A 56728-nucleotide genomic window follows, 5' to 3' on the forward strand; every position below is an offset into this window, starting at 1 on the left:
TTACCCGCGCCGGCTGTGGAGAACCCCGATCTCGATGTCAGAAGTTGCGACCGCCAAGCCGCCTGCCACGCCCGGTATCGACGGCTTGCCGCCGGAACTCCGGCGCTGGGCGGTCGCGGCGATCTTTACCGCGCTGGCGCTGGCTTCGCTCGACACGGCGATTGCCAACATCGCGCTGCCCGCCATCGCCGCCGACCTCCATGTCAGCCCGGCTGATGTGGTCTGGGTCGTCAACGTCTATCAGATCGCACTGGTGGCGACGCTGCTGCCGCTCGGCGCGCTCGGCGAAATCGTCGGCCATCAGCGCATCTATATCGGCGGCCTGTTGCTGTTCACAATTGCCTCGATCGGCTGCGCGTTAGCGTGGTCGCTGCCCAGTCTGGTGGCAGCGCGGGCGCTGCAGGGGCTCGGCGCCAGCGGCATCATGGCGGTGAATGCGGCGCTGGTCCGCTACGTCTACCCGACCCATATGCTGGGCCGCGGTTTTGGTCACAACGCGCTGGTGGTCGGCACCGCCTTCACGCTTGGACCGACGATCGCATCCGGCATTCTGGCGCTGGGTCCCTGGCCGTGGCTGTTTGCGATCAACGTTCCGTTCGGCCTGATCGCGGTGTGGATCGGACTAAAGACGCTGCCGCCGACGCCACGCGCGACGCACGCATTCGATTTTGCGAGCGCGGCGCTGACCACAGGCTGCCTCGGCCTCTTCATCATCGGGATCGGAAGTGCGGCACACGGCGCGCCACCGGCGCTGGTAACGGCCGAACTGGTCGGCGCCATCATCCTCGGCTGGATCATGATGCGGCGGCAGGCGGATCACCCGGCGCCGATGCTGCCTATCGATTTGTTCCGACGGCCGATGTTTGCGCTATCGGCGGCGACGTCGGTGTGCACCTTTGCGGTTCAGGGCATCGCCTTCGTCTCACTGCCGTTCTATTTCGAAGACGTGCTGATGCGCACCCAGGTCGAGACCGGTTTCTTCATGACGCCGTGGCCGCTGGTGGTCGCGATCATGGCGCCGATCGGCGGCCGGCTGTCCGACCGCTATCCCGTCGGCATACTCGGCGGCATTGGCCTCGCCTTGCTCTGTGCGGGAATGGTGTTGCTGGCGACGCTGCCGGCGGACCCCGGCGTCGCCAACATCGTCTGGCGCATGGTGGTGTGCGGGATCGGATTCGGATTCTTTCAAACGCCGAATTTGCGCGCGCTGATGTCGAGCGCGCTGTCGCATCGCAGCGGCAGCGCCAGCAGCATCGTCGCGACCGCACGGCTGACCGGGCAAACGCTCGGCGCGGCGTTCGCCGCACTGTGCTTTGCGCTCGGCGGCCACGATGGCGCGACGCTTGCTTTGGCACTCGGCGCCGGATTTGCCGCGCTCGGATGCGTGATGAGTTTCCTGCGCCTGGTGGTGAGCGCGCCGCAAGATTGATGGAGGGAATGTGCCTACAAGGCAGGCAAACCCGAGCGGAGCATCGCGAACATGACGGCCATGTGGCGCCCCTGCCCCCACGAAACCCCGGTCCGTCAATTTTCTTCCGCGCTGCAAACGCATTTTCTTGATTTGAACTATTCCAGATTGCGGTCCAGTGTCCCCGCCGGGTTCAATTGATGAATTGAGCTAACAGGGGAAACGCGATGGCAAACCTCACTATCAACGGCAAATCAATCAATGTGGAAGTCGAGGACGACACCCCGCTGCTATGGGCGATCCGGGAGAATGTTGGACTGACCGGCACCAAATACGGCTGCGGCATTGCACAATGCGGGGCCTGCACGATCCATATTGACGGGGTCGCGATGCGCTCCTGCGGCGTCACGGTCAGCGAAGCCGTCGGCAAGCAGATCACCACGATCGAAGGTCTGGCCGCCAGCGATGGCGCACTGCACAAGGTGCAGCAGGCCTGGATCAAGAACGACGTGCCGCAGTGCGGCTATTGCCAGACCGGCATGATCATGGCGGTGGCGGCGCTGCTCAAGGACAAGCCGAAGCCGACCGACAAGGACATCGACGAGACCATCACCAATATTTGCCGCTGCGGCACCTTCCAACAGGTGCGCGAGGCAATCCACGCCGCCGCGAACGCTTGAGGGGGATGTCATGAACAAGCACATCACACCTGCACTCAGCCGCCGCGCCTTCGTCATCGGCACCGCCGCTGCCGGCGCCGGCCTCGCGGTCGGTCTCGACATCCCCTTCGGTGGCCCCACCGTGGTCCGAGCCGCCGATGGATCGCCTGAGGTCAACGTCTGGGTGGTGATCCGCCCCGACGACACCGTCGTGATCCGCATCGCCCGTTCGGAGATGGGACAGGGCACGCTCACCGGCCTTGCCCAGCTCGTCGCCGAAGAACTCGAATGCGACTGGTCGAAGGTCACCACCGAATATCCGACACCGGGTCAAAGTGTCGCACGCAAGCGGGCCTGGGGCGATTTCTCGACCGGCGGCAGCCGCGGCATCCGCACCTCGCAGGACTACGTCCGCAAGGGCGGCGCCACCGCGCGCATGATGCTGGTCCAGGCCGCGGCCAATGAGTGGACGGTGCCGGTTTCGGAATGCACCGCCGCCAACAGCACCATCACGCACACGCCGTCGGGCAAGAAGACGACCTACGGCAAGGTCGTGGAAGCCGCGGCCAAGCTGTCGCCTCCCGCCGATGCCGACGTCAAGCTGAAGGATCCGAAGGACTGGAAAATTGCCGGCAAGAGCGTGTTGCGGCTCGATACCGCCGACAAGACCACTGGCAAGATGATGTACGGCATCGACGTCAAGCTGCCGGGAATGCTGAACGCCGCGCTGAAGGATTGCCCGGTCTTTGGCGGCAAGCTGAAGAGCTATGACGAAGCCAAAGTCATGGGCATGAAGGGCGTCAAGAAGGTGGTGCGGGTCAACGACTCCACCGTCGCCGTCGTCGCCGACACCTGGTGGCACGCCAAGACCGCACTCGACGCGCTGCCGATCGTCTGGGATGAAGGCGAGAACGCCAAGGTGTCGAGCGAATCGATCGCGAAGTGGCTGACCGAGGGTCTCGACAATTCGCAGCCCGCTTTCATCGGCAACCAGAACGGCGATGCCAAAGCCGCCATCGCCGGCGCCGCCAAGAAGATCGAGGCAGTGTACAACTATCCCTACCAGAACCACGCCGCGATGGAGCCGCTCAACGCCACCGCGCTTTACACGCCCGACAAGTGCGAGGTCTGGACCGGAACGCAGAACGGCGAAGCGGCATTCGCCGCGGTGATGGAAACCTCCGGCCTGCCTGCCGACAAATGCGAGGTTCACAAGCTGATCCTCGGCGGCGGCTTCGGCCGACGCGGCATGACCGACTATGTCCGGCAGGCCGTCTCTATCGCCAAGCAGATGCCGGGCACGCCGATCAAGCTGTTGTGGTCACGCGAAGACGACATGCAGCACGGCACCTATCATCCGGTCACCCAGTGCAAGCTGACCGGCGCCTTCGACAAGGACAACAACCTGACGGCGCTGCATGTCCGGATCTCCGGCCAATCCATCCTGTTCACCGTCCGCCCGGCGGCACTGGTCAACGGCATGGACACCGCGGCATTCCAGGGCCTCGCTCCCACCGGCGACTGGGCGATCGGATACAGTTTTCCGAACCTGCTGGTCGAACATTCGATGCGCAACCCCCACGTCCCGCCGGGCTTCTGGCGCGGCGTCAACGTCAATCAGAACGCGATCTATCTCGAATGCTTCATAGACGAGCTGGCGCATTCGGTCGGCGAAGACCCGGTCGCGTTCAGGCGCAAGTTGATGGGCAAGCATCCCAAGCACCTCGCCGTGCTGAATGCGGTGGCGGAAAAAGTCGGCTGGGACAAGCCGCCACCAAAGGGCGTCTACCGCGGCATCTGCCAGCACATGGGCTACGGCAGCTACGTCGCCGGTGCTGCCGAAATCTCGGTGACCGACGGCAACAAGATCAAGGTACACCGCATCGTCGCGTCCACTGATCCTGGCCACGTCGTCAATCCGGCGCAGATCGAGCGCCAGATTGCAGGCTCGTTCGTCTATGGCCTGTCCGCGCTGTTCTACGGCAATTGCACCGTCAAGGACGGCCGCATTGAGCAATCCAACTTCGACACCTACAATTCGATGCGGATCGCGGAGATGCCGAAAGTGGAGTCGGTCATCGTGCCGAGTGGCGGCTTCTGGGGCGGCGTTGGCGAACCGACGATCTGCGTCGCGGCGCCCGCCGTGCTCAATGCGTATTTCGCGGCAACGGGAAAGCGCATCCGCTCGGTGCCGCTGAAGGATCAGGACATCAGCTTCGCCTGACAACGCGGGCGGCGGCCTTCACCGGTCGCCGCCCCACCCACCTTTTCGGATGTCAACCGATGAAAGCGTTTTGCGTTGCCATTGGAATTGCAACCGCTGTGGCATGGAGTTCGCCGCTGCTGGCGGCGTCCATCCCCCCGCCTGGTGCTGCGGCCTGTTCCGGCTGCCATGCTGCAGGAACCGTGCCGGCCTCGCCGGTTTCGCGGCTGTATGGCCGTGACGCCGGCGACATCATGACCGCGATGACGGGCTTCCGCGACGGTTCGCTTCCCGCCACGGTGATGACCCGCATCGCCAAAGGCTTCTCCGACGACGAGTTGCGCGCGATCGCGGCGTGGCTCGCGGCACAGAAGTAAGGGGGCCTCCATGGGCATCAACCATCGCATGAGCCGGCGGGAATTCGTTGGCGCCGGTGCTGCCACAGTGACGGCGCTGGCGTTTCCGCTGCCCGCATTCGCACAAGCCGCGGCGCGCGTCGTCGTGATCGGCGGCGGCTTCGGCGGCGCGAGTTGCGCCCGCGCCCTGAAACAGATCGAGCCGAAACTGCAGGTCACGCTGGTCGAGCCGAACCGGACCTTCACCGCCTGCCCGTTCAGCAACAACGTGATCGCCGGACTGCGTTCGCTCGAGGAACAGCAATTCGGCTATGACAAGATCGCCGCCGGCGGCGTCACCGTGGCGGCGCAGGCAGCAACAGCGATCGATGCCAAGGCGCGCACCGTTGGGCTCGCCGACGGCACGTCACTCGCCTACGACCGGCTGGTGCTGTCTCCCGGCGTCGATCTGCGTTTCGAAGCGCTGCCGGGCTACGACGAAGCCGCCGCTGCAAAGATGCCGCACGCCTGGAAAGCCGGCGAGCAGACGCTGCTGCTGCGCAAGCAACTCGAAGCCATGGACGATGGCGGCCTCGTCGTGATCGCCGTGCCCGCCAATCCGTTCCGCTGCCCGCCGGGGCCTTACGAACGCGCCTGTCTGATTGCGCACTATCTGAAAACCAAGAAGCCGCGTTCGAAGCTGATCATCCTCGACGCCAAGGACACCTTCTCCAAGCAGCGCCTGTTCCAGAACGCCTGGAAGGAACTCTATCCGGGAATGATCGAATGGGTGTCGCTGTCACAGGGCGGCAAGGTGAACTCCGTCGACCCGGCGACCAACACGCTGATTACCGATTTCGGCAACCACACCGCGCAGGTGGCAAACGTCATTCCGCCGCAGCGCGCCGGACGCATCGCCACGTCAGCCGGCGCGACCGACAATACCGGCTGGTGCGCGATCGATCCCGTCACTTTCGAATCCAAATCGGCGCCGAACATCCACGTCATCGGCGACGCCTGTATTGCCGGCTCGATGCCGAAATCCGCGTTCTCCGCGAATTCCCAGGCCAAGGCTTGCGCGAGCGCGGTTGCGACGCTGATCGCGGGCCGGACGCCCGAGGCGCCGAAGCTGATCAACACCTGCTACAGCCTGGCGGCCCCCGGCTACGGCTTCTCGGTCGCCGGCGTCTACCAGCCGAAGAACGGGCTGTTCGCCGACGTCGAAGGCGCTGGCGGCGTCAGTCCGGCGGATGTGCCGCGCGATTTCCGCGCGCGCGAGGCCGACTATGCGAATTCCTGGTTCGCGACCATCACGGCGGAAGTCTTTGGCTAGGCTTCGCATGTCGGGACCGATCCTTGCGGGCGCACTGCTCGCTTTGCCCGGCCTCGGTGCCGCGCAGGAGTTGCGTCGCTATGACGTGACCGGCGATGCCATCGCGAAGTCGCTGACCGGCGCGCCCGGCGATCCCGCGCGTGGACGGACGACCCTCCTCAATCGCCAAAGCACCTGCATCCTCTGCCACAACGGGCCGTTTCCGGAAGAGAAGTTTCAGGGCGATCTGGCCCCCAACCTCGCCGGCTCCGGCAGCCGCTGGTCGGAGGGACAGTTGCGGCTGCGGCTGGTGGACGCGAGCCGCCTCAATGAAGCGACGATCATGCCGTCTTATTATCGCGTGGACGACCTGCATCGCGTTGGTCCGGCGTGGCGCGGCAAGCCGATCCTGTCGGCGGAACAGATCGAAGATATCGTGGCTTATCTGGTGACGCTGCGCGAATAGGAAGTGACGATGCAACACAAGGATTCCACACGCCGCCAGTTCCTCGGCCTCGCCGGTGGCGCGGCCGTGCTCGGCGCCGTCCCGATCGTGACGATAAGGCCGAGCGAAGCGACGCCCGCCGAACTCGCATCCGCGATCCGCAGCGTCACCAATGGCGCGCAAGTGCGCACCGGCAAGGTCAAGCTCGACGTGCCGCCGCTGGTCGAGAACGGCAACACCGTGCCGCTGACCGTCAACGTCGCGAGCCCGATGGCGCCGGAGGATCACGTCCGCAGCATCCACATCTTCAACGAGAAGAACCCGCAGCCCAATATCGGCAACTTCCATCTCGGCCCGCATTCCGGCCGCGCGCAGGTGTCCACGCGCATCCGCCTTGCCGACAGCCAGAAGATCGTCGCCATCGCGCGGTTGTCCGACGGCTCGTTCTGGTCGGCCACCGCCGACGTCGTGGTGACGCTGGCGGCCTGCACTGATGAGGTGATCTGATGACCTCCGCGCTGATCAACGTTCCCGCCAAGGCCAAACGCGGCGACATCATCGAGATCAAGACGCTGATGTCGCACATCATGGAAACCGGCTATCGGCATACCGCCACCGGCGAGGTGGTGCCGCGCGACATCATCACGAGCTTTGCATGCCGCTATAACGGCACCGAGATTTTTCGCGCCGATCTGTTTCCCGCGATCGCCGCCAACCCGTTCATCACCTTCTTCACCACGGCAACCGCGAGCGGCAAGTTCGAGTTCGAATGGATCGGCGATAACGGCTTTTCCGAAACCGCGTCGGCCTCGATAACAGTCGAATGAGATTGGCCGGCCTCATCGCCCTGTCTGCCCTGCTCGCGGTGGACGCCGCCGGCGCTGAAATTCCGCAAGCAGAACGCCGTTCCGGCTATAGCTTCATGGCGCCGGATACCAGGGCGATGCAGGACGACGACACGACAAATCCCGGCATGCTGTGGGTACTCGACGGCGAGAAATTGTGGGCGCGCAGAACGGGCGTTACAAACAAGGCCTGCGCCGATTGCCATCAGGACGCGCGCGCGAGCATGAAGGGCGTCGCGGCGCATTATCCCGCCTACGACAAGGCGCTCGGCCGTCCCGTCGATCTCGAGCAGCGCATCAATCTGTGCCGAACCGATCAACAGCAGGCGACGCCGCTTCCTTACGAGAGCCGCGAATTGCTGGCGCTGACCGCTTTTGTCGCGCAGCAATCGCGCGGCGCCGCGATCGAGCCCGGCAGCGATCCACAACTGGCGCCGTTCGTCGCCAAGGGGCGTGAATTGTTCATGCAGCGGCAGGGCCAGCTCAATCTCGGCTGCACCAATTGCCACGATGAGAATTGGGATAAACGCCTGGCCGGATCGGCGATCACGCAAGGACACCCGACGGGTTACCCGCTTTATCGGCTGGAGTGGCAATCGCTGGGATCGCTGCAGCGCCGGCTGCGCGCCTGCATGACGGGCATCCGCGCACAAGCCTATGATTACGGCGCGCCGGAACTGGTCGAGCTGGAGCTGTATCTGATGTCGCGGGCCAAGGGCATGCGGCTGGAAGCGCCGGCCATTCGACCCTAGTCATGGGCCCCCAGGGGCCCAGACACAAAAATCGCGAAAACAACCCCATGCAAAGAAAGGATGGGCCCGGCCTCGCGGTCCTCGGTTACCGCTCCGCGAACGCTTTCTCGACCACGAACTGCGCCGCCTCGCCGTGATTGCCTTCGACAAAGCCTTTGCCGCCCAGCAGCGTGCGGGTGTCGGCGACCAGCGCCGGGCTGCCGCAGATCATGACGCGGTCATGCGCGGCCTCGAGCGGGGCAAGCCCGATATCCGCAAACAGCTTGCCGGAATTGATCAGGTCGGTGATGCGGCCGCGGTTGTGGAAGGGATCGCGCGTCACCGTCGGATAATAAATCAGCTGGTTGCGCACGAGTTCGCCGATCAGCTCATCGTTCGGCAGTTCCTTGGTGATCATCTCACCATAGGCCAGCTCGGCGACGCGGCGGCAGCCGTGCAGCAGCACCACCTTCTCGAAGCGCTCATAGGTTTCGGGATCCTTGATCACGCTGAGGAACGGGGCAAGCCCGGTGCCGGTGCCGATCAAATACAGGTTGCGGCCGTCCTGCAGGTTGTCGATCACCAGCGTGCCGGTGGCCTTGCGGCTGACGATGATCTCGTCGCCTTCCTTCAGATGCTGGAGGCGCGAAGTCAGCGGCCCGTCCGGCACCTTGATCGAGAAGAATTCGAGCCGGTCTTCATAATTGGCGCTGGCGACGCTGTAGGCGCGCAGCAGCGGCTTCTCGCCGACCTTCAGCCCGATCATGGTGAACTCGCCGTTGCGAAAACGGAACGAGGGGTCGCGCGTGGTGGTGAATGAGAACAGCGTGTCGGTCCAGTGATGGACGCTGAGAACGCTTTCCTGATTGAAATTGCTCATCTTTCGATCCGATTGGAGGCAGATTGCGTCGGCAAAATCATTCGTATACGATCATTCGTATACGAATGAATAATCCTTCTTGATCCCGCCGTCAAGCCGCGGGCAAGATGGCCGGCGACGCCCCGAAGGCATTGAACAACAAGGAAAATCCGATGGCGCACGACGCACCCCAGGCAAGCGGCCCGAGCAAGCTGGTGATCCGCAATATCGGGCTGCTGCTGTCGGGGATGCTGGAAAAGCCGATCCTGGACGCCGACACCATCGTGGCCGAGAACGGCAAAATCACCGCCATCGGCCGCCTCAAGGACGTCGACACCGAGGGCGCCACGACTGTCGTCAACGCCAACGGCACCACGGTGGCTCCCGGGCTGATCGACAGCCACGTGCATCCCGTCGCCGGCGACTGGACGCCGCGGCAGAACCAGATGGGCTGGATCGACAGTTACCTGCATGGCGGCGTCACCACGATGATATCCGCCGGTGAAGTGCATATGCCCGGCCGTCCCCGCGACGTCGTCGGCGTCAAGGCGATGGCGATTTTCGCACAGCGCGCGTTCTGGACGCTGCGGCCCGGCGGCGTGAAGATCCATGCCGGCGCGCCCGTGATCGAAAACGAAATGGTCGAGGACGATTTCAAGGAGCTCGCCGCGGCCGGCGTCAAGCTGCTCGGCGAAGTCGGCCTCGGTGGCGTCAAGGACGGCCCGACTGCACGCAAGATGGTGGGATGGGCGCGAAAATACGGCATCCAGAGCACCATCCACACCGGCGGACCTTCGATCCCCGGCTCCGGCCTGATCGACAAGGACGTGGTGCTGGAAGCCGACACCGATGTGGTCGGCCACATCAATGGCGGCCACACGGCGCTACCCGACGATCAGATCCGCTGCATCTGCGAGGGCTGCAAGCGCGGCCTGGAGCTGGTTCACAACGGCAATGAACGCTCGGCGCTGTTTACCTTGCGCACCGCGCGCGAGATGGGTGACCTGCACCGCGTCATCCTCGGCACCGACGCGCCGGCCGGCTCCGGCGTACAGCCGCTCGGCATCTTGCGCATGGTGTCGCTGCTGTCCTCGCTCGGCGAACTGCCGGCCGAAATCGCCTTCTGCCTCGCCACCGGCAACACCGCCCGCATGCGCGCGCTCGACTGCGGCCTGATCGAGGTCGGCCGCTCCGCCGATTTCGTCATCATGGACATGGCGCAGCACTCGCCGGGCAAGAGCCTTTTGCACAGCGTGCAGCTCGGCGACCTGCCCGGCATCGGCATGACCATCATCGACGGCATCGTCCGCACCCAGCGCAGCCGCAACACGCCGCCTGCGACACGGCTGCCGGAGATTGTTGTCGGGCATTGACGGGAATGGAGAGGCGCGTCGCGCCAACTTTTATGATTTCACCTCCAAAGCCATGAACGAGTTGCCGGCCGGCCACGTCAAATGCGGACGGCCTGCAGCGCCGTCCGAGCTTTCGAGGGACATGTGAAGAATTTGCCGCAGATTGCCGGCGGGGTGGCGGGTGCGGCAGTGGGCTTTGCCGCCACCTTGCTGATCGTCGAACTCGTGGGTTTTGGAAACCGCGCCGACCCAATCGGTTCCGCGCTGCTGATGCTGTTCGTCTTCGCGCCGGCCGGGGCGATCGCAGGACTCGTGCTCGGCACCAAGCTCGCGATGCGGATGCGCGGAGGCGAGAACACCGGCAGCCTGGCCGGCAACAGCCTCCGGGCATTCGGTGCGCTGATCCTGCTCTGCGCCGCCGCCGGCACGGCATACTATGTCTACGCGGTCACGACTGCCACGCCGTGGCTCAACCCGAACGCCGCCACGCCGCTTCTTGTATTCGAAGTTCGCCTGCCGGCAGGAACGGCGCTGCCGGGTTCGCCGCGGGAGATCGCGATTGAACTGCAGACCGACATCAACCGCATGCCGGGTGAGCCACGCTTCAACCGGTTCCGCAGCGACGGCGACAGGTCTGTCATCGCAGGCGACGTCGAACTCGCCTTCCGCACCGCGTATCGGCAAGTGGAAATCAAGATCAAGGGCCAGCCCGACCGGCTCTACCCGATCGCCCTATCGGCCAAGGCGCCGCATGCCGCACAGCTCGGACCCTGGCAAACCAACGCCGACGGCAGCGAAATCCGCTATCGGGCCCAATGGCCCGGACGCGATTGACCGGCGGCCGCCGGGCCGGGCGCCCCACCTATCCTCGTCAAATCGCACATCTGAGAATCCATGCGCACTATCGTGATAATGAATTCTCCGATGTGCGATGGCACACACAACTACGCATCAGATTCTATATTCACCAAAACTTCCCCGGCGATGATTTCGGGGTCTCCAAGATTCAGGTCATGCAGGCTTGCCTGAACAAACTCCAGCACCTTTTCGTTCGCCGCACTGGCGCTGTCGCGATCCTCGAACATCATGACAGCGACACCGACGCCGTCGCCCCCATCCAGTACATGATAGGATCTGAATCCGTGCGATTCCCGGAGCATCTGACCGATGCCGCTCTTGGCGCGGCGAGCAGCATCCGCAACCGAGCGAACCTTGGTGTACTTTCGAATGATTATGTACATGAGGCCACCCACGCGTTTCAGTTCCGGCCCCCGCGCATCAAAGCATATCAGGCCGCTGCTACACTAGGGCCTGCAGCCGCCAAACCACCGGGAGCGGCAGTGCTGGCCGGCCGGGCTAATTGCGGCTAACCTCCGGGCGGCGATCCCAACTCGCGAGTCAGGCATGCCAAAAATTCAGCGCATCATCGTTCCCGACATTCCAAAGCCAGTCAGCCACTATTGCCACGTGACCCGTGCAGGCCCCAACGTCTGGGTCGCCGGCGTCGTCGGCCAGGCGCAGGACGGCAACATACCGTCCGACGTTGTTGCCCAGTTCGACATCGCCATCGCGGTGATGGACAAGTGCCTCAAGGCGGCGGGCGCCGGGCCCGAGCACGTCGTCAAGGTGCAGGTTTTCATGACCGACATCGCCGAACGACCGAAAATCAACCCGCGCCGCATCGCTTATTTCGGCGAGAATCTGCCGGCCTCCACGCTCGTCGAGGTGAAGGGATTGGTCGATCCACGAATGAAGGTCGAGATCGAGTGCCAGGCGTACGTTGACTAGGGAACGGCGCGTGCCGCCGGCAGCGATGGCACCCGGCCGTATCGGATTGCGAGAGACTTTCGGCCAACTACAAGATACTTACGACGGTTATAACTAAACAGAGGACCAGGCGGGCATGCCTGACGCGCTCGAGCCCGATGTCCATGTCATGGGAAAACGATTGATGTGGTCCCAAAACACGTTCACCGACAGGCTCAATCTCAAGTGGCCGATCCTTCAGGCGCCGATGGGCTCGCTCAGTACACCTGCACTCGCCGCGGCGGTCAGCAATGCTGGTGGTCTGGGGGGCCTCGGCATGTGGGGGTTTTCAGCCGAGGATGCAGAGCGGCGGATCGCCGGCTTCCAACAGCTGAGCGGCGGCAGCCTCAACGTCAACTATCCGCTCTGGCCGGAGCCCAGGTTTACCCCTGACGTCAGCGGGCCGATGCGGGCGCGTCTGCAGGCGCACTTCGACGCGAAGGGTCTCGGAGCGGTGCCCGAACCGAAAGGTGCGGCGGGTGAAGTAAGCCACGAACACCTTTCGATGCTGATGCGGGCCAAGCCACAGATGGTGAGCTTCCATTTTGGCCTGCCTGATCAGGAGGTCATCAACGCCATTAAAGACACCGGAATTTTCATCATTTCCAGCGCCACGACCGTAGCCGAGGCACGGATGCTTGAGCAGCGCGGTGTCGACGCCATCATCGCACAGGGTACCGAGGCCGGCGGACATCGCGGCACCTTCACCGGTGTCGACATCAGCATGCAGCCGGGCCTGTTCGCGCTGTTGCCGCAAGTGGTGGATGCGGTGAGGGTTCCCGTCATTGCCGCCGGGGGCGTGGCCGATGGGCGAACGGTGGCCGCGGCCTTTGTCCTTGGCGCGAGCGCCGTACAGTTGGGCACGGCCTTCCTGCGCTGCGAGGAGGCCAACGTGCTCGATGCCCATCGCGCGGCGCTGCGCGAGCCCACCGACGCCTGTACTGTCGTCACGGACGTGATCACCGGCCGGCCGGCGCGCTATGTGAAAAACGGACTGATTGACGACCTCGTGGCCTCGGAGCTGAGGCCGCTGGCGTTTCCCGGCCAGCTCAGTCTCACCGCGCCGCTCGGGGGCACGGGAGACAGGGAGCTTACCGCGTTGTTTGCCGGTCAATCCGCGGCACTCGCCAGCGACACGACTGCCGGCGCGTTGGTCGAGCAGCTTGCGGAAGCGACGTCAGAGCGCCTGCGCGTTTTTTCGCGTTCCTAGCCCTCTCCTCAATTTCGATTGCCATATCCACTCGCCGGCGCGCCGATTTCCGCACTGGGTCGCCTGGTGCGGACATCCACCATTATTCGGCGCGGCCGTTACGACCGTCCGTCAATACGATCCGATACTCACCTCTTTCCGTACTCCGTGAAAACGTAGTCGCGGTTCTGCACCGCCGAGTGGCATGCGAACCCGCACTTCGCGTCATTTTCCTGAGGCGGACGGTCCGCTGCAGTGGCGGGCCTGAACGTGTCGGACGCCGCGTCATAGTAGAACTCGGCCCATCCCCATCCGCCGCTGTCCGCGAACCGCTTGCTGTCCTTCACCATGAAACCAGCGTCATGCTGGGTACCCGGCACCGTTGGCTGACCGGGATACGCCTCTTGTTTTTTCGAATTCCAATGAATTTTCGCCATCTTGGCACCATCCGGGAAAGACTTGCCATTGCCGGGCACGCCTTCCCTGAAGGCGTCGATCATTACCGGATTTCCCACGATCACAGCGATCCTGCCTCCGCTCTGACTGATCGCGATCACGGGCCAGTCCTCGTATCCCCTGAACTCAGAGAACCCGAGGCCATTCGGTACTTGCACAGTGTATTTGTCCTGCGCGGAAACCGCGACACCAGCTGCGGCGATCGATACCAAAATACTGAGACTGATCAGCGTGCTTCTGTTCATTGTCGCATCTCCCTCGTCGGTTCAGCGGCGGATGTCGATAACCCCTTGTTGGAAGTTGCGTCGTCGCATTGTGTTCTCGGAGGCCAAGGCCTGCGACGACCGTTGCGCACGGAAGACATGATTACATCATGGATTTCCGCACTGCGAAATGGGTCAGGTGCCATGGTGCGCGGCAGTATTTCTGGACTGTCGACGACGCCCGCCAGGATCATTGGCGGAAGTCAACGCTTACAGCGATGAGGGCAATGGAGGCGCAGCTCGCGGTTTCGAAACTGACGAAAGCCGCCACCGCGCCTCCCGGCGACGGTGCCGTTAAGCCGCGGTTGCTGCCTCTTGGCGCAGCGCTCGCTCGCTGTGACGCCGTTCAAGGGCGGCAATAGTCATCTTGAGATTGTCGCGCCGCTCGATCAGCGTCCTCGCCAGTATCGGATATTTGACGTCGGATCGGTCGGAAACCCGGGTGCGCTCCTCTTCGGCTGCGATTTCGGATTCGATCAGTTGAACGGTGCGAACAAGATCAGCCAACATCTTGCCGATTGCTGCGATCTCTCGCACAGCGCCTTCGCGCGCTGTCTCAAAACGAGCCTGTATGTCCATTTGCGTGCTCCCAATTGGCCCGGTTCGGCACATTATGTGCATGGATGCCGAACAGCTGACACACCCATCGCAAGCTGTTTGCCAATTGCGACCCGTAAGAACACGGTGGCCGGAACCCATCGCCCCCCGGGGGCCTTCGGGTTCGCGCCGCCTACATCGGAAAGGAACCCGCCCTCACAGTTTTCCTCCAGTGTCCCCCGAAAAGAGATGGGGTTTTCACAGCGCGGGATCCATCGAGAAATAAGTTCTTGTGATCGGAGTGGACCTTACAACCATGAATATCCGAACCAACTGTTGGACGAATGTTTTTCCAACCCTGGAGAGCCCCGTGGGCGAAGTTATCCGTTTTGTTCCGAAATCCGAACTCGAGCGAGCCCGTTTAATCCGGGAAGCCCGTGCGATCTACGAAAGCATATTCCCGTCGGATCATGCCGTCGGCAGCGGGCAGCATGACCGCAGGGAATGAGCGCGCCCGAATTGCGGTTAGGGTGCACTCAGGGGAAGTTTAGCTGGGAGCACCATTGATCGAGCGCTATCGACGAATTGCCCTGTCACCGTAGTACGCAATAGCAGACAGAGGTCATGCGGGCGTTACACCACATGGCCTCTGTTGGGACTGTCCCCGTCGGCGCGGGAATTCCATCCTCCATCCAATAAAACGCAGATGGCGTCTGGACGTTCCGGGCCTCGGCGCCAGCCATGTTTGGTAGCGCCTTCGGAACCGCAACCTTTTTCGATTACGTGAATTTAGTTCATGGGTCTCGGGGCTTCGCAAGACTGCGAGGTACGCAATGCATGATTTATCGCCAGCCGACGCCTTTCTGGTCGTCGCAACCCTGGGGACCGGAGTCCTGATCGAGATCGCTGCGTTCATCCTCATGGGGTTGATCTGAGGTCGTTCCGCAAGCTTGCTCTGAAGTTCAGATCGGCGGGCCGGGCCGATTGCTACGGAGTAAGATCGGTTCAGGGCGTGAGATGGGCGCGGCTTGAAGGCGAAATCATGGGATGTCCGCCTGCCGCTGACATGACGAAGCCAACAAGAGGTCGCCGGCCATAGGCGTGCCCGGTGCGGCTTCGTCGGGCCGAGCGCGGCCGCTAATGCAACTCGAAATGAATGCCCCTTCCCGCAAACGGTGTGCGGCGCTAACCCTCATGCCGAGATCCGAGCAGAAGGGGTAAAATCCCGCAGGGTCCATATCCGAGGAGCATCAACATGAAGCGACACATCCCGGAGGAATTTTTCACGAGGTTGATCGACTGGAGTCCCTTCGTGATCATGGGCAACGAGGTGCCGCCCCGCGTTCCCGATGAAGATGAGGAAGACGACGAAGACGAAGAGGACGAGGAGGACAATGGCGACCGACCTCCGGTCGTGCGCGAACCCGACGAAGACTAGAATAGCCTGCAGCTCGCAGTTGGCGTATAGTGTCTCGCATGAGTTGGGATGCGAAAGACGTAGCGCTGCTCAAAGAACTCTGGGCCGTAGGACAGAGCGCCGCGCAGATCGCGCGCCGTTTCGGATGCAGCCGTAACGCGGTCTGCGGCAGGCTAACTCGTTTGGGCCTGAAACGCGGTCACAAGCCGCCAACAGCAAAACCCAACATAAGGCCGGTCCCGAAGCGAAGGCCGGCGTTGTTGGCCGACTGTGCCCGACCGGTGGCGAAGGATGTGTTGCGGAAGACAGTAGCGAGGCAGCCTAAGAAATTCAGCAAGCGCGAGCTTTACGCCATGCTAGCTGACGCCGTCAGGAATACGGGCTAGCCCGCCCACCGCGACATCGTTGCGGCGCGGCCTCCGCACCTCGTTCAGTTCGACTGGGGTCCTTGTTGCCGGCAATCCCCGATGCACCTGAACGCGCCGTGAGGTAATCCGACCTCGGGCCATCGCTCCAACAACCCCATCTGAGGCCACCCGCTGGCCCTCACAGTGTGCTAATCTGGGCCGGCACGATCCCCTGTCTTCGGCCCGGAGCCGTTGCACCGTGACCCATGATCATAACCCGGCATGGAACGAGGATAGCCGCTTCTCCGGTGCCCTCGACGATGTGATCATCATCCCGCTTGTTTCTGTCGCGCTCGCCGCAAACAAGATCCTGCGTTTCATTCTATCGATCTTGATGCGGCTGCTCGACTACGCCTTCCCGTTGGCAATGCAGGTTGTCTGGCTTCCGCTCTTCGCTGTCAGGGTTCTCGGCAATGTCATCGTTACTGCCATAAACGGCGCGTTGGGCTTCCTGCCCCTTTCCGAGACGAAACGTCGACAGTGGGGTACATCGATCCGCCGGAACTGGTCGTGGCTCCGGCGCAAGATCAGTTATCGGGCGTTCGAACATGCTGTGTACCTTGCCTTTGAAAGCGGCATGGCATGGGTGTTCCGAAAATGCCGGCACCTGACGCCGAACACCGCATTGCTCGTGATCCTGGGTGCGGTGCTTTGGCTCCCGATCTCTTTCGGGGCTGCGACGGCGATGCACGCGGTACTGTTTGCCAAGGTCACGTCCTGGCCAGCCTGGATGCAACTCCTGCATCCGCTCGCAACGGTCATCGCCAAGAGCAAGCTGTTGGTGCTGCCGGTGTACCCGGCAGCCTGGCCACAGGCCCGGAAACATCCGTTCGTGCGGCGCGTGTTCAGGAGCTATGAAACCGTCAGGCGCCTGTATGTGATCAAAAAGATCGGTTTTCGCTATCGGCAGGCAGAGACCGCCGGCGCCGCGGCGGTCGAGAGGCTCGAGCGCACCGCCGGCCTCACATCGGCGATAAGGTGGCTGCGCGGGGTGCATGTCGCCGAACGGTTCGGCGTGGAAAAGCCCACCCAGAAGCTGCGTTCGTTCTTCTCGCGATGGTCAATTCAGTTCTCGGCCGAATACTACGAAGCGAAGGAACGGCGGCCTCAGATATCCCATCACTAAACGGCAGCAGGCTACGAACGCGGAGATAATCATCATCTCGCGGTGTCCACGGCCGTGGCTGGCGGCCTGGCCGGCGCCAGGTATCAAAAAGACACGCCGCCGGGATCAAAATGGATCGCCCGGCGGCGCTTATTCCTGAACTGGGACACTAAAATTCCCAGCACTGCATACACTGCACGCCTCGTGCCACAGGGCCATGACATCCGGTCGTGGCTTATGCGCGGCCAGCAACCGGGTGGAGGCGACCAGGTCGACAAGGACCTCGCCGTCGATGTCGTTCTCCCGGAACGCCTGTTCGTATCGTCCCAGCCCCAGACTACATTGCCAGGCCGCGACTTCCATGGGCTCCGGCTCGCTCCTTCAGAGCACCACGAGTTGTCAACCTGTTGCAGAATGGCCGCGAGAGTACGGGGAAACGACGACCTGACCGTACGCGAAGCGCAGCTTCTGGACCCAATGCGGACAGGGCCCTGACGCGCAAAGGGTCTCGTACAAGCCCGCCGAAGCCGATACTATTTTTCAATCCCAGAGCGTCGAGGTGAACATGCACCGTCGTGAATTTCTGGCAGCTCTTGTCGCGGCGTCATTAACGCCACAACGCGCGGCACAGGCACAGCCGACCCGCCGGACCTACCGTATTGCAGTGGTCGAGCCGACATCGGCGCAACTCAACGCGACCAACCTCGCTGCCTTGCGGCGCGGTCTGGAAGAGCTTGGATACGTCGAGGGGCGCAATCTTCTCATGGAGTATCGGTCCGCAGACGGCAATGCCGCGCTCTACCCCGGCCTTGTGGCCGAAGTGATCGGCCGCAATCCCGATCTGATCATCGCTCGCGGCACACCAGCCGCCCTTGCGGTCAAGCGGGCGACACGCACCATTCCTGCGGTCATGATCGTCGGCGAGCCGCTGCTCGTGGTCGACAGCCTCGCGCGGCCAGGCGGCAACATCACGGGTTTCAGCGGGGTGCAGCCCGAGCTTGAAACCAAGCGCATGGAACTGCTCAAGGAGATCGCGCCCTCGACCACTGGTCTCGCGGCGCTCCTGAACATGGGTAATCCCGTCTCCGCTCCACAATTGGAGGAACTTCAGAAGGGCGCGCAGTCCCGGGGCTGGCGCTTCAGGTTGTTCGACGTTCGCAAGCGCGAGGACATCGAGCAGGCCTTTGCTGCGCTCGACAACAGTTCCGACGCGATCATAGTGGGACTTGAGGCCCTGACCCAGGCGCACCGCGGTCTGATCGCAGATCTTGCCGCAAAGAGTCGCCTGCCGGCAATCTACGGCGGCCGGGAGTTTATGGAAGCAGGCGGGCTGATCTTTTACGGACCGAGTTTCCCTGACGTCTATCGTCGGGTAGCAACGTATGTTGACAAGATCCTGAAAGGAGCAAAGCCCGCCGATTTGCCTGTCGAGCAGCCAACCAAGTTCGAGATGATGATCAATCTCAAGGCCGCAAGGGCGATTGGGCTCGAGGTGCCGCTGTTTCTCCAGCAGCGCGCCGATGAAGTGATCGACTGATTTCAAGCGGTGTCTGCTTCCGGGCAACTTTGAGACACCCGCCTGTCCTGAGAATAAGGGAGCGCCTCCTCATTCCGAAGAATTCACGATGCCAGCGCGGTCCGAAGCATCCGCGCGAGATCGGAGCTGAGGTAAGGCTTCGGGAGTAGCAGCACGCCCGCATCGAGCCGGCCATGGTGGACGATGGCGTTCTCGGTATAGCCGGACGTATAAAGCACCTTTAGTCCCGGACGGCGTTTCAGCGCCTCGGTCGCGAGCTGACGGCCGTTCAGTCCTCCGGGGATTATCACGTCGGTGAACAGCAGATCGATGCGTTCGGGACGATCAATGATCGCCAGCGCCTCGGCGGCATTGCCAGCGGCCTGTGTGTGGTAGCCGAAACGGCTGATCTGGGCCACGACGTATTCGCGCACCAGCGCGTCGTCCTCGACAATCAGGATGGATTCGTCGCCGTGTTCGTTCCCCGCGATGCCGGCCTCGGCAGCCAGCGCGACCGGGACACCCGCCGCCTGCGGAAGGTAAAGCTTCACGGTGGTGCCGTGGCCCTGTTCGCTGTAGATCTTGATATGCCCGTTCGACTGTTTGACGAAGCCGTAGACCATGCTGAGACCGAGCCCCGATCCCTTCCCGACCTCCTTGGTGGTGAAGAATGGCTCAAACACCTTGTCGAGCAGGCTACCGGGGATTCCCTCCCCTGTGTCGCTCACCGCGATCATGACGTAGTTGCCCGGATTAACCTCGCTGTTCATGCTGGCGTAGTTCTCGTCGAGCACGATATTCTTGGTTTCGAGCGTCAGCTTGCCGCCGTTCGGCATGGCGTCACGCGCATTCAGTGCAAGGTTCAGGATCGCAGTCGAGAGCTGGCTCGGATCAATCAGGGCCGGTGCGGAATCGTGCACCAGCATCGATTCGATTTCGATCTGCTCGCTGAGGGTCGGTCGTAGCAACCGCACTGCATCGATGACCAGGACGTTGACGTCGGTGTTGCGCGGCTGCAGCGGTTGGCGACGGGCGAAGGCCAGCAAATGCCGCGTCAGGTCGGCCCCCCTCGCTGCGGCGGCGCCAATCATATCGGTGATCTGCCCGAGATGCGGACGATCCTTGACCGCATCGCCGAGGATTTCGATGGTTCCGGTGATCACGGTCAGAATGTTGTTGAAGTCGTGCGCGACACCACCGGTGAGTTGGCCGATGGCTTCCATCTTCTGCGCTTGCCGGACCTGGGCCTCGCTCGCCTCTATCTCCTGAAAACGTCTGACCATGGCCTCGGCCTTGCGCCGTTGTCGGATTTCCTCCTCAAGTGCCGCATTGGCCTGTTGAAGCTGCCTGCGTGTCGGCAGCACCAGGATCCGCGGCAGCATCAGCAGCAGAGCCGCCGTGATCACGGCCGATATCAGCGCCAGGACGCCTTTGGTTACGGCCTCGATGCCGTAGGCCGGCACCCACAAAGTGAGGATCGACAGCAGACGGGTCACCCCGCAGAATGCGGCGAAGATGGCGAATGTCCAGAATACGCTGCGGAACATAACATCGCGGCGCCGCCACACGAAAAACCCGAGGACGAACGCGGTTGCAAAAAAGGCGCCGGCGAGCATGGCGTCGGAAACGACATTCAGCCAGATCAATTCCGGCTTCCACAGCAGGCACGCGCCATGTGGGGTGAGCGTCGACATGTCCAGAATATCCTATTTGAGTTGAGACAATGTTAGAAAGCCCACTCGATAGACCTTTCTCAATTCCTGCCCACCCGCATCAGGGAAGGCGCGCCACCACGCGATGGCCGAGCCGCCGAGGAATCGCGCCGGTTCATGGCAACTCTGTCCCGGGCTAACCGATATTCTCAATACCCAGAACGATAGCACGCAGGCGCTCTGCGGCGTGGGAGATAATCCGTGTTGCACCGCCCCCGCGGTCCCACCTTCCCTGTCCTGACCGGCGGATGATGTCGGGTATTTGGTACTTTTTCGGACCTGGAAGGCCTGACTGAAGATGATCCTTGCTGAGAGCAAAGCGGACTTCCCGGTTGCGCAGTCAGGCTTCCGAGTTTGGACCCGTTGCGGACATCTTTGCGGACTGGCAACATCGCATGATGGCAAACGATTGGCTTACCGACATTGTCGTCGTGAATGAAAGTCGCGACGAGGCAACCGCTGGTGACATCTCCGTCTTTCGTAGCGCCGGTGAGGCTTGCATGTGGCTGGAGCATTGGTGGGTCGAGAACGGTGAGGGATTTGCATTCACGGCTGCGGGAGTTCGTCTCGCGCTTGGGGTAGACGAGCGAAATAGCAGGGTAATCGTCACGGGCCAGCAGGCCGCGCCGAACGGCACGGAGGTCGTCAAGGGCTGGCTTCGCGGCTATGCATCCGCAGTATTGGATGCACGGAGAACCAAGGCAGGAAAAGGGAAAGCTGTGCTCAGTCCGTCCGAGGAGCGCGGGCAACTTCCCACGTCCGTTGAGGGCCTAATCGCCTATGTCGGCTTTAACAGCTAACGTGGTCCCCTGTTGGCACCTTTGAGACATGGCGATCGGCCCTGACGACGTATTCGATCTCACCGCGCGTCATGCCGATATCCGTTAACGCCCGATCGCTCAGGCTGCACAATTCATCCTCCGAGCGTCCGCGTTGACGCCATTCTCGAAACACACCCCAACAGCTCCTGAGGGAGCTGATGATGCGCGACGTAGAGTCGGTCGTGTGTCCCAATCCGCCTGCACTATGGGTCATGCTCATTTCGGTATCTCCCGGGGCAGGTGTTACCCCAGGAGAGGATGCCAAGGCGGGGCACGGGCCGCTTAACATTGGGCTTACATTTACCTCACCAGCGGCTTACTCTTTGCGCTCTAGCGGTGCCGGAGCTCCCGATTGACGATGGGAGCTGTCCCAAGGGAATGGCAGTTTGCGCTATCTTTTCGGGGAATTCGCATTTGACACTGACCGGCGCGAGCTATGGCGCGGGGCGGACGTCGTCGCCATCGCGCCCCAGGTATTCGACCTGCTCGACTACCTGATCCGCAACAGGGAGCGCGTCGTCAGCAAGGATGACCTCATCAGCGCGATCTGGAACGGGCGAATCGTATCCGATGCGGCACTGACGACCCGCCTGAATATCGCCCGCGGCCTGATCGGCGATACCGGGCATGAACAACGCCTCATCAAGACCCTGCCGCGCAAGGGCTTCCGTTTTGTCGGTCCCGTGCTGGAAACGCAGCCGCGCGCAGGCGGAGCAGTTGCCGACATCCCGGCAGCGCCGTCGAAGGCCGCTCTTGCGCTTCCCGACAAGCCCTCCATCGCCGTGCTGCCGTTCCAGAACATGAGCGGCGACCCGGCGCAGGAATACTTCGCCGACGGCATGGCCGAAGACATACTGACCGGGCTTTCACGGCACCGCTGGCTGTTCGTAATCGCTCGTAACTCAAGCTTCACATACAAAGGTCGTGCCGTGGATGTGCGCCAGGTCGGGCGCGAGCTCGGCGTACGGTATGTGCTGGAGGGGAGCGTCAGGCGAGTCAGCAGCCGCGTCCGCTTCACTGCGCAGCTCGTCGATACGGCCACCGGCAACTATGTGTGGGGCGAAAAGTACGACGGCGAAGCGGAAGACTTGTTCGACTTGCAGGACCGGATCACCGAGGCGGTCGTGGGCATTCTGGAACCCACGATTCAGCTTGCTGAAATCGAGCGCACACGGCGAAAGCGGCCCGAGAATTTGGGCGCCTACGACTACTACCTGCGCGCCCTGGCGTTGACTGACGCATTCACGCGTGACGCCGTTCAGGCCATGCTGAGCAGCTGCCTCCAGGCGATCATACTCGATCCGACGTTTAGTCCGGCCTACGCCCTGGCGGCACGCACTTACATACAGACGTATACGCAAGGTTGGACTGTTGACGAGGCGAGAGAACGTGCCGAGGTCCTCGATCTCGTCGAACGTGGGCTTCGCGCTGACCGCCTCGATCCGGTCATGCTCGGCACTGCCGGTCATTGCTTTGCCTGGTTCGCTCATGACCTTGCGAAAGGCATCGCCTACATCGACGAGGCGCTGTCCGTAAACCCAAACCACGCGCACGCCTACCTGCAAAGCGGCATTGTCAGAACACGGGCTGACGATACCGAACTTGCCATCAAGCACCTCAACCATGCGAGACGCCTCAGCCCGCGGGATTCCCGTGGTTACGCGATCTTTCAGGCGTTGGCGGTGGCACACCATGTCGGTGGAAACCTCGAAACGGCACATGACTGGGCCCATCGAGCCGTGCAGCACAATCCGAACTATGTGCCCGGTTGGGCCGCTCTTGCTTCGAGCGCAGCCTCGACTGGCAGAGACGCAGAAGCGAAGATGGCCGCGGAAACGCTGCTCGGGCTCGATCCGCAATTCTCAATAAGCCGGCACATTCGCCGCTATCCGATCAGCAGGCGCGAGAAGTTCGAGCCTTATTACGAAGGGCTTCGCCGCGCCGGCGTTCCTGATTAGTGCGCAATCGCAAGTGTGCCACAGTTGTCGGGATAGAAGCGCGCCCCCGTAGTTCCCCGGGTTAGTCACCTTAAGCGACATTGCCTATAAGACGTTCGCGAACAGCTGGGGGATGGACTTCGGTCATCACACCGATGTCCAAGGGGTTGTTTGATCGCGAGGCCCGGACTCCTAGGCACTCCGGGCCTCGTTTGATCTCCCGCTCGCAGAATACAGCGCTCACCGGCCCGTCGACGCATCCGGCATGATCTGCAGTAGCGGCTCCGGTCCGACTGAAATTTGACCGGTGAATGGCCGGTCGTGGGCGGCGATCAGTAACACCGAGGCGGCGACGCCGGTCGCGAACAGCGCCATCGCAATCCCCGATGCCAGCCGGTTGCCGCAGTGAACGAGCGCGATCACGAAGAGTTCGCAAATCGCCTGCAAATACAGGCTCCACCATTTCACCGGATTGACTTCCGCCTGGCTGATGATGATCCGCTGCCGGCGCGCATCCAGCGCTACTCCCAATGCGCTGATGATCTCGCGCTGCGCCGTCTGCTGACCCGCCCCCTGCGGCGACATCGAGACAACGAGTTGCAGCGCCTCGGTGAGAGCGGGAGGAGCCGGCCTCAGCGAGGCTGTCTGCCCTGCCATCATCGGCCATTCAACCTTGGCGGTTTGCTCGATATAGCCGCGAACGAGATCGCGCACCCGGCCCTCCTGTTCGGGCGGCAGGCCGGCGGCGAGCAGCACGGTGGCCCGCAACGCGCTGGCTTCACGGCTCACCGCCGCACTGGCGCGATCATTGTCGCTCCAGACCTGGGCGGCGGTGAAGGCGACGAACAGGCCGAAGATGATACCCAGCACCGGCAGCATGCCCGGCGAAATCGCCTGGAATGATTTTGCGCGTTCTCCCGTCGCGAGTGCGGCAACCGCTGCGAAGATCATGATGGCAAGCAGATAGGTGAATGCGAAGATCGAAAGCGCCATCACTGGCACAGGCAGATTGTGCAACCAGTCGCTCATTACGCTCCCCGCCCCGTGCCTGGATCCAACCCGACGCAATTATGTGAAATTCCCGCCCTATCCGCAATCACCGCATCTCGTTCAACAAACCCATCAGCATCGCGCTCTCCCTGACGTTGAGTGCCGCCGGCATTTGTCTCGAGACGGCGGGCGCGTGCGGTGCGGCCTTCCCGGCAGCCGCGGGATCGGAGCCCGGATCGTTTCTTTCACCTGATGGCATTGAGGTGTATGATCACATCAAGCGAACCCCGCCGGCGGCACAGTCAAGAGGACTTAAACGGGCCGGGTTAGTTCTGCTGCATGCCGCTGAGCCATGTTGGTACCCACCAAGGCAAACAGGGAGGCAGTACGATGACGATGAGGCCAGACCCCACGTTTCACGCGTCGCCGAAGCTTGCGATGGAAGCTCCGCCAGAGAGCTACGCCTACACCTTGCTGCTCAGCCCGGACTTTTCAAAGCCCGACGCGCTTGCCGTGATCGACGCCAAGCCCGGCTCTTCGCGTTACGGCCAGATCGTCCACACCGTGACGATGCCCAACAAGGGCGACGAGTTTCACCATTTCGGATGGAACGCCTGCTCATCGGCCTTGTCACCGCTCACCGGGCACGCCTTCCTCGAGCGCCGCTACCTCATCATCCCCGGTATGCGGTCCTCCCGGATCTACATCGTCGATACCAAACCAGATCCCACCCAGGCGAAGATTCACAAGATCATCGAGCCCGAAGAGGTCTTCAAGAAGACCGGGTACTCCCGGCCGCACACGATCCATTGCGGGCCGGATGGCATCTACGTTTCTACGCTCGGCGGCGGCGGCAAGGACGGTACCGATGGACCGCCCGGCATCTTCATCATGGATTGCGAGACATTCGAAGTGCTCGGACGGTGGGAGATCGATCGCGGTCCTCAAGAGAAGCACTATGATTTCTGGTGGAACCTGCCGCGCGATTACATGGTGAGCAGCGAGTGGGCGCTGCCGCCGCAGTTCGAGAACGGGATCGTGCCGGAGGATCTGCTCTCGAACAAGTACGGCCATCGGATCCACTTCTGGGACCTGCGGGCCCGGCGAAACGTCCAGACCATCGACCTCGGCGCCAACCACCAAATGGCGCTGGAGGTGCGTCCGGCGCATGATCCCGTCAAGGAGTACGGGTTCCTGGGCGTCGTGGTCGACACCACGAACCTGGAAGGCTCGATCTGGACCTGGTGGCGCGATGGCGGAAAATTTCACATCGAGAAGACGGCGACGATTCCGCCCGAGCCCGCGTCGAAGGACCAGTTGCCGCCGCTTCTGCAGGGCTTTGGCGCCGTGCCGCCGCTGGTGTCCGACATCGACCTGTCGATGGACGACAAGTTTCTCTACGTCGCCTGCTGGGGCACCGGCGAGATGCGTCAATACAATGTCAGTGATCCCAGAAAGCCCGAGCTTGCCGGATCGGTCCATATCGGGGGCATCGCACGCCGCACGCCTCATCCGAACGGCAAGGCTTATGCCGGCGGACCGCAGATGGTCGAGATCAGCCGCGACGGCAAACGCGTCTACTGGACCAACTCGCTCTACTCGACCTGGGACGACCAATTCTATCCGCAGGGCATTCCGGGCGTCGAGGTGATGGCCAATGCAAACCCGAAGGGCGGCCTCGAACTGGCAAAGGACTATTGCGTGAGCTTCCCCGACGGATACCGCGCGCATCAGATCAGGCTCGATGGTGGAGACTGTTCGACCGATTCATTCTGCTATCCGTCGGCTTGAATGTGAGCACGGCGGATTGGACACCGGCTTGGCTCTGGCTGGCTGTCATCGCGAGCGGCCTCTACCACGGCGTAAATCCGGGAATGGGATGGCCGCTCGCTGTATCCGCCGGATTGATGGAACGGACGACGCGTGCCCTCGGCGCCGCGCTGGTGCCGCTGACGGCCGGCCATCTGCTGGCGATGCTGCTGGTGCTCTTACCCTTCGCGCTGCTGGTCACCCTCGTCGAATGGCAGCGCCAGATCCAGATCGGCGCCAGCTTCCTTGTCATCGCGTTCGGTATCTTCCGCCTTGCCGATCGGCGCCATCCAAGAGCGTTGGCGCGGATACGGCCGACGCAACTGGGGCTGTGGTCCTTTGCCGTGGCAATCGCGCACGGCGCGGGGCTGATGCTGGTGCCGATCTATCTCGGGCTCTGCCGGGAGGCCGACCTCGACAAAGGCCACGAGGCGGCTTTGAGCCTCATCAATGCCAATATCGGTATGGCCGGGCTGGTCGCCGTCGTCCACGCCATCGCGATGATTGCCGCCGGCGGATTCCTGGCGTGGCTGGTGTACCGTTATCTCGGCCTCAAATTCGTATCGCGGAGCTGGTTCAATCTGGATACGTCATGGGCAATCAGCCTCATCCTGGTCGGAGCTGTTGCACTGGTGCTCAGCCTAGCGGAGTAGCGCGAACGCTGCGCGATGATGCGGCGTGACCGCGATTCACACTGAGCAGAACAAGCGCCCGCGTCACCGCAGCAGGCGTAGGGTGGGCAAAGCGAAGCGTGCCCACCAATTCAAACCAGCGACTGGGATAGATGGTGGGCACGGCGCAATTGCGCCTTTGCCCACCCTACGATTCGCGTCAGCGCAGCTTGTCCAGCAGCGCCATCAACGTCTCGCGCTCCTTGGCGTCGAGCGGCGCCAGGGTTTCCCGGGTGATCGCCAGTGCGTTGGGCGCGGCCTTTTCGGCGAGCTGCTGCCCTGCCCGCGTGAGACTCACCAGCAGGCGGCGGCCGTCCTCGGGGTCGGGGCTGGTCTCGGTCAGGCCGCGCGCGGTGAGGCGGTCGATCACGCCCTTGATGGTGGCAACGTCCATCGCGGTCAGGCGTCCAAGCAGATTCTGCGAGCACGGTCCGGTCTCGGCCAGTTTCGAAACGGCCGCCCATTGCGTCGGGGTCAGATTGATGCCGATCTCGCGGGCGAAAATCGTCGAATGGCGTTGCCAGACCTGGCGCAGGATGAAGCCGACCTGCTCGTCCAGAATGTAGGACGGCCGCGCAGGCTTGACGCTCCGTTTCGCCGAAACACTCCTGCCCATCTGCGCTCTCTCTTCTTGTTTGCCGCCGCCGGTCACAGCGACAGGTGCGCGTCGCGGATGTCCGGACGCGCGTCGAGTTCAGCCATCGTGCCGCCATAGCAGATCTTGCCGCGCTCGATGATGTAGGCGCGGTCGCAGATCAGCCGGGCGAAATGCAAATTCTGTTCGGAGACGAGGATGCTGACGCCTTCCTTCTTCATGGCCAGGATGGCGTCGACCATCTGCTCCACGATCTTCGGCGACAGCCCTTCCGATGGTTCGTCGAGCAGCACGAGGGATGGATTGCCCATCAGCGTCCGCGCGATCGTCAGCATCTGCTGCTCGCCGCCGCTCATGCGCCCGCCGGGACGCCCCCGCATCTCGCCAAGGTTCGGAAACAGCGTGAACAGCTTTTCGCGGGTCCAATACGGCGCATTGGGACGCTTCGGCTGGCGGCCGACCTCGAGATTTTCCTCGACCGTCAGATCCGTGAAGATGCGCCGCTCTTCCGGCACGTAGCCGAGCCCGCCGCGCACGATCGCATGCGTCGGTTCGGTGGAGACGTCCCTGCCTTCGAACAGGATACGGCCGGAGCGCTGTTGGACCAGACCGACGATGGAACGGAAGGTGGTGGACTTGCCGGCGCCGTTGCGGCCGAGCAGCGCGACAACCTCGCCCTCGCCGACCTCGAGCGCGATATCGAACAGGATATGCGCCGGGCCGTAATAGCTGTTGAGGTCTTGTACCGAGAGCTTCATGCGCCGGCTCCCTCGCGGTGGCGCGAATCATAGACCAGGCCCTCGCCGAGATAGATGGCGCGGACCTGCGGATTGCCGCGGACCTGTTCGGGTGTGCCCTCGGCAATCAGGCTGCCGCGGTTGAGCACGAGAATGCGGTCGGCATGTTCGAACACCACGTCCATGTCGTGTTCGGTGAAGAGCACGCCGATCGATTTTTCGCGGGCAATCTGCGCGGTGAGCCGCATCAATTCGATGCGCTCGCGCGGCGCCATGCCCGCGGTCGGCTCGTCCATCAACAGAAGTTTTGGCTGGTTGGCGAGCGCGATTGCGAGTTCGAGCCGCTTCAGGTCGCCATAGGCAAGCTCGCCGCAGGGACGCCCGGCATAGGCGCCCATGCCGACGAGGTCGAGCAGGCGGCCGGCTTCCTCGCGGGCGTAACTCGCCGTCGAGCCCCAGAGATTGAATAATTGCCGCCCGTACGACACCAGTGCGACCTGCACATTCTCGCGCACGGTCATGGTCGGGAACGTCGCGGTGATCTGGAACGTGCGGCCGACACCGAGCCGCCAGACCTGGCGCGGCTTTTTACCGACGGTGTCTTCCCCCAGCAGATTGATCCGGCCGCTGTCGGGGGTGTTCTGGCCGTTGAGCATGTCGAAACAGGTGCTCTTGCCCGCGCCATTGGGTCCGATCAGCGCCAGGATTTCACCGGCGCGCAGCGCAAACGAAACGCTGCGCACGGCGTGAACCCCGCCATAGGATTTGCTCAGGTTCTCGACCGACAGCAATGTGGGGACCATGCTCATTCGGCGGTCTCGATCCGGGAAGTGGCCAAGGACGACTTAGACGATGATTCGGATGACGAGGATTTGCGGCGGTTGCGGATCGTCTCCAGCACGCCGACGATGCCCTTGGGGAAGGCCACCACGATCAGCACGACGAAGCCGCCGAGCACGAGCTTGGACAAATCGGTCTGGCTCACCAGCCAGATGTTGAGCGCCTTGAAGACGATGGCGCCGACCACGGCGCCGGAGACGGTCTCGACGCCGCCGAGCAGCACCATCACCAGCGCATCGACCGACAGCGAGATGCCGAGGCTGTCGGGGAACACGCTGCCTTTCAGGTACGCGAACAACGAGCCGGCAAATCCGGCGACCGTGCCCGCAATCACAAAGGCGGTCCATTGCACGCGCTTGCCGTCGATGCCGATGGCTTCGCTGCGTAGCAGCGAATCCCGGGTCGCGCGCAGCGCGAAACCGAACGGCGAGAACACGATCACCCGCAATATGGCCACCGCGATCGCGGCGACGCCAAGCGACAGCCAGTAGAAACTCGCCGGACCCGCCGCCCATTTCTCCGGCCATACGCCCAAAATGCCGTTGTCGCCGCCGGTCACCGTGACCCACTGGAACGCGATCGACCAGACGATCTGCGCAAACGCCAGCGTCAGCATCGCGAAATAGACGCCGGACAATTGCACGGCGAAGAAGCCGAAGATGGCTGCACCGACCAGACCGAGCAGCGGGCCGACGAGCAGGGACACGATCATCGGCAGTCCCGCCATCTTGGCGAGGAACGCGACGCCGTAGGCGCCGAGACCGAAATAGGCCGCATGGCCGAACGAGGCGAGTCCGCCGACCGACATCAGGAAATGCAGGCTGGCGGCGAAGATCACGAAGATCGCGATCTCCGACCCGACGGTCAGCGCATAATTGCCGGCGAACAGCGGCAGCATCGCCGCGACCGCAAGCCCGGCCATTGCCAGCCAGCGTTCGTTTGTCGTCAGCGGCCGCCAGGGATTGACCGTCAGCCCCGGCGTCCGGCGCGCGGCAGCTTCCGGCTTGCCGAACAGGCCCCACGGACGGACGATCAGCACCACCGCCATGACCAGGAATACCAGGATGATGGAAATCTTCGGGAAGATCAGAATGCCGAAGGCGTTGAGCTCCGACACCAGCACCGCGGCCACGAACGCGCCGATGATGCTGCCGAGTCCGCCGATCACGACCACGACGAATACGTCGACGATGATGCGCAGATCGAGCGCGTGATGCACCGCGTCGCGCGGGATCTGCAGCGCGCCGCCCAGCGCGGCGAGAAAGACGCCAAGCGCGAACACGCTGGTGAACAGCCATTTTTGGTTGACGCCCAGCGCTGCGACCATGTCGCGGTCCTGCGTCGCCGCGCGCACCAGAACGCCCCATCGCGTGCGCTGGAACAGCAGCCAGAGCCCGCCGAGCACGATTGGACTGATCGCGATCAGGAACAAATCGTAGGTCGGAATGTTCTGGCCGAAGAAATCGACCGCGCCCTTGAAGCCCGGCGCACGGCGGCCGAGGAGATCATCGGGCCCCCAGATCAGCACCACGAGGTCCTCGACCATCAGGGTCAGGCCGAAGGTCGCAAGCAGCTGGAACAGCTCCGGCGCGTGATAGATCCGCCGCAGCAGCACCATCTCGACGATCACGCCGACCACGGCCACGACCAGCGCCGCGACGACGATGCCGCCCCAGAAGCCGAGCGCGCCGGAGAAGCGCTCGGTCAGCGTGAACGCGACATAGGCGCCGAGCATGTAGAACGCGCCATGGGCGAAATTCACGATCCGCGTCACGCCGAAGATGATCGACAGACCCGACGCGACCAGAAACAGCGACGCCGCGCTGGCGAGACCGGTCAGGAACTGAACGAAGTAGAAGGCCATGGGCGGTCTTTTGCTCGCGCGTGTTTCAGTGTCGGTGGTCTCATCCATCGAGACGGCGCTCGCGCCTCCTCAGGATGAGGTCTCCTTCTTACCTCTCCCCGCTTGCGGGGAGAGGTCGGATCGCGCTTGCGATCCGGGTGAGGGGGTACAGGTCTAACAACGAGCACTGCACTCGCGGACAGAGCCCCTCACCCCGACCCTCTCCCCGCAAGAGCGGGGCGAGGGAGAAGTAAGATCAATCCTTCGGGCGAAGCTTTTCGACTTCGGCATCGCTCGGGAGATAATCCGTGCCCTTGCGATAGACCGAATTCACCATCACGCCCTTGCCGTCCTTCAGCGCGGTCTTGCCGACGTAAGCGCCGAGCGTCGACTGGTGATCGATCTTGCGGAAGGTGATTTCGCCGAACGGTGACGGCATCGACAGCCCTTCAGTTGCGGCGATCAGCTTCTCCGGATCGGTCGAGTTGGCTTTCGCGAGGATCGCTGCAGCCGCCTTGATGGTCTGGTAGCCGACGATCGAGCCGAGGCGCGGATAGTCGTTGAACTTCGCCTGATAGGCTTTCAGGAACTTGTCGTGATCAGGCGTCTTGATGTCGTACCAGGGGTAACCGGTGACGATCCATCCTTCCGGCGTTTCGTCCTTCAGCGGATCGAGATATTCCGGCTCGCCGGTGAGGAAGGACACCACCGAACGGTTCTTGAACAGGCCTCGCGTATTGCCTTCGCGAACGAGCTTCACGAGATCGGCGCCGAAGGTGACGTTGAGGATCGCCTCGGGATTGGCGGCGGCGACAGCCTGCACCACCGGGCCCGCGTCGATCTTGCCCTGTGGCGGCCACTGCTCGTCGACCCAGACGATATCGGGGCGCTTCTCCGACATCAGCTTCTTGAACACGGCGACGGCCGACTGGCCGTATTCATAGTTCGGCGCGATCGTGGCCCAGCGCTTTGCCGGCAGCTTGGCGGCTTCTTCCACCAGCATGGCCGCCTGCATGTAATTGGAAGGCCGCAGGCGGAACGTGTAGCGGTTGCCCTTCGACCAGGTGATGGCGTCGGTCAGCGGCTCTGCTGCGAGAAAAAACACCTTCTTCTGATTTGCAAAATCGCTGACGGCGAGGCCGATATTGGACAGGAAGGTGCCCGTCAGCATCGCGACGTTCTCGCTCGACACCAGTTCGTTGGCGGCGGTGGTGGCGTCAGCCGGCTTGCCGCCGTCGTCCTTGGAGACGACCACGAGCTTCTTGCCGTTGATGCCGCCGGCGGCGTTGACCTCCTCGACCGCGAGCTGCCAGCCCTTGCGGTAGGGTTCGGTGAAGGCGGGCAGCAGCGAATAGCTGTTGATCTCGCCGATCTTGATCTCTCCGCTCTGCGCCATCGCGGCATTCGCCATGCCGGTAACCGCGATCGCCAATCCTGCTCCCAGCAAATAACTTCGTCGCATACCCTCACCCTCCAATGTTGAAGAAATTATCTTAATCCGTCTTCGCCTTTGACTTCAGCGGCCGTCAATCCACCGACCCGCGGCAGCGGCCGGCCGCTGTCGGTGACGGCCACCGCGACCATGATCTCGTTGGCGCGCGGCGCGTCGTTAATCTGCACTTCCATGCCGTCGAAATGGCTGCGCACGAAGGCCGCGTCCTTGTGGCCGAGCGGAATATCCAGCGTGGTGCCCGGACCGCTGCGCTTCTTCGAGGACGGAATCAGCGCCGCGCCCTTGCTCAGCACCTTGCGCACCGGCGCGCCCATCTTGGGATGCAGGATCGCGGCCGCGTGCTCGAGTTCGCCGTTTTCGCCGACCGCTGCGGCCTTGCCGTAACTCTGCGCCTTGGCGCCGTCGATCCCAAGCGCCGCCACCGCCCGCTTCGACAGCAATTCGCCGAGTTCCTCCCCGATCGCGATCAGGGGCGAAAGGTCCTCGACATATTTTCCGGCGAACGGATTTTCGATCACGGCAATCGCCGCGGCACGCCGTGTCGGCGGCGACACCTTCTGCCCCATCTCCAGATGGGTTTCCTCGACCACCGTGACGATCTTGCGAATGATGGCGCTCATTGGCCTTTTTCCCGCTCAAGCATGAACTGCACTTTGTATCGCGCTTCCGTGATGGGCCTGCAACGCTGGCGCAGCGCCGCCAGTAGTTCCGACCACGAGCGTTTCGCCAAGCAGGCGTAACGCCGCGCCTTCGATCAATCCGGCTGCGAACAATTGTTGCGCACAGTGCGCCCCCGCCTCCAGCGCGGCTTCGACCTCGGCTTCGGTCAACGGGCCGACGTCGCGGGTGACGAGGCGCGTGCCGAGATCGCTGTCGGGCTGCAATTCATTGGCCGGACAGCGGACAATCGCGGGGTGGCCGGGCAGATCCACGGCATTGGCGATGATGGTGGCGGCGGCATCGGCTTGCGAGGCCGTTCGCGCCAGCACGGTGACGGCGTCGGCAATGCCGAGCGAGAAGCTGCGGCCATGGCGGCCGCTGGTCGCGACGCCGCGGACCGGGTCGTCGGCATCGACGACCATCGTGCGCATCAGGCCATGCCGGTCCGGCCGGTCCATCAGACCGACGGTGAATTGTTCGCCGCCGGTCAGATGCAGCGCGATGTCGCCGCCATTATTGACATAGGCGCGATCGAGACGCGCCGCGCCCACCATCGCGCCGAGAATCTCTTCAGCAACCGAGCCCGCTACCGCCGCCATCGGCGTGATGAAACAATCGGCGGCAAACGGCGCCACCGCCGCATGCATGCGGCGCGCGACGACGCCTTTCGGTGCGCACCGCACAGGATCAGCCGCCTGGCGAAGTGTCGTTAATTCCTCGCAGAGTTCATCGAGCAGGCCGGTGAAACGCCGCGTCGCAGCGTCATAGGCGGCGCGGACTTCCGCCAAATTGCCGCTGGCCTCGACGATCAGATCGATTGGACCATCCTGCAAATGCAGCCGCTTGCCGTCAGGAAGGAGCGCAATTTGCGGGAGGCGTTTCATGCGTGCCGTCCCGGGATGTAGGGCATCGGGCGGATCTCGGTGTTGTCCTTGAGCGATGCGAGCGGAACGACATAATCCATATGGCCGCCCAGCGCCGCATAGTCCGAAAGCCGCAGCGTGAACTCGATCGGTGCCACCAAGGCAGGCGTCGGCACATAGCCGAAGGCGCCCGCCGGCATCTGCGTGACATCGACCATGAAGGTGATACCGCCGCCGGGCCAGACATAGACAGGCGCGCCGCCGCTGGTGACCCGCGTCAGCGCGTCCTTGACCGACCGCGTCAGCCGCACCGGATTGTCGGTGACGCCGGCGCGCAGCGAGCCGCCGGCGCCACCCATGAACAACACCGTGCATAGCGCCGGTTCACAATTTTCCTGGATACGCTCGACCGAAAGCTTCAGATCGAGCGGCATCTGCGTCTCGACCGGCCTGAGCGCCTCGTCGAGCACGTAATAGGCCGCATGCTCGCCGGTGGTCGACACCATCAGCATGGTCAAGCCCGGGCGCGCTTCCTTCGGATTGAACGGGCCCAGCACCGACAGCGGATCGGAGATTTTGGTGCCGCCCCAGCCGGTGCCGGGCTCGGCAACCTGGAAATAACGGCCCGGCGTCGAGCGCCGTCCCTTCATCTTGATCCCGGTATCGGGAATATCGAGCAGCTTGCCGGCCTGATGCTCCGAGAGAACGCCGGTGATGTGGTCGTCCACGACCACGACCTCATCGACCTTGCCGTGCCATTGCTTGGCGAACATGCCGATCGTGGCCGAACCGCAGCCGACCCGCATCCGTTCTTCCGCCACGCCGTTGACGATCGGCGGGTATCCGGCCTGCACCACGACGGTCGCGCCGCCGTCGATCGTGAGTTCGACCGGCTTGCAATTGGACAGGTCCATCAGCGCGTCGCAGGTGACGCGCCCCTCTTTCTTGGAACCGCCGGTCAGGTGATGCACGCCGCCGAGCGAGAGCATCTGCGAGCCATATTCGCCTGTTGTGACATGGCCGATCGCCTCGCCCTGCGCGCGGACGGTCGCGGTCTCGGGGCCAAGATGGCGATCGGTGTCGATCTTCACCTTGACGCCGCAATAGCTGAAAATGCCTTCGGTCACGACGGTGACCATGTCGACGCCGTCGATCTCCGAGGACACGATGAAGGGCGCCGGCTTGTAATCGGGGTACGTCGTGCCGGCGCCGATCGCGGTCACGAACACATTGGGCTCACGGACCAGCTTGCCGTCCCAATCGCCGCCGCCGGCCTGGAACGGCACCAGCCGTCCGCCATGCGACACGGTTCGCTCCAGCACGATATGCGGATCAACGCGCACCAATACGCCGTCATGATTGGCGTAGCGATCGCACGCGCCCGCCGCGCCCGGCTTGATGTAGCACATCACCGGACAGGCATCGCAGCGGATCTTGTCGCCACCGGCAGTCGTCGTATCCGTCATCGTGAACAAGCCCGCTCGCTGGGAGGCGCCGATCATACCCGCATTCCCGCGAGACGATCATTTTGTTCGTATACGAACGATGTTGCGCGCGGACGGAAACCCTGTCAAGCGGGGCCCCAAGCGAAAAACCGCGATTGCCGCATAAAAACTCATTTGCCTCGCGCCGTGTTTATAAAGCGGGCAAGGCATTGCGTTACGGAACGCCCCGCTTGCACGTTTGTATACAAACGGTATCTTCGAAGGACGTCCGCACCACATTTTGCAGCGCAACCGGGGCCAGGGATCAAGGCGCAGAGCATGACGCAGAGCACGATGCGCCTGACCGTCAACGGCAAAACATGCGATGTCGACGCCGCGCCCGACACCGCGCTGCTCTATGTGCTGCGCAACGACCTCGCGCTGAATGGACCGAAATATGGCTGCGGACTCGGCGAGTGCGGCGCCTGCGCGGTGCTGATCGACGGCGAAGCGGCGCGTTCCTGCGTGATCCCGATTGAAGGCTGCGCCGGGCGCGACATTGTGACGCTCGAAGGTCTCGGCTCGCGTGAGCACCCCGATCCGGTTCAAGATGCCTTCATCCACGAGCAGGCCGCGCAATGCGGCTACTGTCTGAACGGCATGATCATCAGCACCAAGGCGCTGCTGATGCGCAACGCACACCCTTCCGAGGCCGACGTGCTGGAGGCGCTACGCTACAATCTATGCCGCTGCGGCGCGCATATCGAGATCATCCGCGCCGCGATGCGCGCCGCGGGCCATGCCGTCGAGGCCCACGACTGATGGCAACGCCGGACAATCCTTCGACGCAGGTGCCACAGCAGGGATCGCTGTCTGTCGTCCGACCGACAGAACCGGGCGCGTTCGAAACCTTCATCAAGATCACCGCTGATGGTTCGGTCACCGCCTATAACGGCCATGTCGATCTCGGCACCGGAATCCGCACCGCGCTTGGACAGATCGTCGCGGAGGAACTCGACGTGTCCTTTGCCCGCGTCGTGGTCGTGCTCGGCGACACTTCTGTTGTACCCAACCAGGGCGCGACGATCGCCAGCGAAACCATCCAGATCACGGCGGTGCCGCTGCGCAAGGCCGCGGCGCAGGCACGACAATTTTTGATCGCGCGTGCGGCTGAACGGCTGGAGGTGCCGGCCAACGATCTCAGCATCGAAGACGGACTGATCCGCGGCAAGGACAACCGCACCGTCAGCTATGGCGAATTGATTGCCGAGGACATCATTCGCCTCGAACTCACGGACGACGTTCCGGTGAAAGACGTCAGCGCCTATTCAATCGTCGGGCAATCGGTGCCGCGCGTGGACCTGCCGGCGAAAGCCACCGGCGAACTGGTCTATGTCCACGACATGCGCCTGCCCGGCATGCTGCATGGCCGTGTCGTTCGGCCGCCTTATGCCGGCATCGACGCCGGGGCGTTCGTCGGCACCAGTCTGATCGCAGTCGACCAAGCCTCGGTGCGCGATATCCCGGGGCTGGTGGCCGTGGTGAGGATCGGCGATTTCATTGGCGTGGTTGCCGAGCGCGAGGAGAACGCGATCAAGGCGGCGGCGCAGCTCAAGGTGAGCTGGAAGCCGGTGCCGACATTGCCTGACCTCGGCAATCTCCAAACGGCACTGCGCGCCAATCCATCGACACCGCGGACGCTGATCGACAAAGGTGATGTCGATGCCGCCATCGCGTCCGCCGCCAAGCCGATGGCGCGGACTTACGTCTGGCCGTATCAGATGCATGGCTCGATCGGACCCTCCTGCGCGGTCGCCGACTATCAGGACGGCGCGATCCGGGTGTGGTCCGGCACGCAAAACCCGCACATCCTGCGCGTCGACCTCGCACTGTTGATCGAGCGGCCGGAAGCCGAGATCGACGTCATCAGGATGGAAGCCGCCGGCTGCTACGGCCGCAACTGCGCCGACGACGTCACCGCCGACGCGCTGCTGCTGTCGCGCGCGGTCGGCCGTCCCGTGCGCGTGCAGTTGACGCGCGAGCAGGAACACGCCTGGGAGCCGAAGGGCACCGGGCAATTGATGGACGTCAATGGCGGGCTGAACGCCGACGGCAGCGTGGCCGGATATGATTTTTCAACGCGCTATCCCTCCAACGGTGCGCCGACGCTGGCGCTGTTGCTCACCGGGCGGATCGCGCCGGAGCCCGCCGTGTTCGAAATGGGCGATCGCACCGCGATCCCGCCTTATGACTACGAGAACATGCGCGTGGTGGCGCATGACATGCCGCCGATCGTGCGCGCTTCGTGGTTTCGCGGCGTCTCGGCACTGCCCAACACTTTCGCGCATGAATCCTATATCGACGAGCTCGCCACCGAGGCCGGCGTCGATCCGATCGAATATCGCCTGCGCTACCTGAAGGACGCGCGCGCCGTCGATCTCGTCAATGCGGTGGCTGAGCGCGCGGGGTGGAAACCACGGCCGGTGCGACAGGAACCGGAAGCCGAGGGCGACATCGTGCGCGGCCGTGGCTTTGCCTATGCGCTCTATGTACACAGCAAATTCCCGGGCTATGGCGCGGCGTGGTCGGCGTGGATTGCCGATGTCGCGGTCAACAAGGCGACCGGCGATGTCAGCGTCACCCGCGTGGTCGCGGGCCAGGATTCCGGGCTGATGATCAACCCGGAAGGGGTGCGTCATCAGATCCACGGCAACGTGATCCAGTCGACCAGCCGCGCGCTGATGGAGGAAGTGTCGTTCGACCGCGCACAGGTGACGGCCCGCGAATGGGGCGCCTACCCCATCATCAAATTACCCGACGTGCCCAAGATCGACGTGCTGATGCTGCCGCGGCAGGATCAGCCGCCGCTCGGCGTCGGCGAGTCCGCCTCGGTGCCGAGCGCGGCCGCCATTGCCAATGCGATCTACGATGCGACCGGTGTGCGCTTTCGCGAACTGCCGTTTACGCCGGAACGCATTCTCAAGGGATTGCACGGCGAAGCGACTGCGGCGCCGGAGGCATTGCCTGCGCCGCAGCCCGCACCCGATCTCACCAAATGGCAAAACCCGTTTGCCGGACGGCGCGGCATGCTGGCGACGGCGGTGGCATTGTGCGCGGCGGTGATCGGCGTCGGCGCCGCCGTGCTGCCGTGGCGCGCGATTGCGCCAATCGCACGGCCGGACGCGTCGGTCTATTCGGCAGCGACCATCGCACGCGGCCAGCAACTCGCGGCGCTCGGCGACTGCGCGGTCTGCCACACCAGCATCAATGGCGTGCTCAATGCCGGCGGCCGGCCGCTGGAAACGCCGTTCGGCATCATCTACAGCACCAACATCACGCCCCACGTCGAAACCGGAATCGGCGCGTGGTCCTATCCAGCCTTCGAGCGGTCGATGCGCGAAGGCATTCATCGCGATGGCAAGCATCTTTATCCCGCGTTTCCCTATACGCATTTCGCGAAGACGACCGATGCCGACCTGCAGGCGCTCTATGCTTACCTAATGGCGCAATCGCCAGTGCGCGCGGAAAATCCGGAAAACAAGCTGGCGTTCCCGTTCAACATCCGCCCGCTGCTGGCCGGATGGAACGCGCTGTTCCACCAGCCAAACCCATTCCAGGCGGATGCGAGCAAATCAGATTTATGGAATCGCGGCGCCTATCTGGTCGAAGGCCTCGGCCATTGCAGCGCCTGCCATTCGCCGCGCAACGCGCTGGGCGCGGAGAAGCAAAGTGCTTACCTCGCGGGCGGCTTCGCGGAAGGCTGGGAAGCGCCTGCCCTGACGTCGCTGTCGCAGGCGCCGATCCCCTGGAGCGAGGATGAGCTCTACGCCTATTTGCGGACCGGCGAGTCGCGGCTGCACGGCGTCGCCGCCGGACCGATGGCACCCGTCGTGAAGGAACTCGCCGCGCTGCCCGATCAGGACATCCGTGCCATGGCCGTCTATCTCGGCTCGTTCAACGAGACCGCCGGCGACAAGCGGGCACAGGATGCGCTCGCTGCCAAACTAGAAGCCGCGACCAGCACCAGGCTTGTTGCGGCTTCCAGCGTCGGCGCACGGATCTACCAGGGCGCCTGCGCGGTCTGCCACGAGGTCGGCGGCGCGCCCCTGTTCGGCAGCCGGCCATCGCTGGCGCTGAACAGCAATTTGCACAGCGCCGTGCCTGACAATCTGATCCAGGTGATCCTGCACGGCATCAAAGCCCCCGTGACCAGCGACCTCGGCTATATGCCCGCCTTCAAGGACAGCCTGACCGACGGCCAGGTTGCGGAGCTGGCCGCCTACCTGCGGCGACAATTTGCCCCGGATCGGCCGGGATGGGGCGATATCCACGCAACCGTTGGGCGAATCCGGCAGGAAATGGCGCGCTGAGCTGCCATGCCGCCGTCAAAAACCCACTGGTTGGGCCGTCGCGACCACGATACAGTTCCAGCATGGCAGTCACAGACATTGCATCCCGGACCTACAACCACGGCTGGCGGCTCGATCCGATCGTGCGCAGCCTGCTGGATACCGACTTTTACAAGCTGCTGATGCTGCAGATGATTCGGGAATTCTACCCGGATCAGCAGGTGACGTTTTCGGTGATCAACCGCAGCAAGCATGTGCGGCTGGCCGAGATCATCGATGAGGGCGAGTTGCGCGCCCAGCTCGACCACGCCCGCTCCATCCGCTTCACCAAGAAGGAACTGATCTGGCTCGCCGGTAATACGTTCTACGGCAAGACCCAGATGTTCTCGCCGGACTTCATCAACTGGCTCGCCAATTTCCGCCTGCCTGAATACGAGCTGCGCAAGGTGGACGGCCAGTATGAACTGCATTTCCACGGGCCGTGGACCCACACCACGATGTGGGAAATCCCGGCGCTTGCGATCCTGAACGAACTGCGCTCGCGCCAGGCGCTGAAGGGACAGGGGCGGTTCGCGCTCGATGTGCTCTATGCCCGCGCCAAGGCAAAACTCTGGACCAAGGTCGAGCGGCTGCGCAAATTGGAAGGCTTGCGATTGTCCGACTTCGGCACCCGCCGCCGCCACGGCTTTCTGTGGCAACGCTGGTGCGTCGAGGCGGTCAAGGAAGGCCTCGGCTCCTCCTTCACCGGCACCTCCAACGTACTGCTCGCGATGGACAATGATCTCGAAGCGATCGGCACCAATGCGCATGAATTGCCGATGGTCGCGGCGGCCCTTGCGAATGACGATACCGAATTGCGCTGGGCGCCCTATCGCATCCTCGATCAATGGCGCCATACCTATGGCGGCAATTTGCTGATTGCCCTGCCCGACGCCTTCGGCACCAAGCCGTTCCTGCGCGATGCGCCGGACTGGGTCGCCGACTGGACCGGCTTTCGCCCCGACAGCGCGCCGCCGATCGCGGCCGGCGAAGACATCATCAAGTGGTGGAAGCAGAAGGGCCGCGATCCCCGGGAGAAGCTGCTGGTGTTCTCCGACGGCATGGATGTCGGCTCGATCGAAGAAACCTATCGGCATTTTACCGGGCGGGTCCGCGTCAGCTTCGGCTGGGGCACCAACCTCACCAACGATTTCGTCGGCTGCGCGCCGGATGGGTCGGCCGATCTCGATCCGATCTCGATCGTCTGCAAGGTGACGTCGGTCGATGGACGGCCGGCCGTCAAACTGTCGGACAATCCGGAAAAGGCGACAGGCTCGCCGTCCGAGGTCGAGCGATACATACGCGTATTCGGAAATGCCGGCCGCGTCCGCGCCGCCGTGCACGTCTGAACCGGCAACACGCAATCCCTGGCCACCAAACGATCTGACGAGGCCCGCATGCCCGCACCCAAGCCGCCTGCCTTTGAAACCCTGAGCCTGCATGCCGGCCAGCGCCCGGACCCCGTCACCGGCGCCCGCGCGGTGCCGATCTACCAGACCACGTCCTACGTGTTCCAGGATTCCGACCACGCCGCTGCGCTGTTCAACCTCGAACGCGCCGGACATATCTACACTCGCATTTCCAATCCCACGACCGCGGTACTCGAAGAGCGGCTTGCGGCACTGGAAGCCGGCGTCGGCGCGGTCTGCACCGCGAGCGGCATGGCGGCGCTGCATCTGGCGATCGCAACGCTGCTCAATGCGGGCGACCATATCGTCGCCTCCTCCTCGCTCTATGGCGGCACCATCAATCTGCTGGCGCACACGCTGCCGCGCTTCGGCATCACGACGACGTTCGTCAAACCGCGCGACGTCGACGCGTTCCGCGATGCGATCAGGCCGAACACGAAGCTCGTTATCGGCGAGACCATCGGAAATCCCGGCCTCGAAGTGCTGGATATCCCTGATGTCGCGCAGATCGCGCATGACGCCAAGATCCCGCTACTGATTGACAACACCTTTGCCACGCCATTCCTCAGCCGGCCGATCGAGCTCGGCGCCGATATCGTGATGAACTCGGCAACCAAATGGATCGGCGGCCACGGCATCGCGATCGGTGGCGTCATCGTCGATGGCGGGCATTTTGATTGGCACGAGTCAGGCAAGTTTCCTGTCTTGACCGAGCCCTATGCCGGCTATCACGGCATCGTCTTCGACGAGCAGTTCGGCCAGGCCGCCTTCATCATGCGCGCCCGCACCGAGGGCCTGCGCGATTTCGGCGCCTGCCTGTCGCCGACCAACGCATTCCAGCTGCTGCAGGGCGTCGAGACGTTGGGCGTCCGCATGGAACGCCATATGAGCAATACGCTCGCGGTGCTGGAATTCCTGAAGTCCAACAAAGCGGTCGAGTGGGTGCTGCATCCTGCGCTGGAAGATCATCCGGACCATCAGCTCGCGTTGCGACTGTTGCCGAAAGGCGCCGGATCGATCGTCAGCTTCGGCATCAAGGGCGGCCGGCCCGCGGGCAAGAAGTTCATCGAGACGCTGCGCATGGTCAGCCACCTCGCCAATGTCGGTGATGCCAAGACGCTGGTGATTCATCCCGCCAGCACCACGCATCAGCAGATGGACGCGGCGCAGCTCAAGGCCGCCGGCGTCGGCGAGGAGCTGGTGCGGCTATCGGTCGGAATTGAAGCCGCGGCTGATATCATCGACGATCTCGGCCAGGCGCTTCGCGCATCGCAGAAGGTGTGAGCCATGCAACTGTCAGTCAAAGGGTCCGATACGTTCGTTGCCACCGGCGGTCGTCCGTTCGATCCGTCGCTGCCCGCGGTGGTGATGCTGCACGGCGCGGGTTTTGATCATTCGACCTGGGCGCTGCACAGCCGCTGGTTCGCCCATCATGGCTACTCGGTATTGGCGCCGGACTTGCCGGGCCATGGCCGTTCGTCGGGCAACGCGTTGCCGACGATATCAGACATGGCCGACTGGACCGCGGCGCTGCTGGATGCGGTCGGCGCGCCCAAGGCAAAACTGGTCGGGCATTCCATGGGGTCGCTGATCGCGCTGGAGACCTCGGCGCGACATCCAGACAAGGTTTCTGGCCTCAGCCTGATCGGAACCGCGGCCACGATGACCGTCGGGCCTGATCTGCTCAAGGCCGCGGAGTTCAACAATCCCGATGCGATCGACATGGTCTCGATCTGGGGCCTTGGCTTCAAGGCCGAACTCGGCGGCAGCCTCGCGCCGGGATTATGGATGCATCAGGGCGCGCAGCGGGTGCTGCAGCAGACCCGTCCGGGCGTGCTGTACAACGATCTCAACGCTTGCAACTCGTACGAGGGGGCGCTCGCGGCGGCCGCCGCGGTCAAGGTGCCAGCGACGTTCATTCTCGGCGAGCGCGATATGATGACCCCGGCGAAAGCCGGCAAGACGCTGGCGGCGGCAACGCCGAACGCCCGCGTCGTGGTGCTGCCCGGCGCCGGCCACATGATGATGGCCGAAGCGCCGGATGAATTGCTGGCGGCGTTGCGGGAGTAAACTCTCTCTCTCTCCTCATCCTGAGGAGCGCGGAACGCGCGTCTCGAAGGATGCAGGCCCCTCCATGGTTCGAGACGGCGCTGCGCGCCTCCTCACCATGAGGGGCAGCACCTTTACTGCCGCGCCGCGCGCTTGCGCTCTACCGGGTGAATATCCACCGCCCGCAACCTTCCCATGCGCAGCACGTCCATTTCCAGCTTGCGATCGATACGGTCGCGGTCGAGTGCGCGGATCAGGTCGTCGACGCCGTTGATCTCGATGCCATCAAGTTTGATCACGACATCTCCCGGCAACAGGCCGGCCTGCGCCGCGGGGCTATCAGCCTCGATCTGCGCCAATAGCGCGCCCATTGTGTTGTCGACACCGGCCACCACCGCATGCCGCCGCGGGATCGGCGCGGTCTGGCCGGACACGCCGATATAGGCGCGGCGCACATAGCCGTGGCGGATGATCTCCGACAGCACGAACTGCGCGGTGTTGCTGGCGACCGCGAAGCAGATGCCCTGCGCGCCCTGAATGATCGCGGTGTTGATCCCGATCACTTCCGCCGCCGACGACACCAGCGGCCCGCCGGAATTGCCGGGATTGAGCGCTGCGTCGGTCTGGATCACGTCCTCGATGGTCCGCCCGCTCACCGAGCGGATCGAGCGGCCCAGCGCCGACACCACGCCAGCGGTCACCGTCGATTCAAACCCCAGGGGATTGCCGATCGCGACCACCAACTGGCCGCGGCGCAGGCTCTTCGAATTGCCGAGCGATGCATACGGCAGGTCCCGTGCACCGTCGGCGCGCAGCAAAGCAAGATCCGTATCGGGATCGACACCAAGCACATGCGCGTCGGTGACAAAGCCTTCGGTATCCCGCAACCGGATTTCTTTCGACGATCCGACCACGTGGCTGTTTGTCAGCACGAAACCATCCGGCGAGATCACGATACCCGACCCGAGGCCTCCGCGTTCCCGCGCGGTGCGCACTTTGGGGCCGGTTTCGACGCGCACCACAGCGGGGCCGACGCGCTCGGTCACGCCGATCACGGCGTTGGAATAGGCGTCCAGCAGCGCCTGGTCGTTGTCGGGGGCGTGTTCGGTCGCGCGCGATGACGATCCGTCATCGGCGTTATCTGAGGTAAAATCCAGCATGGCCAAAATCCTTAGGCCAACTCAGATGGTTACGGGATTACCTCGCCGCAAGAGCCTCCACCTCCGCGCAAACCTGCCCTGAGGCTTACGTGGCCCGCCGCAAGTTCGGCGGCTTCACCTTGACGGGATCGAGCAGCGACCAGTCGCCCTGCTCCAGCGTGTAACCTTGCGGGAATGGCGCGCGCAGCTCCAGCCCGAGCGATCGCAGCACACGATCGTCGCGGTAATAGCATTGCAGCACGACGCGAACGAGGGTTGCTGCCGCAGCACCACCCGATGCGCGGAATTCCTCAGCTACCGCATCGCGCCGCGCCGGATCAAGCTCGGCGAGCGGCTTGCCGGCAAGCCGCGCGAGATGATCGAGCGCTTGCGCCACCAGCGCGGTGTCGCGCCCGAGCGTCGCCAGCATGTCGGCCTGAACAGCGGGATCGTCCGCGCCGGGCACCTTGTACTCGTCGCTGGGGGGAACGATCATCGCCGCGACGATGCGGAGATCGTCGCGCTGGGCTGAGGTAAGTTCATTTGATACGGACATGGCGGCCTCAGTCGAAGAGATTGGCTAGACGTTGCTTCATCTGGTCGGCGACGTAGAGCGCGACCGCCTGGATCGTCGAGGTCGGGTTCACGCCGCCCGACGTCACGAACACGCTGCCGTCGACGATGAAGAGATTCTTCACGTCATGCGACCGGCCCCATTCGTTGACCACCGAGCGCGCCGGATCGGTACCCATCCGTGCGGTGCCAAGCAGATGCCAGCCGCCCCATGGGATCGGGTCGTTGATGCAGAGGTCGGTGGCACCCGCGGCTTCGAGAATCTCCTTACCCCGCGCCAGTCCGTGCGCCATCATCTTCCGGCTGTTTTCGCTGATCGTGTAGTCGATCTTCGGTGCGGGAATGCCGTGGCTGTCCTTCAGCACGGGATCGAGCGTGACGCGGTTGTGTTCCTCGGGCAGATCCTCGCAAATCGCCGAGACTCCGAGCCGGTGGCCGTTGAGCTTGCGGAAGACGCGGTGATGGTCCGCGCCCCACGGCAAGATGCCCTTCTGCTCGCTGGCGACGGCTTCGAACACCGGCCCTGCGCCGCGGCCGAACTGGATCCCGTAGCCGCGGACGAAGCCGCGCGACAGATCGGTGTCGTAGAACTCCTTGCTCCACAGGCAGGTCGGCGGCGCTCGGTTAGAGTCGGTCGGCTCCTTCACGAAACCGTAGATCTGCGCATACGGATGAAACATCAAATTCTTGCCGACCAGGCCGGACGAATTCGCGAGGCCATTCGGGAAACGGCCGGAGACCGAATTCAGGAGCAGCCTCGGCGTGCCGACGCCATTGCAGGCGATGATCACGACCTCGGCCGGCTGGAATTGCTCGACGCCATCCTTGTCGTAGTAGACGACGCCCGAGGCCATGCCCTGCTCGTTGGTCAGGATCTCGCGCACCCGGCAATGGGTTTTCAGCTCGACGCCGGCGCGGAGCGCGTGCGGCCAATAGGTGATGTCGGTCGACGCCTTGGCGCCTTGCGCGCAGGCCGGCGTGCAATGGCCGAGATTGATGCAGCGCGCCCTGCCCTCATAGTCCATCGTCGCGACCGTGGTGTCCGATGGCCACCAGTGCCAGCCAAGCTTGTTCATGGCCTTGCCGATCAGCGGGCCGGAGAGCCCGAGCGGCTGCGGCGGCATCGGCGGGTGCGTCAGCGGCGAACGCGGGTCGCCCGATAGCCCCGACACGCCCATCATGCGGTCGTTCTCTTCGAAGAACGGCGTCAGCGCGTCGTAATCGATCGGCCAGTCGTCGGCGACGCCGTCCAGCGTCTTCACCTTGAAATCGGACGGATGCAGCCGCGGCCAATGCGCGGTGTACATGACAGTCGAGCCGCCGACGCCGTTGAAATTCACCACCTTGATGGGCGAGTTGTCGTCATTGATCGGATAGTCCTCGGGCCGGCCGCGAATGTTCGGGCTGGTCGACCAGTCGCCATAAAACTTCGCCTCCCAGTCACGCCCCGTGCTCGGATAGTCCGAAGAATTCATCCAGCCGCCCTGGTCGAGGCAGAGAATGTGCATCTTGGTATCGGCCAGGCTCCAGGCGACGGCTGCGCCGGAAGCACCGGCGCCAATGATCAGGACGTCAACGGGATCGTTCTTCATTCTTGTTCCTTGAAGGTCTCTCTTTCGTCATTGCGAGCGCAGCGAAGCAATCCATACTTTTGCGCGGTAAGATGGATTGCTTCGCTGCGCTCGCAATGACGGCTTAACTCACAATCTTTACCGGTAGCGAACGTATGCCACGAATGAAATTTGAGTACAGCCGCTGCGGCGGCCCTGTGATTTCAAACCTGAGATCCCGTTGCAACACTTCCTCCCAAAGAATGCGGATTTGCTGTTCGGCGAGCCGGTCGCCGACGCAGCGGTGGATGCCGGCACCGAAGGCGAGATGCTGCCGGGGTTTGGCGCGATCGACAATGAATTCGTCGGCGCGGTCGATCTTTTCCTCGTCGCGATTACCGGAGATGTACCACATCACCACCTTGTCGCCCTTTGCAATTCGGCAGCCGGCCAGCTCCACATCGTTGCGCGCGGTGCGGCGCATGTGCAGCACCGGCGTCTGATAGCGGATGGTCTCGGAAACAAGGTTGGGAATCAACTCGCGCCGGCTGCGCACCAGTTCGAACTGCTCGGGGTTTTCGACCAGCGCCATCAGCCCGCCGGTCATGGAATTGCGCGTGGTGTCGTTGCCGCCGACGATCAGAAGCGCAATTGTCCCGATGAATTCGCGTGCCTGCAGGTTCTGGGTCGCTGGCGAGTGCGCCAGCATCGAGATCAGATCGAAGGTTGGCGCCGAGTTCACGCGGGCATCCCATAATTTTCGGAAATATTCCCCCATTTTGGTGAGTTCGGCGATCCGCTCTTCCGCCGAATGCACGACGGCGTCTGATGCTTCGACATTGGCGATCGCGACATCGGACCACCAGGTCAGCCTCTCGCGGTCGGCCCACGGAAAATCAAACAGCGTCGCCAGCATCATGTTGGTAAGATCGGTCGAGACCCGCGCCACCCAGTCAAACGTCTCGTAGCGCGGCAGCGCGTCCAGCACGTCCGAGGTCCGTTTGCGGATCAGCGCCTCGAGGTTGGCGAGGTTTGACGGCGCCACGATGGGAGCAACGGTGCGGCGATGCGCGGTATGGCCCGGCGGGTCCATCCGGATAAAGTTGGCAAACTCCTGGCCGAGTGGCTGGTCGGTGATCTGGATACCGCCGAGTTCCGAGCTCGACGAATAGTTCTCGTGGTCGAGTTCGACAGCAAAAATATCGTCGTAGCGCGTTACCGACCAATACGGCCCGAACGGTGAGGCCTCGCAATAATGCACGGGATCGTCGCGGCGCAGCTGCGCGAACAGCGGCCGCCAATTGTCGTCCTGATACAAATGGGGATCGCTGACGTCGATCGAGGCCAGCTTGCGCAGCGCCTGGGCCATCGTTTCCCTCCCCCGTTTCAGTCGCCGCTTGCCGGGCGCTCCTGGCTTCGACGATAGGGGCAGATATGGCCATGAGTAAAGGCGCGAGAGGCCGCCCGGCGGCAAACCTGCAACCCTGCCACGCGTCCAGGCGGGGTTTGTCCACCGCCGCAAGAACGGATAGTTTTGGGTCCAAGGACATACATTCAGAACAGACTTGGGAGCAACGCCGATTCCGGATCTTGACGTCATCATCATCGGCGCCGGCCTTTCCGGCATGTACCAACTCTACCGGCTGCGCGAACTGGGCTTGCGCGTGCGCGTATTCGAGGCGGGCACCGATGTCGGCGGTACCTGGTACTGGAACCGTTATCCCGGAGCACGCTTCGATTCCGAGAGTTATTCCTATGGCTATTCCTTCTCCAAGGAGTTGCTGCAGGAGTGGGACTGGTCCGAGCATTTTGCAGGCCAGCCGGAAACATTGCGCTACTGCAACTATGTCGCCGACAAGTTCGATCTGCGCCGGGACATCCAGTTCGAAAGTCGCGTCAAGGCCGCCCATTACGAGGAAGAAAGCCGGAGCTGGACGATCACGCTGGACGACGGCAGCCGGTTCAACTCCCGCTTCCTGATCACGGCGATCGGGCCGCTCTCGACCCCTACGCTGCCGCGAATCGAAGGTCTCGGCGATTTCAAGGGCGCATCGTTCCACACCGCCCGCTGGCCCAAGGAGCCGGTGGATTTCACCGGCAAGCGCGTCGCTGTGATCGGCACCGGCGCAACCGGCATCCAGACCATCCAGACCATCGCCAGCCAGGTCGGACATCTGACGGTGTTCCAGCGAACGGCGAATTGGGCAGCCCCGCTGCACAACGGCAAGATCGACGCCGAGACGCAGAAGAAAATCAAGGCCGGCTATCCCGAGATATTTGCCCGCTGCCAGGAGACTTTTGCCTGCTTCGTTCACACACCTGATACGCGCGGCGCCTTCGAGGTGTCCGACGAGGAGCGCGAAGCCAACTATGAGCGGCTCTATGGCGAGCGCGGCTTCGGCATCTGGCAGGGGAATTTCAAGGACATCCTGATCGACCGCAAGGCGAATGCGACAATCAGCGATTTCGTGGCGCGGAAAATCCGCGAGCGGGTGAAGAACCCTGAGGTCGCCGAGAAGCTGATTCCGAAAAACCATGGATTCGGCACGCGGCGGCTGCCGCTGGAGACGTTTTATTTCGAGGTCTACAATCAGGACAATGTCGAGCTGGTCGACATCAAGGAGACACCGATCGAGCGGATCACGCAAGCGGGCATCAAGACCAGCGCGAAGGAATTCGAGTTCGACATCATCATCTATGCGACCGGGTTCGACGCGCTCACCGGCAGCTTCGACAAGATCGACTTCCGCGGCGTCAATGACGCGCGGCTGAAGGAGAAGTGGAAGCACGGGCCGCAGACTTATCTCGGCATCATGGTCCACGAATTCCCCAACATGATGATGCTGATGGGGCCGCACACCGCGCTCGGCAACATTCCGCGCAGCATCGAATACAGCGTCGATTGGGTCACTGGCCTGGTGCGGTTCGCGCGGGACAATAAATTAACCCGGCTGGAAGCGACCACCGCCGGTGTCGATTCATGGACCGATCACGTCAAGGCGCTCGGCGTCGGGCTGTTGTCCAACGAGATCGATTCCTGGATGACCGGCATCAACTCCAACGTCGAAGGCAAGCAAACCCGCATCATCGCCCGTTACAGCGGCAGCGCCCCGGCGTACCGCGCGCGATGCGATGAGGTGGCGGCAAAGGGATATGATGAGTTGAGGTTGGGGTAAATTGTCGTCCCGGCCTTGAGCCGGGACCCATAACCCCGGTCATCTATTGTTGAAGCGATGCCGTCGAACAGCGTGCGAACACAATTGGCGCCGCGGCGTATGGGTCCCGGATCAAGGCCGGGACGACGTGGGGAGATTTTGCAAGATCACCACGCATCGATACACGGCCGCTTGCGTCCCTTCCGCGGCTCCGGTTTCGGCACCGACCTGAGCCCCGACATGATCCAATGCCTGGTATCCGCAGGGTCGATCACCTCGTCGATTTCCAGCACCGAAGCAATCGAGACGGCCTTGCCGTTAGCATAGAGCTCGGCGACCTTAGCCTTGTAGTATTTCTCGCGCTCTTCGGGATCGGCGATCGCTTCCATTTCCTTGCGGAAGCCGAGCCGGACATAGCCTTCCAGGCCCATGCCGCCGAATTCGCCGGTCGGCCACGCCACCGTGAACAACGAGGCATGAAAACCGCCGCCGATCATGGCCTGCGCGCCGAGGCCATAACCCTTGCGCAGCACGATGCCGAACAACGGCACCGTGAGGCTGGCACCGGTCACGAACATCCGCGCGACGTGGCGCACGATCGCGGTCTTTTCGGCTTCGGGGCCGACCATGAAGCCCGGCGTATCGCACAGCGACACGATCGGAATGTCGAAGGCGTCGCACAACTGCAGGAAGCGCGCGGCCTTGTCGCCGGCCGGTGCATCGATCGCACCGCCAAGGTGTTTTGGATTGTTGGCGATCAGCCCGAACGGTTTTCCCTCGATGCGGATGAACGCCGTGATCATGCCAACGCCGAAATCGCGGCGGATTTCGAGTACTGATCCCTCGTCGGCGAGAAGGTCGATCACGGTCCGGATGTCATAAACCCTTAGCCGGTTCTCCGGGATCGCGCGCCGCAGCAGCCGCTGGTCCGGCGCCTTCCAGTCGGCGATGGTTCCTTGAAAATACGACAGGTATTTTTGCGCCGCGGAGGTTGCTTCCGCTTCGTCCTCGACCAGGATGTCGATGACGCCGTTCGGCGACTGGAACGACACCGGGCCGACTTCAGCCGGATGATAGACGCCAAGCCCGCCGCCTTCGATCATCGCCGGCCCGCCCATGCCGATCGAGGCATTCTTGGTGGCAATGATCACGTCGCAACAGCCGAGCATCGCCGCGTTGCCGGCGAAGCAATAGCCGGACACGACGCCGATGACAGGCACCAGTCCCGACAGTTTTGCGAATTGCACAAAGGACGGCCCGTCGAGACCGGTCATGCCGAGTCGGTCGGTATCGCCGGGACGGCCGCCACCGCCTTCCGCGTAAAACACCAGCGGCATCCGCCATTGTTCGGCGAGCCCCAGCATGCGGTCGATCTTCTTGTGGTTCATGTGGCCCTGGGTGCCGGCCAGCACGGTGTAGTCATACGAGATCACCATGCAGCGCGCGCCTTCCGCGCCGAATTTTTCCGCATTCACGGTCGCGACGCCGGAGATCAGGCCGTCAGCCGGCGTGTTCTGAATGAGATCGTCGACCTTGCGCCGGCGGCGCTGGGCGGCGATCGCCAGCGAGCCGTATTCGACGAACGATCCTTCATCGACGAGCTGTGCGAGGTTTTCGCGCGCCGTGCGCTGGTTGGTCTTGCGCCGCCGCTCGACCGAGGCCGGCCGGTTCTCGTCGAGCGTGATGGCGTGGCGCGCGATCAATTCGGCCAAGTCAGGGCGGATATGGTCCAGGTCGACGTCCTCTTCTTCGGCGACATCATGGGCATCGATCTCGGCCGGTTCGAGAAACAGGATGGCCTCATCCTGCAGCAGCGTGACGCCAGCTTCCGCAGCGATCCTGGTCACCTTGCCGCCATGCGGCGCGGTCACCAAATGCTCCATCTTCATGGATTCAAGCACCGCAATCTGCTGGCCGGGCCGCACGAGATCGCCTTCGCGAACCTCGATCGCAACGATCGTACCCTGCAGCGGCGCCGGCACCGGGACGGAGCCGGCCGGACCGGCTGACCCGGCCGAGGCTTCGCGGGCCTCGGGAATGGTCACGGCCGCGCCCGCTTCCAGTAGCTCCGGCGCCGAAAGATCGTTCGCCGCGTGCACCAATGCGGCGACATGGGTATCGATGAAGCCGGTATTGATCCGGTTGGCGATGAAATCCGGATGCGCCAGCACCGCGCCGAGGAACGGGATATTGGTGGCGACGCCGCCGATGCGGAACTCGCGCAACGTGCGGGTGGCCTTCTGCACCACATCGGCCCAGTTCGGGCCGGTCGCATGCACGATGACCTTGGCGAGCAGCGAGTCGAAGGCGGCACTGGTCTTGTAGCCGGAACAGCCGAACGTATCGACGCGCACGCCAGGCCCGGCCGGCAGATCGAACATGGAGAGCGTGCCGCCGGTCGGCTTGGTGACGCCGTTCTCGTCCATCACTTCCATGTTGACGCGGAGCTGCATCGCGTAGCCGCGCGGTCTTGGGATGTAGGCCTGCGCGAGGCCGAGCGAGCCCAGCGTGGCGCCACCGGCAACCGCAAGCTGCGCCTGCACCAGGTCAACGCCCAGCACCTCCTCGGTGACGGTGTGCTCGACCTGCAGCCGCGGATTGGCCTCGATGAACGCAAAAGCCTGCGCATCACCTTTGGCGTCGCCATCGACCAGGAACTCGAAGGTGCCGAGATTGTCGTAGTTCGCGGCGCCCGCGAGTTCCCGGGCGGCGTCAATGATCCGCGTGCGCAGACTGTTGCTCAGCGAGGGGCTCGGCGCCACCTCGATCAGCTTCTGGTTCCGGCGCTGGATCGTGCATTCGCGTTCCCACAAATGGCTGATCGCGCCGTGACGGTCGCCGATGATCTGCACCTCGATATGGCGGGCGTTCCGAATCAGGCGCTCCACATAAACACCGTCGCTGCCGAAGGCCGCCTTGGCCTCGGACTGGCAGCGCGCATAGGCTTCTTCCAGCATTGCCGCATCGTCCACGATCCGCATGCCGCGCCCGCCGCCGCCGGCGATGGCCTTGATCATGACGGCGGCCCCAGAGCCCAGGGACGCAAAGAAGGTCTTGGCCTCGTCGAGCGAGGTCGGGCCGCTGGTACCCTCGATGATGGGCACACCGGTCTCTTTTGCCAGCGCCTTGGCCTTGGCCTTGTCGCCGAACAGATCCAGCGCCTCTGGCGACGGTCCGACGAAGGTGATGCCCTCTTCCGCGCAACGCCGGGCCAGCAAGGTGTTTTCGCTTAGAAAGCCGTAACCGGGATGCAGTGCATCGCAGCCGGCGGCCTTGGCGGCGGCCACGACCGCCTCGATGTCAAGATAGGCCCGCGCGCCTCGCCCCGGGATTTCATGCGCCGCGTCAGCGGAGCGGACATGCAAGGACAGCGCGTCGTCGGCGGGGTAGATCGCGACGGTGGCAAGGCCGGTCTCGCCCGCGGCCCGCGCGATACGAATGGCAATCTCGCCGCGGTTGGCGATCAGGAGCTTGTTGAAGGGCATAAGAAATGTCCGCAAAGGGATTATCGATCCTTCATGGTCGGATCGAGCACGATACGCAAGGACTCTCCCAGCGCATTGAATGCCAACGAGACCACCAGAATGGCAAGCCCCGGGGCATACATCTGCTCCGGCGCGATCTCCATATACTGATAGGCGCGGGCCAGCATGGCGCCCCAGCTCGGGTTTGGCGGCTGGATACCGAGGCCGAGGAAGCTGAGGCTGGCCTCCGCCAGCAGGGCTGCCGCCAGCAAGAGCGTGACCTGCACGATGACAGGCTGCAGCGCGTTCGGCAGCACATGCTTCCACAGGATATGCCAGGCCGGCGCCCCAAAACACCTGGAGGCGTCGACATAGAGCTCCTGCCGCACGATCAGCGTCCGTGCCCGGACGATTCGCGCCAGCGCCGGGAACATCACGATCCCCACCGCAATCATGCCGTTGGTGAGGCCGATGCCGAGTGCACCGGTGACCGCGATCGCCAGCACGATCGCCGGGAACGACAGGAACGTATCGATGATCCGGCTGATGATGTCGTCGGTCCAGCCACCGAAGAACCCGGCGGCCAAGCCGACCGGGAGGCCGATCGCGACCGCGACGCTAACCGCGAGCAGGCTGGCATAGACGGTTGCCGGCGCGCCGTAGATCAGCCGACTGAAGATGTCGCGGCCGAGATCGTCGGTGCCGAGCAGATGTCCGGGACCCGGGGCGGCCAGCATGTTGTTGGCGTCCTGCGCGGTCGGCAGATAGGGCGCGATCCAGGGCGCGCCGATCGCGACAATCACCAGGACCAGCAGCACCAGGATCGCGAGCGCGGCGCGCAGATCACCCGCCAGCCAGCGGAAAAACCGCCGCAGCCGGCTAGGCTGGAGCAGTCGCTTGGGGGTTTCGAGCGCCATGTCCGTCATTGTTCGATCCGGGGATCGACGGCCGCGCATAGCAAATCCGCGATCAGGTTCACCAGGATGACCACGATCACCATCGTGAACACCACGCCCTGCACGATCGGAAAATCGCGCTGGATCGCGCCGCGCACGATCAGGCTGCCGAGGCCCGGAATCGCGAACACAGCTTCGATTACCACGGTCGCCGCCAGCATGCGGTTGACCAGGATGCTGATGATCGTGAACAGATTGACGCTGACATTCTTCAGCCCGTGCTGCCACAGGATGCGCGTCATCGAGAGGCCCTTGGCGTGCAGGGTGCGCACATATTGCGACGACAGCACTTCCAGCAGCGATCCCCGCAACTGCCGCGCCACCTCGGCCATGCCGTAGGCCGCGATCGCAATGCCCGGCAGCAGCGCATGCCGGATCGCCTCGATGGGCGAAACGCTGAAGGATTTCGCGCCGGTTGCTGGCAACCAGTTCAGCTTCAGTGAAATCTCGGCGACCAGGATCATCGCCAGCCAAAAGCCGGGTATTGCGACCCCGAGCGAGGCGATCATGCTGACCGTCTTGTCGACCCAGCCATCGGGCTTGATCGCCGCGATCACGCCCATTGGGATTCCCGTGACCAGCGCCAGCACCAGCGCGATCGCCACAATCAGAAGCGTGTTGGGAAAGGCCCGCGAGATCGAGGTCGCTACCTTCTCGCCCGTCAGCAGCGATTGCGACAGGTCGCCTTGCACGACATTCGCCAGCCACGCGCCGTACTGCACCAGGAATGGCCGGTCGAGGCCGTAGATCTTCCGGATCTCGGTAATGCGGGCGTCGGTGGCGTTGTCGCCGGCCAGCGTCACCGCGATGTCGCCGGGCACCAGTTTGAGCAGCGCGAACACCATGAAGGTCGCGAGCAGGATCACGGGCAGCGCCTGCAGCAGGCGGCCGCCGATGACCCTTGTCGGACTTCGTCGCGCCATTCGGTTAGCTCTCCAGCCAGACGTCGTCGTATTTCGGCTTGCCCAGCAGGTTCGGCCTATAGCCCTGCACCTTCTTGTTCATCGCGACCAGTTCGAACTGGAACGCGAGCGGCGCCACGAAGGCGTTTTCCATCACCAGCCGCTGCACAGTCGCGAACGCCTTGCGGCGCAGCTCGATGTCTTCGGAGGCGCGCGATTCCTTGATCGCGGCTTCGAGCTCCGGCGGAACCGCGCCCCGGCCGCCATTGTAATAGGCGTCCTTGGTGAACATCAGCGAATAGGTCAGGCTCGGATCGGGCCGCCCGGTCCATGCCGCGAGAATGCCGGAGCCGCGCTTCTCAGCGCCGAAGAACGCGGCAGAGGCTTCCGCGATCGGTGCGTTCAGGAAGCGCACATTCATGCCCGCTTTGCGGAACTGTTCGATCAGGATTTCCTGGCGCTGCACCGAATCCTGATCGGGATAGCCGACCAGCTCGATCGGCAATCCGTCCTTGAAACCGGCCTCGGTAAGCAGCTTCTTCGCCTTGTCGGGATCGTGAGGATAAAGCCCGGCGACGGACTTGTCGTAGGCCCAATGCGCTTTCGGCAGGTTCATGTAAGCGGGCTCGGCCAGGCCTGCGAGCGCCGCCTTGACGAAGGTTTCGCGGTCGATCGCGAAATTGAAGGCCTGGCGCACCTTGATGTTGTCGAACGGCGGCTTCGCCCAGTTCAGGAAGATCTGGAACACGTACAGCGTCGGGCCGTTGAAGATCTTGATATTGCTGGCGCGCTCCACGATCGCCTTCTGCCGCGGCGGCAGCTGGTACATCAGATCGTTCTGGCCGGCGGTGACCGAGCGTGATCCGGTCGTCAACTCCGGAATGATCGAGAACTCGATTCCGTCGGGATAAGGACGGTTCGGCTTCCAGTATTTCTCGTTGCGCTTGATGACGATCTTCTCGCCGTCCGCCCAGCTGACGAAGGTATATGCGCCGGCGCCGACCGGCGTACGCGCGACATTGCCGGCCGCACTGGCCTTGACCGCGGCCGGCGACACCATCATGCCGGCGCGATCGGAGAGAATGCCGGGCAATGCTGCGTCAGGTGTGCTCAGCTTCAACGTGACCTGCAACGGACCGGTCACCGCAGCCGATTCCATCGCGGCAAGATCAGCCTTGATGTTGGATTTTGGATCGCTCTTGTTGCGTTCCAGGTTGAACTTGACGGCCTCGGCATCGAGCGGCGTGCCATCGTGAAACGTCACGCCGGAGCGGATGTTGAGCACCAGCGTGGTCGGGTCCGAAAAACTCCAGCTCTCGGCGAGGCCGGGCTTCGGCTTCAGCGTTTCAAAATCCCATTCGGTCAGGGTGTCGTACATCGTGAACAGGAAGGCATGGTCCGAACCGGCGCCGCCGGTTGCCGGGTCAAGGCTCGACGGATTAGCCGGCGCCGAGATGCGCAGGATCCCGCCGCGCTTCGGCGTGCCTTGCGCAAATGCAGGACCGCCGAGGGTTGCACCAGCCAGCGCGCCCGATATCAGCGCCATTACCTCGCGTCGCGTCGTCTGTGTCATGGCAATTCCTCCGGCGGTTCTTCTGTTAGTTCGGTGAAAAATTCGGGCGGTCGGCGAAATGGCAGGCGACCCAGTGATCGGGCATCAGCTCGCGCCAGTCCGGCGTCTTTTCGGCGCAGACGGCTTGCGCATACTGGCAGCGGGTGCGGAAGCGGCATCCGGACGGCGGATCGATCGGGCTTGGGATTTCGCCCTGCAGAACGATACGGTTGTTACCGCGCATAGTCGACGGCAGCGGCCGTGGCTCGGCCGACAGCAGCGCCTGGGTATAGGGATGCAGCGGCCGTTCCGAGACTTTTTCGGTCGGGCCTAGCTCGACGAAACGTCCCAGATACATCACGGCGATGCGTTCGCTTATATGGGATACCAC

Annotated in this window: 52 protein-coding genes (1 of these 52 running past the window's edge); 27 read left to right on the forward strand and 25 right to left on the reverse strand. The window is 63.3% G+C overall.

Annotated elements, in window-relative coordinates; all coding sequences use genetic code 11:
• Positions 1-34: 34 nt before the first annotated feature.
• From JQ641_RS09645 to soxA, 9 genes are all read left to right on the forward strand, one after another.
• Positions 35-1429, forward strand: coding sequence for an MFS transporter (locus tag JQ641_RS09645; protein ID WP_211995730.1), 1395 nt, complete (start codon positions 35-37; stop codon positions 1427-1429).
• Between the two features lie 206 nt (positions 1430-1635).
• On the forward strand, positions 1636-2088 hold the full coding sequence (locus JQ641_RS09650; protein ID WP_211995731.1) for a (2Fe-2S)-binding protein: 453 nt from the start codon (positions 1636-1638) through the stop codon (positions 2086-2088).
• Between the two features lie 10 nt (positions 2089-2098).
• Positions 2099-4291, forward strand: coding sequence for a xanthine dehydrogenase family protein molybdopterin-binding subunit (locus JQ641_RS09655; RefSeq protein WP_211995732.1), 2193 nt, complete (start codon positions 2099-2101; stop codon positions 4289-4291).
• Positions 4292-4350: 59 nt separating this feature from the next.
• The gene (locus tag JQ641_RS09660) at positions 4351-4647 is read left to right on the forward strand and encodes a c-type cytochrome (RefSeq protein ID WP_211995733.1); all 297 of its coding nucleotides are present in this window, start codon (positions 4351-4353) and stop codon (positions 4645-4647) included.
• 10 nt (positions 4648-4657) lie between these two features.
• Positions 4658-5938: an NAD(P)/FAD-dependent oxidoreductase gene (locus JQ641_RS09665; protein WP_211995734.1), complete on the forward strand. Its 1281-nt coding sequence runs from the start codon at positions 4658-4660 to the stop codon at positions 5936-5938.
• Between the two features lie 7 nt (positions 5939-5945).
• Positions 5946-6383, forward strand: a complete 438-nt coding sequence (soxX, locus tag JQ641_RS09670) for a sulfur oxidation c-type cytochrome SoxX (RefSeq protein WP_211995735.1) — start codon at positions 5946-5948, stop codon at positions 6381-6383.
• A gap of 9 nt (positions 6384-6392) precedes the next feature.
• Entirely contained in the window at positions 6393-6869 is a 477-nt protein-coding gene (locus tag JQ641_RS09675) for a SoxY-related AACIE arm protein (RefSeq protein WP_211995736.1), read from the forward strand.
• The gene (gene soxZ, locus JQ641_RS09680) at positions 6869-7189 is read left to right on the forward strand and encodes a thiosulfate oxidation carrier complex protein SoxZ (RefSeq protein WP_192734859.1); all 321 of its coding nucleotides are present in this window, start codon (positions 6869-6871) and stop codon (positions 7187-7189) included. Before JQ641_RS09675 ends, soxZ begins: the two co-directional genes overlap by 1 nt.
• Entirely contained in the window at positions 7186-7959 is a 774-nt protein-coding gene (gene soxA, locus JQ641_RS09685) for a sulfur oxidation c-type cytochrome SoxA (RefSeq protein ID WP_211995737.1), read from the forward strand. The genes soxZ and soxA overlap by 4 nt, the downstream gene beginning before the upstream one ends.
• Before the next feature lie 85 nt (positions 7960-8044).
• On the opposite strand, the gene JQ641_RS09690 is transcribed toward soxA, so the two are convergent.
• On the reverse strand, positions 8045-8818 hold the full coding sequence (locus tag JQ641_RS09690) for a ferredoxin--NADP reductase (RefSeq protein WP_192734861.1): 774 nt from the start codon (positions 8816-8818) through the stop codon (positions 8045-8047).
• Between the two features lie 152 nt (positions 8819-8970).
• Here JQ641_RS09690 and JQ641_RS09695 point away from each other — a divergent pair, with 152 nt between their 5' ends.
• Together JQ641_RS09695 and JQ641_RS09700 are read left to right on the forward strand one after the other, a co-directional pair.
• Complete coding sequence (locus JQ641_RS09695; RefSeq protein ID WP_211995832.1) at positions 8971-10170, forward strand: amidohydrolase family protein; 1200 nt, start codon at positions 8971-8973, stop codon at positions 10168-10170.
• 186 nt (positions 10171-10356) lie between these two features.
• Positions 10357-10983, forward strand: coding sequence for a hypothetical protein (locus JQ641_RS09700; RefSeq protein ID WP_249150298.1), 627 nt, complete (start codon positions 10357-10359; stop codon positions 10981-10983).
• A gap of 110 nt (positions 10984-11093) precedes the next feature.
• On the opposite strand, the gene JQ641_RS09705 is transcribed toward JQ641_RS09700, so the two are convergent.
• On the reverse strand, positions 11094-11390 hold the full coding sequence (locus JQ641_RS09705) for a hypothetical protein (RefSeq protein WP_211995739.1): 297 nt from the start codon (positions 11388-11390) through the stop codon (positions 11094-11096).
• A 163-nt stretch (positions 11391-11553) separates the two neighbouring features.
• Here JQ641_RS09705 and JQ641_RS09710 point away from each other — a divergent pair, with 163 nt between their 5' ends.
• Both JQ641_RS09710 and JQ641_RS09715 read left to right on the forward strand, forming a co-directional pair.
• Positions 11554-11937: a RidA family protein gene (locus JQ641_RS09710; RefSeq protein WP_211995740.1), complete on the forward strand. Its 384-nt coding sequence runs from the start codon at positions 11554-11556 to the stop codon at positions 11935-11937.
• A gap of 115 nt (positions 11938-12052) precedes the next feature.
• Positions 12053-13165 (forward strand): NAD(P)H-dependent flavin oxidoreductase, encoded by a 1113-nt coding sequence (locus tag JQ641_RS09715; protein ID WP_249150299.1) that lies wholly within the window; start codon positions 12053-12055, stop codon positions 13163-13165.
• 128 nt (positions 13166-13293) lie between these two features.
• Here JQ641_RS09715 and JQ641_RS09720 read toward each other — a convergent pair whose 3' ends face one another.
• Positions 13294-13845 carry a cytochrome P460 family protein gene (locus JQ641_RS09720; RefSeq protein ID WP_211995741.1) on the reverse strand — a complete coding sequence of 184 codons (552 nt, stop codon included), beginning with the start codon at positions 13843-13845 and terminating at the stop codon, positions 13294-13296.
• 312 nt (positions 13846-14157) lie between these two features.
• A complete protein-coding gene (locus JQ641_RS09725; RefSeq protein ID WP_211995742.1) occupies positions 14158-14442 on the reverse strand; it encodes a hypothetical protein in 285 nt (94 codons plus the stop codon).
• Positions 14443-15655: 1213 nt separating this feature from the next.
• Here JQ641_RS09725 and JQ641_RS09730 point away from each other — a divergent pair.
• The 3 genes from JQ641_RS09730 to JQ641_RS09740 all read left to right on the forward strand — a co-directional run bounded on the left by JQ641_RS09730 (position 15656) and on the right by JQ641_RS09740 (position 17350).
• Positions 15656-15838, forward strand: a complete 183-nt coding sequence (locus JQ641_RS09730) for a hypothetical protein (RefSeq protein WP_192734867.1) — start codon at positions 15656-15658, stop codon at positions 15836-15838.
• 38 nt (positions 15839-15876) lie between these two features.
• Positions 15877-16203, forward strand: a complete 327-nt coding sequence (locus JQ641_RS09735) for a GcrA family cell cycle regulator (protein WP_211995743.1) — start codon at positions 15877-15879, stop codon at positions 16201-16203.
• Between the two features lie 220 nt (positions 16204-16423).
• Entirely contained in the window at positions 16424-17350 is a 927-nt protein-coding gene (locus tag JQ641_RS09740) for an RNA-binding protein (protein ID WP_249150300.1), read from the forward strand.
• A gap of 129 nt (positions 17351-17479) precedes the next feature.
• Here JQ641_RS09740 and JQ641_RS38830 read toward each other — a convergent pair whose 3' ends face one another.
• On the reverse strand, positions 17480-17692 hold the full coding sequence (locus JQ641_RS38830) for an SAM domain-containing protein (RefSeq protein ID WP_211995744.1): 213 nt from the start codon (positions 17690-17692) through the stop codon (positions 17480-17482).
• 202 nt (positions 17693-17894) lie between these two features.
• Between JQ641_RS38830 and JQ641_RS09750 the strand changes: the two genes are divergently transcribed.
• Positions 17895-18866: an ABC transporter substrate-binding protein gene (locus JQ641_RS09750; RefSeq protein WP_211995745.1), complete on the forward strand. Its 972-nt coding sequence runs from the start codon at positions 17895-17897 to the stop codon at positions 18864-18866.
• An 83-nt stretch (positions 18867-18949) separates the two neighbouring features.
• Here the strand turns inward: JQ641_RS09750 and JQ641_RS09755 are convergent, their stop codons facing one another.
• Positions 18950-20539, reverse strand: a complete 1590-nt coding sequence (locus JQ641_RS09755; RefSeq protein WP_211995746.1) for an ATP-binding protein — start codon at positions 20537-20539, stop codon at positions 18950-18952.
• A 413-nt stretch (positions 20540-20952) separates the two neighbouring features.
• Here JQ641_RS09755 and JQ641_RS09760 point away from each other — a divergent pair, with 413 nt between their 5' ends.
• Positions 20953-21357, forward strand: coding sequence for a hypothetical protein (locus JQ641_RS09760; protein ID WP_211995747.1), 405 nt, complete (start codon positions 20953-20955; stop codon positions 21355-21357).
• Here the strand turns inward: JQ641_RS09760 and JQ641_RS09765 are convergent.
• Complete coding sequence (locus JQ641_RS09765) at positions 21347-21667, reverse strand: DUF1127 domain-containing protein (RefSeq protein WP_349628525.1); 321 nt, start codon at positions 21665-21667, stop codon at positions 21347-21349. The two genes, JQ641_RS09760 and JQ641_RS09765, sit on opposite strands and share 11 nt — an antisense overlap.
• 97 nt (positions 21668-21764) lie before the next feature.
• Here JQ641_RS09765 and JQ641_RS09770 point away from each other — a divergent pair, with 97 nt between their 5' ends.
• A complete protein-coding gene (locus tag JQ641_RS09770; RefSeq protein ID WP_211995748.1) occupies positions 21765-23336 on the forward strand; it encodes a winged helix-turn-helix domain-containing tetratricopeptide repeat protein in 1572 nt (523 codons plus the stop codon).
• A 219-nt stretch (positions 23337-23555) separates the two neighbouring features.
• Here the strand turns inward: JQ641_RS09770 and JQ641_RS09775 are convergent, their stop codons facing one another.
• Positions 23556-24344 (reverse strand): bestrophin-like domain, encoded by a 789-nt coding sequence (locus JQ641_RS09775; protein ID WP_211995749.1) that lies wholly within the window; start codon positions 24342-24344, stop codon positions 23556-23558.
• A gap of 351 nt (positions 24345-24695) precedes the next feature.
• On the opposite strand from JQ641_RS09775, the gene JQ641_RS09780 reads away from it, so the two are divergent.
• Positions 24696-26096 carry a selenium-binding protein SBP56-related protein gene (locus tag JQ641_RS09780; RefSeq protein ID WP_211995750.1) on the forward strand — a complete coding sequence of 467 codons (1401 nt, stop codon included), beginning with the start codon at positions 24696-24698 and terminating at the stop codon, positions 26094-26096.
• A 2-nt stretch (positions 26097-26098) separates the two neighbouring features.
• Positions 26099-26767, forward strand: coding sequence for a hypothetical protein (locus JQ641_RS09785; protein WP_211995751.1), 669 nt, complete (start codon positions 26099-26101; stop codon positions 26765-26767).
• 178 nt (positions 26768-26945) lie between these two features.
• Here the strand turns inward: JQ641_RS09785 and JQ641_RS09790 are convergent, their stop codons facing one another.
• The 8 genes from JQ641_RS09790 to JQ641_RS09825 form a co-directional block, all read right to left on the reverse strand.
• On the reverse strand, positions 26946-27401 hold the full coding sequence (locus JQ641_RS09790) for a MarR family winged helix-turn-helix transcriptional regulator (protein ID WP_211995752.1): 456 nt from the start codon (positions 27399-27401) through the stop codon (positions 26946-26948).
• Positions 27402-27433: 32 nt separating this feature from the next.
• Positions 27434-28138 carry an ABC transporter ATP-binding protein gene (locus JQ641_RS09795; protein WP_211995753.1) on the reverse strand — a complete coding sequence of 235 codons (705 nt, stop codon included), beginning with the start codon at positions 28136-28138 and terminating at the stop codon, positions 27434-27436.
• The gene (locus JQ641_RS09800; protein ID WP_211995754.1) at positions 28135-28926 is read right to left on the reverse strand and encodes an ABC transporter ATP-binding protein; all 792 of its coding nucleotides are present in this window, start codon (positions 28924-28926) and stop codon (positions 28135-28137) included. Before JQ641_RS09800 ends, JQ641_RS09795 begins: the two co-directional genes overlap by 4 nt.
• Positions 28923-30821 carry an ABC transporter permease gene (locus tag JQ641_RS09805; protein ID WP_211995755.1) on the reverse strand — a complete coding sequence of 633 codons (1899 nt, stop codon included), beginning with the start codon at positions 30819-30821 and terminating at the stop codon, positions 28923-28925. The genes JQ641_RS09800 and JQ641_RS09805 overlap by 4 nt, the downstream gene beginning before the upstream one ends.
• A gap of 235 nt (positions 30822-31056) precedes the next feature.
• The gene (locus tag JQ641_RS09810; RefSeq protein ID WP_211995756.1) at positions 31057-32262 is read right to left on the reverse strand and encodes an ABC transporter substrate-binding protein; all 1206 of its coding nucleotides are present in this window, start codon (positions 32260-32262) and stop codon (positions 31057-31059) included.
• Positions 32263-32288: 26 nt separating this feature from the next.
• Entirely contained in the window at positions 32289-32873 is a 585-nt protein-coding gene (locus JQ641_RS09815; RefSeq protein ID WP_211995757.1) for an amino acid synthesis family protein, read from the reverse strand.
• 15 nt (positions 32874-32888) lie between these two features.
• Entirely contained in the window at positions 32889-33797 is a 909-nt protein-coding gene (locus JQ641_RS09820) for a UPF0280 family protein (protein ID WP_211995758.1), read from the reverse strand.
• The gene (locus JQ641_RS09825; protein WP_502754942.1) at positions 33794-35278 is read right to left on the reverse strand and encodes a 6-hydroxynicotinate reductase; all 1485 of its coding nucleotides are present in this window, start codon (positions 35276-35278) and stop codon (positions 33794-33796) included. Before JQ641_RS09825 ends, JQ641_RS09820 begins: the two co-directional genes overlap by 4 nt.
• Before the next feature lie 261 nt (positions 35279-35539).
• Between JQ641_RS09825 and JQ641_RS09830 the strand changes: the two genes are divergently transcribed.
• From JQ641_RS09830 to JQ641_RS09850, 5 genes are all read left to right on the forward strand, one after another.
• Positions 35540-36022: a (2Fe-2S)-binding protein gene (locus tag JQ641_RS09830; RefSeq protein WP_211995759.1), complete on the forward strand. Its 483-nt coding sequence runs from the start codon at positions 35540-35542 to the stop codon at positions 36020-36022.
• Complete coding sequence (locus JQ641_RS09835) at positions 36022-39570, forward strand: molybdopterin cofactor-binding domain-containing protein (RefSeq protein WP_211995760.1); 3549 nt, start codon at positions 36022-36024, stop codon at positions 39568-39570. The genes JQ641_RS09830 and JQ641_RS09835 overlap by 1 nt, the downstream gene beginning before the upstream one ends.
• Positions 39571-39632: 62 nt before the next feature.
• Positions 39633-40937: a nicotinate phosphoribosyltransferase gene (gene pncB / locus JQ641_RS09840; RefSeq protein WP_192734885.1), complete on the forward strand. Its 1305-nt coding sequence runs from the start codon at positions 39633-39635 to the stop codon at positions 40935-40937.
• Between the two features lie 48 nt (positions 40938-40985).
• On the forward strand, positions 40986-42281 hold the full coding sequence (locus JQ641_RS09845) for an O-acetylhomoserine aminocarboxypropyltransferase (RefSeq protein ID WP_211995761.1): 1296 nt from the start codon (positions 40986-40988) through the stop codon (positions 42279-42281).
• 3 nt (positions 42282-42284) lie between these two features.
• Entirely contained in the window at positions 42285-43067 is a 783-nt protein-coding gene (locus JQ641_RS09850; RefSeq protein ID WP_211995762.1) for an alpha/beta fold hydrolase, read from the forward strand.
• Positions 43068-43180: 113 nt separating this feature from the next.
• Here JQ641_RS09850 and JQ641_RS09855 read toward each other — a convergent pair whose 3' ends face one another.
• The 4 genes from JQ641_RS09855 to JQ641_RS09870 form a co-directional block, all read right to left on the reverse strand.
• Positions 43181-44206: a S1C family serine protease gene (locus JQ641_RS09855; protein ID WP_211995763.1), complete on the reverse strand. Its 1026-nt coding sequence runs from the start codon at positions 44204-44206 to the stop codon at positions 43181-43183.
• Positions 44207-44291: 85 nt separating this feature from the next.
• A complete protein-coding gene (locus JQ641_RS09860; RefSeq protein WP_211995764.1) occupies positions 44292-44741 on the reverse strand; it encodes a gluconate 2-dehydrogenase subunit 3 family protein in 450 nt (149 codons plus the stop codon).
• 7 nt (positions 44742-44748) lie between these two features.
• Entirely contained in the window at positions 44749-46350 is a 1602-nt protein-coding gene (locus tag JQ641_RS09865) for a GMC family oxidoreductase (protein ID WP_211995765.1), read from the reverse strand.
• Positions 46351-46453: 103 nt separating this feature from the next.
• A complete protein-coding gene (locus JQ641_RS09870) occupies positions 46454-47677 on the reverse strand; it encodes a cytochrome P450 (RefSeq protein ID WP_211995766.1) in 1224 nt (407 codons plus the stop codon).
• A gap of 196 nt (positions 47678-47873) precedes the next feature.
• Between JQ641_RS09870 and JQ641_RS09875 the strand changes: the two genes are divergently transcribed.
• Positions 47874-49484, forward strand: a complete 1611-nt coding sequence (locus JQ641_RS09875) for a flavin-containing monooxygenase (protein ID WP_249150301.1) — start codon at positions 47874-47876, stop codon at positions 49482-49484.
• A 146-nt stretch (positions 49485-49630) separates the two neighbouring features.
• Here JQ641_RS09875 and JQ641_RS09880 read toward each other — a convergent pair whose 3' ends face one another.
• The 5 genes in view from JQ641_RS09880 to JQ641_RS09900 are tightly spaced (at most 25 nt apart) and all read right to left on the reverse strand, a layout consistent with a single transcriptional unit that may run on beyond the window.
• The gene (locus JQ641_RS09880) at positions 49631-52948 is read right to left on the reverse strand and encodes a carboxyl transferase domain-containing protein (RefSeq protein WP_211995767.1); all 3318 of its coding nucleotides are present in this window, start codon (positions 52946-52948) and stop codon (positions 49631-49633) included.
• Between the two features lie 20 nt (positions 52949-52968).
• Entirely contained in the window at positions 52969-53853 is an 885-nt protein-coding gene (locus JQ641_RS09885) for an ABC transporter permease (protein WP_211995768.1), read from the reverse strand.
• On the reverse strand, positions 53850-54806 hold the full coding sequence (locus tag JQ641_RS09890) for an ABC transporter permease (protein WP_192734894.1): 957 nt from the start codon (positions 54804-54806) through the stop codon (positions 53850-53852). Before JQ641_RS09890 ends, JQ641_RS09885 begins: the two co-directional genes overlap by 4 nt.
• A 4-nt stretch (positions 54807-54810) precedes the next feature.
• Positions 54811-56358, reverse strand: a complete 1548-nt coding sequence (locus tag JQ641_RS09895; protein ID WP_211995769.1) for an ABC transporter substrate-binding protein — start codon at positions 56356-56358, stop codon at positions 54811-54813.
• 25 nt (positions 56359-56383) lie between these two features.
• Positions 56384-56728, reverse strand: partial view of an ABC transporter ATP-binding protein gene (locus JQ641_RS09900; RefSeq protein WP_211995770.1) — the 3' end only. Its footprint extends 651 nt past the window's final position; 345 of the gene's 996 nt are visible here — the last part of the coding sequence; its start codon lies beyond the right edge, outside the window — the gene reads right to left on this strand; the stop codon is at positions 56384-56386.

This window comes from Bradyrhizobium sp. JYMT SZCCT0180, assembly GCF_018130165.1.
Classification (GTDB): domain Bacteria; phylum Pseudomonadota; class Alphaproteobacteria; order Rhizobiales; family Xanthobacteraceae; genus Bradyrhizobium.

What these genes read in the sequence shown, in the direction of transcription:
- JQ641_RS09845 (WP_211995761.1), top strand. Translation starts at nt 40,986, where the DNA reads ATGCCCGCACCCAAGCCGCCTGCCTTTGAAACCCTGAGCCTGCATGCC.
- JQ641_RS09775 (WP_211995749.1), bottom strand. Translation starts at nt 24,344, where the DNA reads ATGAGCGACTGGTTGCACAATCTGCCTGTGCCAGTGATGGCGCTTTCG.
- JQ641_RS09645 (WP_211995730.1), top strand. Translation starts at nt 35, where the DNA reads ATGTCAGAAGTTGCGACCGCCAAGCCGCCTGCCACGCCCGGTATCGAC.
- JQ641_RS09850 (WP_211995762.1), top strand. Translation starts at nt 42,285, where the DNA reads ATGCAACTGTCAGTCAAAGGGTCCGATACGTTCGTTGCCACCGGCGGT.
- JQ641_RS09825 (WP_502754942.1), bottom strand. Translation starts at nt 35,278, where the DNA reads ATGATCGGCGCCTCCCAGCGAGCGGGCTTGTTCACGATGACGGATACG.
- JQ641_RS09895 (WP_211995769.1), bottom strand. Translation starts at nt 56,358, where the DNA reads ATGACACAGACGACGCGACGCGAGGTAATGGCGCTGATATCGGGCGCG.
- JQ641_RS09755 (WP_211995746.1), bottom strand. Translation starts at nt 20,539, where the DNA reads ATGTCGACGCTCACCCCACATGGCGCGTGCCTGCTGTGGAAGCCGGAA.
- JQ641_RS09720 (WP_211995741.1), bottom strand. Translation starts at nt 13,845, where the DNA reads ATGAACAGAAGCACGCTGATCAGTCTCAGTATTTTGGTATCGATCGCC.
- JQ641_RS09765 (WP_349628525.1), bottom strand. Translation starts at nt 21,667, where the DNA reads ATGTTAAGCGGCCCGTGCCCCGCCTTGGCATCCTCTCCTGGGGTAACA.
- JQ641_RS09880 (WP_211995767.1), bottom strand. Translation starts at nt 52,948, where the DNA reads ATGCCCTTCAACAAGCTCCTGATCGCCAACCGCGGCGAGATTGCCATT.
- JQ641_RS09710 (WP_211995740.1), top strand. Translation starts at nt 11,554, where the DNA reads ATGCCAAAAATTCAGCGCATCATCGTTCCCGACATTCCAAAGCCAGTC.
- soxZ (WP_192734859.1), top strand. Translation starts at nt 6,869, where the DNA reads ATGACCTCCGCGCTGATCAACGTTCCCGCCAAGGCCAAACGCGGCGAC.
- soxA (WP_211995737.1), top strand. Translation starts at nt 7,186, where the DNA reads ATGAGATTGGCCGGCCTCATCGCCCTGTCTGCCCTGCTCGCGGTGGAC.
- JQ641_RS09860 (WP_211995764.1), bottom strand. Translation starts at nt 44,741, where the DNA reads ATGTCCGTATCAAATGAACTTACCTCAGCCCAGCGCGACGATCTCCGC.
- pncB (WP_192734885.1), top strand. Translation starts at nt 39,633, where the DNA reads ATGGCAGTCACAGACATTGCATCCCGGACCTACAACCACGGCTGGCGG.
- JQ641_RS09790 (WP_211995752.1), bottom strand. Translation starts at nt 27,401, where the DNA reads ATGGGCAGGAGTGTTTCGGCGAAACGGAGCGTCAAGCCTGCGCGGCCG.
- soxX (WP_211995735.1), top strand. Translation starts at nt 5,946, where the DNA reads ATGTCGGGACCGATCCTTGCGGGCGCACTGCTCGCTTTGCCCGGCCTC.
- JQ641_RS09715 (WP_249150299.1), top strand. Translation starts at nt 12,053, where the DNA reads ATGCCTGACGCGCTCGAGCCCGATGTCCATGTCATGGGAAAACGATTG.
- JQ641_RS09725 (WP_211995742.1), bottom strand. Translation starts at nt 14,442, where the DNA reads ATGGACATACAGGCTCGTTTTGAGACAGCGCGCGAAGGCGCTGTGCGA.
- JQ641_RS09750 (WP_211995745.1), top strand. Translation starts at nt 17,895, where the DNA reads ATGCACCGTCGTGAATTTCTGGCAGCTCTTGTCGCGGCGTCATTAACG.
- JQ641_RS09865 (WP_211995765.1), bottom strand. Translation starts at nt 46,350, where the DNA reads ATGAAGAACGATCCCGTTGACGTCCTGATCATTGGCGCCGGTGCTTCC.
- JQ641_RS09885 (WP_211995768.1), bottom strand. Translation starts at nt 53,853, where the DNA reads ATGACGGACATGGCGCTCGAAACCCCCAAGCGACTGCTCCAGCCTAGC.
- JQ641_RS09675 (WP_211995736.1), top strand. Translation starts at nt 6,393, where the DNA reads ATGCAACACAAGGATTCCACACGCCGCCAGTTCCTCGGCCTCGCCGGT.
- JQ641_RS09870 (WP_211995766.1), bottom strand. Translation starts at nt 47,677, where the DNA reads ATGGCCCAGGCGCTGCGCAAGCTGGCCTCGATCGACGTCAGCGATCCC.
- JQ641_RS09855 (WP_211995763.1), bottom strand. Translation starts at nt 44,206, where the DNA reads ATGCTGGATTTTACCTCAGATAACGCCGATGACGGATCGTCATCGCGC.
- JQ641_RS09830 (WP_211995759.1), top strand. Translation starts at nt 35,540, where the DNA reads ATGACGCAGAGCACGATGCGCCTGACCGTCAACGGCAAAACATGCGAT.
- JQ641_RS38830 (WP_211995744.1), bottom strand. Translation starts at nt 17,692, where the DNA reads ATGGAAGTCGCGGCCTGGCAATGTAGTCTGGGGCTGGGACGATACGAA.
- JQ641_RS09705 (WP_211995739.1), bottom strand. Translation starts at nt 11,390, where the DNA reads ATGTACATAATCATTCGAAAGTACACCAAGGTTCGCTCGGTTGCGGAT.
- JQ641_RS09805 (WP_211995755.1), bottom strand. Translation starts at nt 30,821, where the DNA reads ATGGCCTTCTACTTCGTTCAGTTCCTGACCGGTCTCGCCAGCGCGGCG.
- JQ641_RS09890 (WP_192734894.1), bottom strand. Translation starts at nt 54,806, where the DNA reads ATGGCGCGACGAAGTCCGACAAGGGTCATCGGCGGCCGCCTGCTGCAG.
- JQ641_RS09695 (WP_211995832.1), top strand. Translation starts at nt 8,971, where the DNA reads ATGGCGCACGACGCACCCCAGGCAAGCGGCCCGAGCAAGCTGGTGATC.
- JQ641_RS09795 (WP_211995753.1), bottom strand. Translation starts at nt 28,138, where the DNA reads ATGAAGCTCTCGGTACAAGACCTCAACAGCTATTACGGCCCGGCGCAT.
- JQ641_RS09730 (WP_192734867.1), top strand. Translation starts at nt 15,656, where the DNA reads ATGAAGCGACACATCCCGGAGGAATTTTTCACGAGGTTGATCGACTGG.
- JQ641_RS09810 (WP_211995756.1), bottom strand. Translation starts at nt 32,262, where the DNA reads ATGCGACGAAGTTATTTGCTGGGAGCAGGATTGGCGATCGCGGTTACC.
- JQ641_RS09655 (WP_211995732.1), top strand. Translation starts at nt 2,099, where the DNA reads ATGAACAAGCACATCACACCTGCACTCAGCCGCCGCGCCTTCGTCATC.
- JQ641_RS09650 (WP_211995731.1), top strand. Translation starts at nt 1,636, where the DNA reads ATGGCAAACCTCACTATCAACGGCAAATCAATCAATGTGGAAGTCGAG.
- JQ641_RS09690 (WP_192734861.1), bottom strand. Translation starts at nt 8,818, where the DNA reads ATGAGCAATTTCAATCAGGAAAGCGTTCTCAGCGTCCATCACTGGACC.
- JQ641_RS09780 (WP_211995750.1), top strand. Translation starts at nt 24,696, where the DNA reads ATGACGATGAGGCCAGACCCCACGTTTCACGCGTCGCCGAAGCTTGCG.
- JQ641_RS09820 (WP_211995758.1), bottom strand. Translation starts at nt 33,797, where the DNA reads ATGAAACGCCTCCCGCAAATTGCGCTCCTTCCTGACGGCAAGCGGCTG.
- JQ641_RS09760 (WP_211995747.1), top strand. Translation starts at nt 20,953, where the DNA reads ATGATGGCAAACGATTGGCTTACCGACATTGTCGTCGTGAATGAAAGT.
- JQ641_RS09735 (WP_211995743.1), top strand. Translation starts at nt 15,877, where the DNA reads ATGAGTTGGGATGCGAAAGACGTAGCGCTGCTCAAAGAACTCTGGGCC.
- JQ641_RS09665 (WP_211995734.1), top strand. Translation starts at nt 4,658, where the DNA reads ATGGGCATCAACCATCGCATGAGCCGGCGGGAATTCGTTGGCGCCGGT.
- JQ641_RS09815 (WP_211995757.1), bottom strand. Translation starts at nt 32,873, where the DNA reads ATGAGCGCCATCATTCGCAAGATCGTCACGGTGGTCGAGGAAACCCAT.
- JQ641_RS09835 (WP_211995760.1), top strand. Translation starts at nt 36,022, where the DNA reads ATGGCAACGCCGGACAATCCTTCGACGCAGGTGCCACAGCAGGGATCG.
- JQ641_RS09800 (WP_211995754.1), bottom strand. Translation starts at nt 28,926, where the DNA reads ATGAGCATGGTCCCCACATTGCTGTCGGTCGAGAACCTGAGCAAATCC.
- JQ641_RS09660 (WP_211995733.1), top strand. Translation starts at nt 4,351, where the DNA reads ATGAAAGCGTTTTGCGTTGCCATTGGAATTGCAACCGCTGTGGCATGG.